Origin of the sequence: Hyphomonas sp. NPDC076881 (assembly GCF_050269995.1) — a bacterium.
GTDB lineage: Bacteria > Pseudomonadota > Alphaproteobacteria > Caulobacterales > Hyphomonadaceae > Hyphomonas.
The window spans coordinates 55,265-96,807 of record NZ_JBNNJJ010000015.1; the positions used below are offsets into that span (position 1 = coordinate 55,265).

Annotated in this window: 29 protein-coding genes (1 of these 29 cut by a window edge); 9 read left to right on the forward strand and 20 right to left on the reverse strand. The window is 63.6% G+C overall.

Features of this window, described 5'->3' with window-relative positions; translation table 11 throughout:
- On the forward strand, nt 1-225 hold the end of the coding sequence (locus ACQKI2_RS15545) for a DUF6265 family protein (RefSeq protein ID WP_427380532.1). 270 nt of this gene lie to the left of the window's left edge; 225 of the gene's 495 nt are visible here — the last part of the coding sequence; the start codon falls outside the window, past its left edge; the stop codon is at nt 223-225.
- A 10-nt stretch (nt 226-235) separates the two neighbouring features.
- On the opposite strand, the gene ACQKI2_RS15550 is transcribed toward ACQKI2_RS15545, so the two are convergent.
- Both ACQKI2_RS15550 and putA read right to left on the reverse strand, forming a co-directional pair.
- Entirely contained in the window at nt 236-1,120 is an 885-nt protein-coding gene (locus tag ACQKI2_RS15550; RefSeq protein WP_427380533.1) for an RsiV family protein, read from the reverse strand.
- Nucleotides 1,121-1,130: 10 nt separating this feature from the next.
- Nucleotides 1,131-4,265, reverse strand: coding sequence for a bifunctional proline dehydrogenase/L-glutamate gamma-semialdehyde dehydrogenase PutA (putA, locus tag ACQKI2_RS15555; protein WP_427380535.1), 3,135 nt, complete (start codon nt 4,263-4,265; stop codon nt 1,131-1,133).
- 192 nt (nt 4,266-4,457) lie between these two features.
- Between putA and ACQKI2_RS15560 the strand changes: the two genes are divergently transcribed.
- The gene (locus tag ACQKI2_RS15560; protein WP_427380536.1) at nt 4,458-5,564 is read left to right on the forward strand and encodes a glycosyltransferase family 4 protein; all 1,107 of its coding nucleotides are present in this window, start codon (nt 4,458-4,460) and stop codon (nt 5,562-5,564) included.
- Between the two features lie 19 nt (nt 5,565-5,583).
- On the opposite strand, the gene ACQKI2_RS15565 is transcribed toward ACQKI2_RS15560, so the two are convergent.
- On the reverse strand, nt 5,584-6,681 hold the full coding sequence (locus ACQKI2_RS15565; protein ID WP_427380538.1) for a substrate-binding domain-containing protein: 1,098 nt from the start codon (nt 6,679-6,681) through the stop codon (nt 5,584-5,586).
- A gap of 271 nt (nt 6,682-6,952) precedes the next feature.
- Here ACQKI2_RS15565 and ACQKI2_RS15570 point away from each other — a divergent pair, with 271 nt between their 5' ends.
- Nucleotides 6,953-8,149 (forward strand): type III PLP-dependent enzyme, encoded by a 1,197-nt coding sequence (locus ACQKI2_RS15570; RefSeq protein ID WP_427380540.1) that lies wholly within the window; start codon nt 6,953-6,955, stop codon nt 8,147-8,149.
- Here ACQKI2_RS15570 and murI read toward each other — a convergent pair.
- Entirely contained in the window at nt 8,092-8,964 is an 873-nt protein-coding gene (gene murI / locus ACQKI2_RS15575; protein WP_427380541.1) for a glutamate racemase, read from the reverse strand. The genes ACQKI2_RS15570 and murI overlap by 58 nt on opposite strands.
- 109 nt (nt 8,965-9,073) lie before the next feature.
- Here murI and ACQKI2_RS15580 point away from each other — a divergent pair, with 109 nt between their 5' ends.
- Nucleotides 9,074-9,397: a hypothetical protein gene (locus ACQKI2_RS15580; RefSeq protein ID WP_427380543.1), complete on the forward strand. Its 324-nt coding sequence runs from the start codon at nt 9,074-9,076 to the stop codon at nt 9,395-9,397.
- 5 nt (nt 9,398-9,402) lie between these two features.
- On the opposite strand, the gene ACQKI2_RS15585 is transcribed toward ACQKI2_RS15580, so the two are convergent.
- Nucleotides 9,403-9,834 carry an ester cyclase gene (locus ACQKI2_RS15585; RefSeq protein WP_427380545.1) on the reverse strand — a complete coding sequence of 144 codons (432 nt, stop codon included), beginning with the start codon at nt 9,832-9,834 and terminating at the stop codon, nt 9,403-9,405.
- Nucleotides 9,835-9,973: 139 nt separating this feature from the next.
- Here ACQKI2_RS15585 and ACQKI2_RS15590 point away from each other — a divergent pair, with 139 nt between their 5' ends.
- Both ACQKI2_RS15590 and ACQKI2_RS15595 read left to right on the forward strand, forming a co-directional pair.
- Nucleotides 9,974-12,358 carry a transketolase gene (locus tag ACQKI2_RS15590; protein WP_427380546.1) on the forward strand — a complete coding sequence of 795 codons (2,385 nt, stop codon included), beginning with the start codon at nt 9,974-9,976 and terminating at the stop codon, nt 12,356-12,358.
- A 136-nt stretch (nt 12,359-12,494) separates the two neighbouring features.
- A complete protein-coding gene (locus tag ACQKI2_RS15595; protein WP_427380548.1) occupies nt 12,495-14,300 on the forward strand; it encodes a diguanylate cyclase domain-containing protein in 1,806 nt (601 codons plus the stop codon).
- Nucleotides 14,301-14,313: 13 nt separating this feature from the next.
- Here the strand turns inward: ACQKI2_RS15595 and aguB are convergent, their stop codons facing one another.
- The 3 genes from aguB to ACQKI2_RS15610 all read right to left on the reverse strand — a co-directional run bounded on the left by aguB (nt 14,314) and on the right by ACQKI2_RS15610 (nt 19,419).
- Complete coding sequence (gene aguB / locus ACQKI2_RS15600) at nt 14,314-15,156, reverse strand: N-carbamoylputrescine amidase (RefSeq protein ID WP_427380550.1); 843 nt, start codon at nt 15,154-15,156, stop codon at nt 14,314-14,316.
- Between the two features lie 16 nt (nt 15,157-15,172).
- Nucleotides 15,173-16,156, reverse strand: a complete 984-nt coding sequence (locus ACQKI2_RS15605) for an agmatine deiminase family protein (protein WP_427380552.1) — start codon at nt 16,154-16,156, stop codon at nt 15,173-15,175.
- Between the two features lie 92 nt (nt 16,157-16,248).
- Nucleotides 16,249-19,419, reverse strand: coding sequence for a TonB-dependent receptor (locus ACQKI2_RS15610; protein WP_427380554.1), 3,171 nt, complete (start codon nt 19,417-19,419; stop codon nt 16,249-16,251).
- A 261-nt stretch (nt 19,420-19,680) separates the two neighbouring features.
- Between ACQKI2_RS15610 and ACQKI2_RS15615 the strand changes: the two genes are divergently transcribed.
- Nucleotides 19,681-21,258 (forward strand): ArnT family glycosyltransferase, encoded by a 1,578-nt coding sequence (locus ACQKI2_RS15615; RefSeq protein ID WP_427380556.1) that lies wholly within the window; start codon nt 19,681-19,683, stop codon nt 21,256-21,258.
- 6 nt (nt 21,259-21,264) lie between these two features.
- Here ACQKI2_RS15615 and msrA read toward each other — a convergent pair whose 3' ends face one another.
- From msrA to ACQKI2_RS15635, 4 genes are all read right to left on the reverse strand, one after another.
- A complete protein-coding gene (msrA, locus tag ACQKI2_RS15620) occupies nt 21,265-21,912 on the reverse strand; it encodes a peptide-methionine (S)-S-oxide reductase MsrA (protein WP_427380558.1) in 648 nt (215 codons plus the stop codon).
- A gap of 150 nt (nt 21,913-22,062) precedes the next feature.
- On the reverse strand, nt 22,063-24,129 hold the full coding sequence (gene pbpC, locus ACQKI2_RS15625; RefSeq protein ID WP_427380560.1) for a penicillin-binding protein 1C: 2,067 nt from the start codon (nt 24,127-24,129) through the stop codon (nt 22,063-22,065).
- A 16-nt stretch (nt 24,130-24,145) separates the two neighbouring features.
- On the reverse strand, nt 24,146-29,143 hold the full coding sequence (locus ACQKI2_RS15630; RefSeq protein ID WP_427380561.1) for an alpha-2-macroglobulin family protein: 4,998 nt from the start codon (nt 29,141-29,143) through the stop codon (nt 24,146-24,148).
- 88 nt (nt 29,144-29,231) lie between these two features.
- On the reverse strand, nt 29,232-30,095 hold the full coding sequence (locus ACQKI2_RS15635; protein WP_427380562.1) for an SDR family oxidoreductase: 864 nt from the start codon (nt 30,093-30,095) through the stop codon (nt 29,232-29,234).
- A 63-nt stretch (nt 30,096-30,158) separates the two neighbouring features.
- On the opposite strand from ACQKI2_RS15635, the gene ACQKI2_RS15640 reads away from it, so the two are divergent.
- Entirely contained in the window at nt 30,159-30,815 is a 657-nt protein-coding gene (locus ACQKI2_RS15640; protein ID WP_427380563.1) for a tetratricopeptide repeat protein, read from the forward strand.
- 123 nt (nt 30,816-30,938) lie between these two features.
- Here ACQKI2_RS15640 and ACQKI2_RS15645 read toward each other — a convergent pair whose 3' ends face one another.
- Nucleotides 30,939-32,309 carry a leucyl aminopeptidase family protein gene (locus ACQKI2_RS15645; protein WP_427380564.1) on the reverse strand — a complete coding sequence of 457 codons (1,371 nt, stop codon included), beginning with the start codon at nt 32,307-32,309 and terminating at the stop codon, nt 30,939-30,941.
- 120 nt (nt 32,310-32,429) lie between these two features.
- On the opposite strand from ACQKI2_RS15645, the gene ACQKI2_RS15650 reads away from it, so the two are divergent.
- A complete protein-coding gene (locus ACQKI2_RS15650; RefSeq protein ID WP_427380565.1) occupies nt 32,430-33,296 on the forward strand; it encodes a tetratricopeptide repeat protein in 867 nt (288 codons plus the stop codon).
- A 12-nt stretch (nt 33,297-33,308) separates the two neighbouring features.
- Here the strand turns inward: ACQKI2_RS15650 and amaB are convergent, their stop codons facing one another.
- The 7 genes from amaB to ACQKI2_RS15685 are packed head-to-tail and all read right to left on the reverse strand — an operon-like array spanning nt 33,309 to nt 41,492.
- Complete coding sequence (amaB, locus tag ACQKI2_RS15655) at nt 33,309-34,811, reverse strand: L-piperidine-6-carboxylate dehydrogenase (protein ID WP_427380566.1); 1,503 nt, start codon at nt 34,809-34,811, stop codon at nt 33,309-33,311.
- Between the two features lie 39 nt (nt 34,812-34,850).
- Nucleotides 34,851-35,870: a type II secretion system F family protein gene (locus tag ACQKI2_RS15660; protein WP_427380567.1), complete on the reverse strand. Its 1,020-nt coding sequence runs from the start codon at nt 35,868-35,870 to the stop codon at nt 34,851-34,853.
- A gap of 13 nt (nt 35,871-35,883) precedes the next feature.
- Nucleotides 35,884-36,915: a type II secretion system F family protein gene (locus tag ACQKI2_RS15665; protein WP_427380568.1), complete on the reverse strand. Its 1,032-nt coding sequence runs from the start codon at nt 36,913-36,915 to the stop codon at nt 35,884-35,886.
- Nucleotides 36,915-38,396: a CpaF family protein gene (locus ACQKI2_RS15670; protein ID WP_427380569.1), complete on the reverse strand. Its 1,482-nt coding sequence runs from the start codon at nt 38,394-38,396 to the stop codon at nt 36,915-36,917. Before ACQKI2_RS15670 ends, ACQKI2_RS15665 begins: the two co-directional genes overlap by 1 nt.
- Before the next feature lie 25 nt (nt 38,397-38,421).
- Nucleotides 38,422-39,825 (reverse strand): AAA family ATPase, encoded by a 1,404-nt coding sequence (locus ACQKI2_RS15675; RefSeq protein WP_427380570.1) that lies wholly within the window; start codon nt 39,823-39,825, stop codon nt 38,422-38,424.
- A gap of 34 nt (nt 39,826-39,859) precedes the next feature.
- A complete protein-coding gene (locus ACQKI2_RS15680) occupies nt 39,860-40,570 on the reverse strand; it encodes a CpaD family pilus assembly protein (protein WP_427380571.1) in 711 nt (236 codons plus the stop codon).
- A gap of 13 nt (nt 40,571-40,583) precedes the next feature.
- Nucleotides 40,584-41,492, reverse strand: a complete 909-nt coding sequence (locus ACQKI2_RS15685) for a type II and III secretion system protein family protein (protein ID WP_427380572.1) — start codon at nt 41,490-41,492, stop codon at nt 40,584-40,586.
- Nucleotides 41,493-41,543: the final 51 nt, after the last annotated feature.

The window sequence follows — 41,543 nt, forward strand, 5'->3', positions numbered from 1 at the left end:
CGGATCGAGCTGGGCACGCCGGCGACGTTCAATGCCTATCCGGGCGGCTTCGGGCCTTCGGCTTTCACTGAGGCAAGCCGCGGCAAGAACACGATCACCTTTGCCAACCCCTCCCACGATTTTCCGCAGCTGATCACCTATACCCGCGATGGCCGCCGGATGACGGCCACCATCTCGCGCATGAACGGCGACCGGGCGCAGACCTTCCAGTTCCGCCGCTGCTAGGCCGCGCCTGTTACTGAGGGTTTTCGGCCGGCAGGTCGGGCTCGCCGCCGAAACGGGCCTCCCAGGCGGGTGTCAGCTTGCCGGAAAGCTCAGCAGCCGGAATGGTGATCTCATAGGACCCTTCCGCATACGGGCCGGCATCATAGGGCGAGAAGAGCACGGTGATGCCGCCGAACTTGCCGGCCTCAGTGGAGGGGGCGAGGGTGAAGTTCTGGCCGAACTTACTGGCCGCCTCAGCGTCGCTGCCGAGGATTTCCTCCACTTCGGCAGGCACATTCGCCCGCGCAGCATCATCATAGGCGCGCTCTGACTTGGCTTCGATCAGGTGTTTCTTCAGGCTGGCGCCATAGCCGGACATATCGGTGACGACCGCCTCCAGCGAGATGGGGTATTCATCGCCGCGCTCATGCACCAGGCCGGTGAGGATGTAGTTGGGGTGGGCCCCGGCGGTATCGACCATGGTGAACTGCTCGATGCCGATCGCGTCGCCTGCCTGGGCGGACTGGGTGAAGCGGATTTCCATCGAATAGGGACGGAACCAGTTTTCCTCCCCGGTGGCGGCAGAGCGCTCGCGGGCGTCGGCGCCGTCGCGGATAGCGTCTGCCTTGAAGGCTTCAAGCCGGGACTTGGCCGATGTCATCAGATCTTCCGCCAGGGCGGACTGAAACGCTGCAATGCGGGAATCGACGACGGCGCGGACGGAGTAGTCTTCTGCCGTTTCCTCGAAGACCGGGCTGCCGAGATCTACCGGCAGCGGTGCGCTTTCAGGAGAGACGGTTTCCTCTGCCCCGGCCTCTTCTCCCGAAGCGGCATCCCCGGCGGGCGTCTCATTTGCCGGAGCGCAGGCGGCCAGCACCAGCGCAGCGATCGATGCGGTGAGGAAAAGAGGTTTCATCCGATATTCCTTACAGGCTGAGCAGTTCGGGGTCTCCGCCCTGAGCGGTGATGTTGACACTTACCACCCGCTCTGTGGCGAAACGATGGAGATAATGGGGGCCGCCCGCTTTCGGGCCGGTGCCGGAGAGCCCCTCCCCGCCGAAGGGCTGGACCCCGACAACGGCGCCGATCATCGAGCGGTTCACATAGGTGTTGCCGACCGGGCAGGCTGCTTTGACGGCCGTGTGGAAGCTTTCGAGGCGCGAATGGATGCCGAGGGTGAGGCCATAACCCTTGGCTTTCAGGCCAGCGGCGACGGCAGCGACATTATCCGGATCATAGCGCAGGATATGCAGGACGGGGCCGAAGGTTTCCTCGCTGATCTGGTCGAGCGAGGAAAGTTCCACGAGCGCCGGGCCGAAGCCAAAGCCTTCTTCACCGATCTTTCCGGCGTCCAGCTGGTGGAGGACTTTCGCTTCGCGTTGCATGCGCTCCAGATGGGCCTCCAGCGCCTTGCGGGCATCGGCATCGATGACCGGGCCGGTATCGGTTTGCGGCAGGGCAGGATCGCCAAGAGCCAACTCGTTCATGGCGCCGATCAGGCCATCGATGAGGTGATCCGCCGTTGCGTTGGGAATGAAGGCGATGCGCAGCGCCGAGCAGCGCTGCCCCGCCGAGCCGAAGGCGGAGATGATCATGTCGTCGATCACCTGTTCGCGCAGGGCGGTGGTATCGACAAAGAGGCCGTTGAGGCCGCCGGTTTCGGCGATCAGCGGAATGATCGGGCCATCGCGGCCTGCCAGGGTGCGGTTGATGAGGCGCGCGGTGGAGGTGCCGCCGGTGAAGCAGACGCCAGAGACGCGCAGGTCTGCCGTGAGGGCCGCGCCGACCGTTTCTCCCCTGCCCGGCAGAAGATGCAGCGCATCGACCGGCAGGCCCGCCTTGTGGAAGAGGCGCACGGCCTCGAACGCCGTCAGCGCCGTCTGCTCGGCAGGCTTGGCAACAACCGTATTGCCAGCGGCGAGGGCGGCGGCGAGCTGGCCGGTGAAGATGGCCAGCGGGAAGTTCCACGGGCTGATGCAGCAGAAGACACCGCGCCCGTGCAGGGAGAGATGGTTCGTCTCACCCGTCGGCCCCGGAAGGCGCACGGGCCCGGCAAAGTCATGCTCTGCCTGCTGAGCATAGTAACGGCAGAAATCGACCGCTTCGCGCACTTCGGCGATGCCATCGGGCAGCGTCTTGCCCGCTTCGCGCGCCATCAGGGCGATGAGCTGGGCGGCGTTTGCCTCCATTACATCTGCCATGGCGTGGAGATATTCGGCGCGCTTGGGGCCGCCGAGATGGTCCCATTCAGGCTGGAAGGCGGTGGCCGCGTCCAGCGCACGATGGATGGCGTCAGCGTCTGCCTCTTTCACCGCGCCCAGCGCCCGGCCGGTTTCTGCGGGCATACGGACGAGGTCTCCGCCGCCGGTTTCAGGCTTTCCGGACACAATGGGGCCTGCCGCATAGGCCGGGCCATCATCCAGCGCCTTCAGCGCGGCGGCAAACTGGCCGCGCACGCCTATCTGGCTGAGATCATGACCGGCAGAGTTGCGGCGGCCAGCGCCATAGAGGCGCGGCGGCGTCGGGATGCGCGGATGGCGGCGGGGACCGATCTCCACCTTGGCGATGGGGTCCGCCACGACCTGTTCTGCGGGCACTTCGGGATCGAGGAAGGAATGAACGAAGCTTGTATTCGCGCCGTTCTCCAAGAGGCGGCGGACGAGATAGGGCAAGAGGTCTTCATGCGCGCCGACCGGCGCATAGACGCGGACGCGGTTTCCGGCGTCAGCGGCTTCATAGAGCGGCTCGCCCATGCCGTGCAGACGCTGGAATTCGAAATTCGTGACGCCGGCCGCCTGGGCGAGCAGATCGACGGCGGCCAGGCTGTGGGCGTTGTGGGTGGCAAAGGCCGGATAGATCGCGGGAGAGGCTTCCAGCATGGCCTTGGCACAGGCCAGGTAGTGAACATCCGTACCCTGCTTTGTGGTGAAGACCGGGAAGTTCGAATAGCCCTCGACCTGGGCGTTCTTGATCTCGCTGTCCCAATAGGCGCCCTTGACGAGGCGGACCATGAAACGGCGATTGGTTTCCCTTGCCAGGGCGGCGAGACGGTCGATCACGGCGCGGGCGCGCTTCTGGTAGGCCTGCACGGCGAGGCCGAGGCCGGTCCAGTCTTTCAGGGAGGGCTCGCGCGCCAGACGCTCGAAGATCTTCAGGCTGATAACCAGGCGGTGGGCTTCTTCAGCATCCAGGCAGAGGCCGATATTTGCCTTGGCAGCGGCCTGACAGAGGGAGAGCACACGCGGATACATCTCCGCCATCACGCGCGCTTCCTTGACGGCCAGATAACGCGGGTGAAGGGCGGAAAGCTTGACCGAGACGCCGTTCGCCTTCTCAGGCGGCAGCGCGAGGTCTTTATCCGCAGCCACGGCGGCGATGGCATCGTGATAGGCCTTGTAATATCGGTTGGCATCCTCGGTGGTGCGGGCGCCTTCGCCCAGCATGTCGAAGCTGAAATGGGCGGCATCACCCGATTTCACCATACGCCGGCCGCGCTTGAGCGCTTCGGAGACTGTCCGCCCCAGGACGAACTGCTCGCCCATGATGCGCATGGCCTGCATCATGGCGGCGCGGATGACGGGCTCGCCGCTCTGGCGCACCAGGCCGGAGACGAAATTGCCTGCGCCCTTCTGGGCATTTTCCGGCGCGCCGATGACACGGCCTGTCAGCATCAGGCCCCAGGTGGAAGCATTGACCAGCCAGCTGTCAGACTGGCCCTTATGAGCGCCCCAATCGCCGGAGCGGATCTTTTCGGCGATGAGATCGTCTTTCGTTTCGGCGTCCGGCACGCGCAGCAGCGCTTCGGCCAGGCACATCAGGGCAAGGCCTTCGGAATTGGTGAGGCCAAACTCTTCCAGGAAGCTTTCCATCATGCCTTTGCGGCGGCCCTTGGCGCGGGCGATCATGACCAGCTCCCTGCCCCGGCGGACCGCGCCTTCCCGGATCGGCTGAGGCAGCACCCCTTCCTTCAGCAGGCCTTCGAGGAGGGCTTCCTCATCGGCAAATTTCAGCGCATCGAGCGCATCCCAGTCGAGCGCGGTCTGAGGCAGGGTATCAGGCATAGTGTGGGTCCGTCTGGCGAGGCCGGGGCAATATTCTGCCGCTTATACCTCAGCCTTCAGACAAGAATACCCCCAACGAGGGAGTGTCCCAAAACACCCCTGCGCCGCAGTGTCCCCCTTTACGCCCCGCGCCAAGCCCGTCAGATTGCGCCCGCGAAAGGCCCGCGGGGGGCCCATAACCATGGAGCCGGCATGCGCATCATGCTCGTCACCGATGCCTGGGACCCTCAGGTCAATGGCGTCGTACGCACGATGAAGCGCGTTATCGCCGAGACAGAGGCCATGGGCCATGTCTGGGAGATCGTGCATCCGGGGGATGGGTTCATGACCATGCCCCTGCCGACCTATCCGGAGATCAAGCTGGCGCTGTTTGCCCGCCGCAGAATTCGCGAGCGGTTTGACGAGTTTGAGCCCGACGCCGTGCACATCGCCACCGAGGGCACACTGGGTATGGCCGGGCGCGCCGTCTGCCTGACGGAGAAACACCCCTTCTCCACCGCGTATCACACGCGCTTTCCCGAATATGTTTCGGCGCGCCTGCCGGTGCCGGTGGCGTGGGGTTATTCCTTCGTGCGCTGGTTCCACAAATATTCGGGCAAGGTGATGGTGGCGACGCCGTCTCTGCTGGACGAGCTGCGCCAGCAGCGCTTCATCAACCTCGTCTCCTGGAGCCGGGGGGTGGATACCGAACTGTTCAACCCGGCCAAGCGCATCGAGGAAGGCGAGCCGGGCGACCCGTTTGCGGGCCTGAAGCGGCCGATCTTCCTGAATGTCGGCCGCGTCGCGGTGGAGAAGAATATCGAATCCTTTGCCGAGCTGGACCTGCCCGGCACCAAGGTGATCGTCGGCGATGGGCCGCAGCTGGAAGAGCTGAAGAAGAAATACAAGGATGTCGTGTTCCTGGGCGCCAAGTTCGGCGATGATCTGGCCGCCCATTATGCCAGCGCCGACGTGTTCGTGTTCCCGAGCCTGACCGATACGTTCGGGCTGGTCGTGCTGGAAGCGATGGCGGCGGGCACGCCGGTGGCTGCCTATGATGCCACGGGGCCGCGCGATGTGATCCCCGGTTCGGGCGCGGGCACCATCACGCCGGTGGGCGGCAATCTCCGCCAGGGGGCCATCGACTGCCTCAGCCTAAGCCGCGAGACCTGCCGGGCCTATGCGGAGACCTATAGCTGGCGGGCCTGCGCTGAGGCGTTCATCGAGAACCTGCAGCCCCTGCCCGCGCCAGAGCGCAAACGTTTCTGGCAGAAGATCCGTATCCGGCGGCGCAGGCAGCCGGCAGGGCCGGGTTTCTAGAGGCGTCGCTCAGGCCGGATCAGTAGCCGCGGCTTTTGGCGACGAGGCGGGCGGCGATCTGCTGCTGCTCAAGCAGTTCATCTTCATGCAGCGGGACAAGGCCCTGTTCGAGAAGATAGCCGTCCGGCCCGGCGGCGCCGTCATCGACCGAGAACTCCACGAACTCTGCCAGGCCATCCACCAGCGGCAAATTCTGTTCCTTCACATAAAAGAACATCAGACGGGCAAGGCCGTATTCCCCGGAATTGATATTCTCGAATGTGGGCCCGACGCCGCTGAAGGCCGTGCCTTTGATGCGATCGGCATTCTGTTCGAGAAAGGAAAAGCCCAGGACGCCCAGCGCTTCGGGAGACTTCATCAGGGACTGAACAATCGCCGAATCATGCTCGCCGAAATCGATCCACCGGCCATCTGTGCGAATGGTGTGGGAGCGCAGCTTGAAGGCGTCGGGGTCAGACGCTTTCAGGTCCGCCAGATCCGGGATGCCCAGAGCGCCCTTCTCCATGCCCAGCTCGTTGAAAGCGTCGCGCGTGCCTGATGTGGGCGGCTGGCCAAACACCAGGATCGGAGCGTCGGGCAGCTCCGGCGAGACTTCGTTCCAGCGCGTGTGGGGATTCGGGATGAAGCCGCCCTTGCCATCAGGAATATCCTTGGCGAGGGCCAGAAACATCTGGGTTTTTGTCATGCTGAAATCCGGGCCGCCTTTGGCGTTCGCCAGCACGATACCGTCATAGCCAAAGGCCAGCTCGGTGATGTCTGTGACGCCCGCCTTCCGGCAAAGCTCACGCTCGGAATCGGTCATCGGGCGGGATGCGTTGGCAATGGACGGGGTGATCGGGCCTACGCCTTCACAGAAGGCCTTGAAGCCGCCGCCGGTGCCGGTGGATTCCACAATCGGGGTCGAAAACCGCGTGACGACCCCAAACCGCTCAGCAACCGGCCGGGAGAAGGGCGCCACCGTGGAAGACCCGACAATCTTGATCTTCTGATTGCGCGCAATCGCCGGCACAGGCTTGGTGCCCGGCTCACCGGTATCGAGCTGCGAGAGGTCGCTTTGGCTGCAGGCGGCCAGGGCAAGCAGGCCGGCGCCCAGCAGGCTGATACGGCGAAAGAACATCGGAAGACCTCCGGGAACAGCGCCAATGCCGCAGAGATCGCGGTTTTCGGAGCGCCATTTTACCATGTTTGCAAGCGCTATCTGGCGCAGCACCGTTACCCTTTTGTGACAAGCTTATGTAATGGGCAAAATTTCTTCTTGCATGCCCGGGCATTGTACACTATTTCGACCCCTGAAATTCGATGTGGCGGACATCTGGGCTAACCCGATAAGGGGGGCCCCCTGTACTAACGCCCAAAGCTGGTTTGAAGCCCTTTGGAGGTTAGGTGTCATGCACACTTACGCGACCCCGTATCATATTGCGCGCGAGCAGAAGCCCGAGCTGCCGACCTATTGCTTCCGTCCGGAGCGTGTGACGGCGGCTGCGAGCTGGTTCGTGGAGAAATTCCCGGCCCAGCCCTTCTATGCCGTGAAGGTGAACCCTGCCCCGCACGTCCTCGACGCGCTGTGGGAAGGCGGCATCCGCAGCTTTGACGCGGCTTCCGAAAAGGAAATCGAACTCATCCGCGGCCGCTTCCCGGACGCCCGCATCGCTTTCCTGCACCCGGTGAAACCGCGCCAGGCGATCCGCCGCGCCTACTTCAATCATGGTGTGCGCATCTTCGTCACCGACTCGATGGCCGAGCTGCAGAAGATTCTCGACGCGACCGACTTTGCGAAGGATCTGACGATCCTTGTACGCATTGCCGTGTCGAATGAAGGATCGGCCCTGCCGCTTTCGGGCAAGTTCGGCGCCAGCGCCGGAGAAGCGGCTGAAATTCTCAGCGTTGCCCGCCGCTATGCCGATGAGCTGGGCGTGTCATTCCATGTGGGCAGCCAGGCGATGAAGCCTTCTGCCTGGGCACAGGCGATGGCAGATGCCAGCCGCGTCATCATTGACGCCGGCGTGACCGTGGACATCGTGGATGTCGGCGGCGGCTTCCCGGCGATCTATGCCGACAAGAACCCGCCGGCGATGGACGACTATGTTGCCATGGTGATGCGCTCGTTCGAGAACATGTTCGTTCTGGAGAACGCTGATCTGTGGTGCGAGCCGGGCCGCGCGCTGGTGGCGGAAGCCGAAAGCCTGCTGGTGGGCATTGATCTGGTGAAGGGTGACGCGCTCTACATCAATGAAGGCTCCTATGGCGCGCTGTATGACGCCGTGCACGAGAACTGGGTGTTCCCGATGCGCGCGATCTCGGGCGACGGGCGCAAGCTGGGCCGGATGGTGGAATACACCGTCTACGGACCGACCTGCGATTCGGCCGACATGCTTCCCTACAAGGTCTGGCTGCCGGCCGGGCTGACCGAGGGCGACTATGTGGAGATCGGCAATATCGGCGCCTATGGCCGCTCGATGGCGACGCGCTTCAACGGCTTTGGCGAATCCGATCTGGCGATTGTCCAGGATAGCCCCTGGCCGTCGCTCTATGGCTCGGCCGAAGGCGCCGAGGTCATCTCGATCGGCTCGATGGCCACGAACTGAACCTCGGGAAAACCGTAGCGTCTCAGGACGCGGACGGTGCCCTCTTCCCTTTCAGGCGGACTTGTGAGGCAGGCTGTGCCTCCCTGTCCGCCTGATTCATTTCTGGCAGGCAGTACACGGATTGTCTGGCGGGCGATGGCCGCGCCGCTGTCAATATAGCTGACGGCCCGGGGCGCGGTGGCAATGAGCTGCCCGCGCACCAGCGGGAAATGTGTGCAGGCCAGCACGACCGTGTCGATCTCATCGCCGCCGGGCGCTTCAAACAGCGGAGCCTGCGCAGCGGCGAAAGCCTCCGGCGGCACGTCCTCTCCGCGCGCATGGGCCTCGGCGAGTTTGACCAGTTCCAGACTGCCATGGAGAATGACGCGCTTGTCGCCCGCAAACTCCTCGATCAGGCGGGCGGTGTAAGCGCGCCTGATGGTGCCAGGGGTGGCGAGGAGGCCGATGGTTCCGGTCTCGGTCAGCCGGGCTGCCGGCTTGATGGCTGGCACTGTGCCCACAACGGGAATATCCAGCGCGGCGCGCACGTCGGCCAGTGCCAGCGTGCTCGCCGTGTTGCAGGCAATGACGAACACATCCGGGCAGGCCGCCTCTACCAGCGCCTTGGCCACCACCGGCAGGCGGGCGCGCAGGGCGTCGTCAGACTTGTCCCCATATGGGAAAAAGCCGGTATCGGCGGCATAATGCACCGAAAGCCGGGGCCCCAGCGCCCGGATTTCCCCGGCAACGGTCAGCCCCCCGACCCCGGAATCGAAGACGAGAACACGCCCCCTGGCGGGCGAAGGCTCAAACGGAAAGGGCGCATCGGCAGTCATATCCGGCAGTTAAGACCATTCCTCAGCGGCGAAAACGGGGCGGAACCGGGCTTTTGGCATGAGATTTGTTGTGCAGCGCACAATAGCGGCGTAGAAAAGAGCGAAGCTGATGGATATGAAACCGATGTTTGACTTGTGGCTGGCGCCCTGGCGCGCGTCTCTCGCCCTGACCTCCGCATCGCTCGACACGATGCTGGCCGTGCAGAAAAGCATGATGAGCTTCTCCGCGATCACCCTTGCGGACGGTTTTGACAGCGCAGACGAAAACTTCATGCGCCAGGCATTCCAGCTGACCGCCGACGCCAATGTGCGCCGCTGGGCAGATGCGGCCGGCGTGCTGCAGGCCATGCCCGACTGGTATCATCAGGCGGCCAACGGCCCCGGCGCGGTTCTGACCGACATGTTCGACAAGGCGCGCCGCTCGCTCGACTAGGCGTCTCAGGCAAGCTCCAGCGCCCTCAGGACGGCCCCCTGATCGAAATAAGGCCGCTCGCAGATGATCTTGTCACCGCCGGGCGGAAATTCGAAACTTGCCGCCATGCGCACCTTGAAGGGCCGGCCCGTCGGCGCCACCACCCTGTCTTTCAGGCGCAGCGGCCCAAGATGGGTTCCCGTGAGCCAGAATTCGACCAGCACCGTATCACCGGCATGGGCGATGGCGATGATCTCGTTGCCCTGATCTGGAAAAGGCGTGCGCGAGGCATCGAAATAGCCGCGCACGGCCGCCTCGCCGTCAAACACATTGCCGGAGCCATACATTTCGTAGCGGGGATGCTCGAAGGTGGCGATGACGCCGTCCCAGTCATGGGTCACCTCCAGCGCCATATGGTCCTTTACCAGCTGGATGCGGCGCTCTGCCAGGTCCGTCATGATCACTCCCTCCCTGTTTTCCTGAGGCTACCCCAAGACGCCCGCCGGGGCCATGGTGATCAGACCCAGCCATGGACTTGCGCGCATTCCTGATCTAGGCGGAAGGAAATGCCCTTCCCCAGCGAGATGGCCGAAATCCATGCCCCTTTCCATCGATCAACTGAAAACCATCGAACAGCGCCTGCTCTGGCTTGCCGCCTGGACAGTCCACAATGCCAACCATCTTCGCGAGAAGGCCGACGATGATGTGAAGGTGGGGGGGCATCAGGCAAGCTGCGCGTCGATGGTGTCGATCATGACGGCGCTGTATTTCAATGTGCTGCGCCCGGAGGACCGGGTGGCCGTGAAGCCGCATGCCGCGCCGGTGTTCCATGCGATGCACTATCTGATGGGCAGCCAGACGCGCGAAAAGCTGGAAAACTTCCGGGGCTATGGCGGGGCGCAGTCCTACCCCTCCCGCACCAAGGACATTGACGACGTGGATTTCTCCACCGGTTCGGTTGGCCTCGGCGTGGCGGAAACTGCGTTTGCCGCGATCATTCAGGATTACCTGATCGCCCGTCCGTGGACGGATTTCGGATCCGGCAAGCGCCCGGCCGGCCGCATGGTGGCGCTGGTGGGCGACGCGGAACTGGACGAGGGCAATGTCTATGAATGCCTGCAGGAAGGCTGGAAGCACGGCCTGCGCAATACCTGGTGGATCATCGACTATAACCGCCAGAGCCTCGACGGCGTTGTGCATGAGGGGCTGTGGGCGAAGATCGAGGCGATCTTCAAGGCGTTCGGCTGGCGCGTGGAAGTGCTGCGCTTTGGCGCGCTGCAGCGGGCGGCCTTTGCTGAAGCAGGCGGTGAGCGGCTGAAGACATGGATCGAAGCGTGCCCGAACTCTCTCTATTCGGCGCTGACCTTCATGGGCGGCGCAGCCTGGCGCAAGCGTTTGATGGATGACCTTGGCGATCAGGGAGACGTGGCCGCTCTCATCGAGCGGCGCTCTGACGCAGAGCTCAGTGAGCTGATGAACAATCTGGGCGGCCAGTGCCTTGAAACGCTGCTCGAAGCCTTCTCCCGCGCGGATGATGACCGCCCGACCGTGTTCCTGGCCTATACGATCAAGGGCTGGGGCACGCCGCTGGCCGGGCACAAGGATAACCATGCCGGCCTGATGACCAAGGCGCAGATGGCCGATTTCCAGAAGGCCATGGGCGTGGCCGACGGCGAGGAATGGGAGCCCTTTGCAACGGTTGCCGAGCCCGGCGAGTTGCAGGCCGCGCTCGCGCAGGTACCTTTCTTTGCCAAAGGTCCGCGCCGGTATTCGGCGCCGCGTGTTCCCTCCGCTGGCCCGGTGTTTCTGGATGACGAAATGCTCTCGACCCAGGCGGGCCTTGGCAAGATCCTCGACGCGCTCGCCCGCGGCGACAGCGAACTTTCCCAACGCATCCTGACCACCTCCCCGGATGTGACGGTTTCGACCAATCTGGGCGGCTGGGTGAACCGGCGCGGCCTGTTTGCCCGCGAGGCGAAGGGGGATACCTTCCGTGAGGAGAGGATTCCCTCCGCGCAAAAATGGGCCTTCTCTCCGGAAGGTCAGCATATCGAGCTGGGCATTGCAGAGATGAACCTCTTCCTGCTGCTGGGCGCGGCGGGGCTTTCCCATTCCCTTTTTGGCGAGCGGCTCATTCCGGTCGGCACGGTTTACGATCCCTTCGTGGCGCGTGGCCTCGATGCCATGAACTATGCCTGCTATCAGGACGCACGCTTCATCATCGCGGGCACGCCTTCGGGCGTCACGCTGGCTCCGGAGGGCGGCGCGCACCAGTCCATCGGCGCGCAGCTGATCGGCATGAGCCAGGACGGCATCGTTTCGTTCGAGCCAGCATTCCTCGATGAACTCTCGATCATCATGGACTGGAGCTTTGACTATCTGCAGCGCGACGGCGAAGGCGACCCGGACGAGCGCACCTGGCTGCGCGACGAGACGGGCGGCTCGGTCTATCTGCGGCTTTCTACCCGGCCCGTGGAGCAGGTGCGCGCCTGGTCCCGCGAGGATGCCGCTTTCCGGCAGGGCGTGATCGATGGCGGCTACTGGCTGCGGAAGCCCGGCCCGAATGCCGAAGTCATCATTGCCTATCAGGGGGTCATCGCGCCGGAAGCCATCAAGGCAGCCGCCCGCATCGGCGAAGGCCGGCGGGATATCGGCGTGCTGGCCGTCACGTCTGCCGACCGGCTGAACTCGGGCTGGACCGCCGCCCGCCGCGCCCGCGCGCGCGGCCAGAAGACCGCCCTCAGCCAGATCGAACGGCTGATGGAGAGCGTGCCGCGCCATGCGCAGTTGATCACCGTGACCGACGGGCACCCCGCAACACTGGCCTGGATCGGCGGCGTGAAGGGCCATGCCGTCACGCCGCTGGGGGTCGAGCATTTCGGCCAGACGGGCACGATCGCCGATCTCTACCGGCACTTCATGATTGATGCTGACGCGATCGTCTCGGCGGCCAGCCACCTGTCTCCCGGCAAGAGCCTATAAGCCCTCGGGGCCCATCCTGTTGCAGACACGGCAGATATGCCGAAATTTCCTTTCGCTCGGGAGAAGAATTCACGGATTAAAACAACGTGATTTTTACCGGTTGATCATAAACCAGGAGTTGGAGCTGGTGCGGTTTATGATGATCTGCCTAAGGAGAAAATCAGGCCTTTGGGGGGCCGCCGTTTGCGCGGCGCTGGGCTGGCTGTTCCTGCCGCTCATGGCCTTTGCGGGCGAACCACTTCGCGCGATGGACATTGCCGGCCTGCCAACCAACGCGGCGTTTGCCCCCGCTTTCCAGTTTGCTGAGAACATAGACCCTGCCCGCGCACCTGAGGACGTGATCGCATCTGCTGGCACACTGGATTTCAAGCCAGCAGGCAGCAGGACGCCCCAATTCTCCGCCTGGCAGAGCGATGTATGGCTTCGCTTTGCGCTGAAGAATTCCAGCGCGGATGCGCAGTCCGCAAAGTTTGCCCTACGATTTCCCTATCTGCAGCGCACCGATCTTTTTGAAATACGCCCGGATGGCAGCCTGCACCAGAGCACCGCAGGATCTGCAGTTGCGGTGACGGGCACCGGCGTCGCAGCGGCCTATCCGGCTTATCATCTGCTTTTACCGCCCGGCGAAAGCCGGGAATACTTTATCCGGGTACGCAGCTCTTCCCTGATCGTTCTTCCGGTGATTATTGCTTCAGAAGCCAATTTTGCGCGCCACATCGCCTTGGAAACGCTGATCTGGAGCCTGATTATCGGCGCAGCCCTTTCCTTTGCAGTTTATGCGGGGTCCATGTCGTTTGCGGCAGCCAACGGATCATTTCGTATCTATATCTGCTTTGCCCTCTCGGTGGCGATCTATATCCTGCTTTCTTCAGGGCTCGTCTCCGCAATTTTCGGCATGCACCTGCATTTCAACTTCGGCCAGATCGTGTTCTTCACGCAAGCAATGATGATGGCCTTCGGCACCATGTTTATCATGGTGTTTCTCGGCATGGAGAAGCAGGCACCGCGCCTTTACCGTATATTCTATGCCATTGCCTTCATCAGTTCACTGACCGCCATAAGCGCGGGTCTCCCCTCCTGGATCGGACGGACCAGCTTTTACATCGCCACCGGAGCAGGCCCTGTCATCCTGGTGGCCGGGTTGGCAATCATGGCATCGAGCGGGGTTTCGGGAGCCCGCAGCGCGTTGATCGCCTGGCTGCCTTGCCTGCTGGCAACGATATGGATTCACCTGCGCATGGCCGGCGTTACGCCCTATCTGCCGATCAACCAGTTCCTGCTGCCGCTCGCCTTTGCGTTCATGCTGGCCTATCTGAGCGCTGTTCTGGGCGGACAGGCCCGGCAGGCCGAATTCTGGTCAAACTCAGATGCGATGACCGGACTTGGCAACCGGCGTCTGCTGGACCGGATCTGCGAACTGGAAAACCGCCAGACAAGCGAACGCTACAGCGCCGCCGTTGCGATCGACCTCGACAATTTCCGGCTGATCAATGAAACTTTTGGCCATGGCGCCGGGGACGCTGTTCTGGTGTCGATGGCCGAAAAGCTTCGGGCGCATTTTGGCGGCCGGGGCGACATTTTCCGGACAGGCGGGGACGAATTCCTGATCCTCGGATACCACTGGCAGAGCCGGATGGACATCATCACCCAGGCCAACGCCTTCCTGCAATCGGCCCAGGCCGCCCTGCAGCATGAGGAAAATTACATCAGCGTGAGCGCGAGCATCGGCATCGCCTTCCACGATCACCGGAGCGGCTTTGCCGGCATGCTGCGCCAGGCCGACGCAGAGCTATACCATGTCAAATCGTCCGGACGCGGCGTAATCCGCATCGCAGACCAGCGCAGCCGCGACCGCCGCCGCAGCGAACCTGTAATCTTTGCCGACAATGATCACACCGAAGACCGCGTCGCCCGGATGTTCGGCACGGCCAACCGGCACTGAACCGGCGCGGCGCCTAGACCAGAATTTCGTAGAGATCTGTTCTCCGGTCACGGAAGAATCCCCAGGCAGCCCTTGCCCGGTCGATATGGTCCAGATCGAAGGTAGCGAGAATCACGCCCTCTTGCTGGCGGTCCATATCCGTGACGATCTCGCCCGTCTCGTCAGTGATAAAGCTAGTCCCGTAGAAAACCTGCCCCTGCTCATCGCCGACACGGTTTGCCGCGACCACGGGAATGACATTCGCAACAGCGTGCCCCTGCATACCCCGGCGCCAGCGCGCGGCGGTATCAAGGGAAGCGTCCTGCGGCTCAGCGCCAATCGCCGTGGGATAGAGCAGCACATCAGCGCCCATCAGCGCCATTGAGCGGGCCGCCTCCGGGAACCACTGGTCCCAGCAGATGCCGACGCCGAGGCGGCCTTTCATCGTATTCCAGACGCGGAAGCCGGTATCACCCGGACGGAAGTAGAATTTTTCCTGATAGCCCGGCCCATCGGGAATATGGCTTTTGCGATAGACCCCAAGCGGCGTTCCATCTGCATCGATCACCACGATGGAGTTGAAATAGAGCGGGCCTTCCTTCTCATAGATCGAGACCGGAATGACCACACCAAGCTCTGCGGCAAGCTCCGAGAGCTGATGAACAGCCGGATGCTCCTGCCATTCGATCGCGCGGGCGAAATGCTCTTCTTCCTGCGTCTTGCAGAAATAATAGCCACAGAAAAGCTCCGGAGGCAGAATGACATCTGCGCCTTTGGCGGCGGCTTCGCGGACGAAACCAGCAACCCGGTCGATATTCTGCTGAATATCATCGGTGGGCGTGAACTGGATGGCGGCGAGCGTGATCGCACGGGTCATGGGCAGAGCCTCCTTCTCAGGCGGGGATTTCGCGGGTCATGCAGTGGAAGCTTCCACCGCCCGCCAGAATGGCACGCGCCGGCAGGCCGATAACTTCGCGGCCCGGAAACAGCGCCTTGAGTTCAGACAGGGCCACCGCCGAGAAGCGATCCTCATAGACGGGCACCAGAACAGCGCGATTGGTAATCGTGAAGTTCATATGGCTGGCCGGAACCGGCACGCCATCGCCGAAATGCACGAGGCCGGGCGAAGGGATGCTCGACACCATCAACCCGCTCGACACGAGCGTCCGCTCAATTTCCTGCAGGGTTTCGGCATTGGGGTCATTCCGGTCAGCCGGATGCTGGCAGAGCACATGGCCGGGCGCGATGAAGCGCGCGATGTTGTCGACATGGCCATCGGTATGGTCATTCATCAGGCCATCACCCAGCCAGATGAACTCATCCACGCCGAGGGCCGCCGTCAGGCTCGCCTCGATCTCCGCCTGAGAGAGGCTGGGGTTGCGATTGGGGTTGAGCAAGCATTGGCGGGTTGTCAGCAGGCGGCCTTCGCCGTCTGCATCGATGCCGCCGCCCTCCAGGATCAGGCCATGGCGGCGCGTGGGCAGGCCTTCCACGCCGGCAACGGCGCCGGCCGTCTCGGTGTCGCCGTCCATCAGATATTTGCCGCCCCAGCCGTTGAAGCGGAACACCTGCGCCTGGCGGGAAGCACCCGCGCCGGTCACGATCGGGCCGGTATCCCGCAGCCAGATATCGCCGGTCGGGATCTCCACGATCTCCCCTGCCCCGCCGGTGGCGAGCCGCACAGAGGCAGCCGCCTCCCGCGATCCGCAGGCAATCTTGACTGGCACATAGTCCGCCGCCTTGCGGATGAAGGCAGAGATTTCCGAGCGGGCTGCTGTCAGATCACCGCCCCATTCCTCGGCAAGGCGGGGCCAGCCGGCCCAAAGGGCCGCTTGCGGAGCCCATTCGGGCGGAAGATGCAGGGGTATATCAGTCATGTCATCCGGGCCTTGCCACAGCTTGGGTCAAACGAAAAGGGCGGCCCCGAAAGACCGCCCCCTCATATAGTGAGCCTTTAGCGGATTTCCGCTTAGAAGGTGTATTTCAGGCCGAGGCGGATCTGCCAGAGCGAAGCCGAGTTGATCGTCGAAGCGTCATCAACCGTTGGGCTGAACGAGGTGACAATCAGGCGGCCCTGTGCGTCGATCCCGCTGATCCCGTACAGCTGGGCGTTGCCCGGGAAGCCGTGCTCTTTCAGCAGGCCCCAGTCGTCGTTCAGAAGGTTGCCGACGTTGCGGATGACCACGAAGGCTTCGGTGCGGTCATCAGCGCGCAGGCCCGGGAACTCCTGGGCGAGACGGATATCGAAGCGCGAGCGCCACGGATCGGTCTGCGAGTTACGGTCAGCGATCGTACCGCGCATATCGCTCAGGTCGCTGTTGCTGTTGATGTAGTTCACGAGGTTCTGCACGGCCGTAGCATTGGAGGACGGCGACAGCACCGGGTCGTCTACCCCTGTCGGGATGTAGGCCAGGTTGCGGGCAGAGTTGTTACCCACAGTGAACGCATTGGTGCTGCCAATCGTGTAGCTGTAGGGCGCGCCCTCGTTGGCCGTTGCGAACAGCGATGCCTTCGTGGCGAAGTTCTTGATGAACTCTTTACGGAGGTTCAGGTTGAACGTGAACCGGTGCGGGATCACGTAGTCGCTGTTGCCGAGGTCCATGTTCACCGGATCGAAGGTCTGGACGTTCGACCAGTTCGAGAAAGCCACCGACGAGGTCATCGGGTTGACGTCCTTCGCCTGGGTGAAGGCGTAGCCAGCAGACCAGTCGATGCCGTTGCCATAGTCTTTCGACAGGCCAACCGACACAGTCCGTGCCCAGCCTTTCTCTTCGGCATTGGTGAGCAGGAAGTCGTTCGTGTTGCCCGTATAGACCGGACGGCCATCAGCCGCGATCCGGGTCTGGGTGAACGAGATGGGCAGGACGTAGGCGGCTTCGTTCGTTTTCGACACGAGGAAGTCGAGCATCAGGCGCCAGTTGTCACCATACCAGGCATCAGCCGAACCGAAGTCGATCACGGTGCCGAGGGCAGCTTTCCACTCGGACGGAATTTCGAAGTCCGGGTCGAGCGCGTTGACCGGGCCAGCGCCGGCCGATGCATCCGCTGCAGCCAGGGCCGCAATGGCTTCGTCAGGCACCGTGAAGAAGGGGTCGCCGCTGCCGAAGGTGAAGTTGCTGAGGTTCGTGCTGCGAACGCGGTAATCGAACAGCGTCACGCCGTTGTTCGAATAGTTGTTCGAGATCCAGACGTTGGGGTTGCCGCCCGAATAGAGACCGATACCGCCATGGAAGCGGATATCGTTCGAGAAGTCATACTTGAACCCAAGACGCGGCTGCAGAAGGTCGCGGCCATCCATCGTGGCATTGTTTGCGAAGCCGTAGGCCGACTGGAAGCGCGGGTTGAGCGCCGGCGCATCGCCCGACGTGTAGTAGTCGTAGCGCAGACCGCCGGTCAGTTCGAGCGCCGGCGTGACTTGCCATTTGTCCTGCAGGTAGAAGGTATTGATCTCGTAACCGAACTGGGCGGCGCCGTCGTTCGGATCGTTCGTGCCGGCGGCGTTCTGATAACGGAAGTCATCAATGTTGCCGGCCGCGAAATCGGAAATACCCGTTGCGCCGCCGTTTGAGGTTTGACCGAAGACCCACAAGCCGCGCGTTCTCTGGATGAAGGCGTTGAACACATCGAGTTCTTCGCGTTCTGCACCGAAGGTCAGGCGGTGGTCGCCGAGCTGCCAGTTGGCTTTCGCCTTGTAGACGTCGGACGTGTAGATCAGGTCGTTGAAGTGACGGCTGTCGTCAGCGCCGAGATAGATGGTGGAGGTGCCGCCAGCCGTGTTCGGGACGATGACCTGGACTTCACCCCAGCCGGAATCGCCGACAACAGGTTCCTGAACCATGTCGAACTCGACGCGGTTGAAGCGCAGTTCGGTGTTGAAATTGTCCGTCCAGTCAGAGTTCAGCGAAACCGCATAGCTCTCAAGCAGGCCACCGCGCTGGTAGAAGTGGTTGCCATCAGACACCTGGGTCGTGCTGGAGTCGGACGGGTTGAAGTTGAAGGCTTCGTTCTTGGTGTAGGAAATCGCGGCGCGGTGACGCTCGTTGATGTTCCAGTCGAGCTTGGCGAAGATCTTCTCGTCTTCCACCGGGATCGAGCTCGGGATGCCGCCGGCATCGTAGCCATACTGGTTCACGGCGATGTCGATGACCTGCTGGTACACAGCCGGGTCGATGCGGGCGAACTCAGGCGAGTTGTCGAACAGGTTGACCGCTTCGTTCTTCTCGTAGGAGCCGAAGAAGAACAGCTTGTCCTTGATGATCGGGCCGCCGATGTTGAAACCGTAGCGTTTGTCTTCGTAGTCCTGCGTGGCAATCTTGTTGCCTTCCACAGAGTCGCCGCGCAGGTCCTGGTTGGTGAAGTCGAAGAACAGGCCGCCATGGAACGAGTTGGTGCCCGACTTGGTGACGGCGTTGATGTTACAGGCAGTGAACAGGCCGTATTCAACATCGAACGGCGCCAGCTCGACCGACACTTGCTGGATCGAGTCATAGCCGAAGGGCATGCTCTCGGTCGGGTACCCGTTCGAGTTGAGACCGAAGCTGTCCGAGAGGCGCGAGCCGTCAACGGTCAGCGAGTTGTAGCGCGGGTTGGCACCGGCGCAGGAGATGGCATCCACGAAGCCATCGTCGATATAGATGCGCGGGTCGAGGCGCAGGGCATCTTTCAGATCGCGCGAGATGGCCGGAATGTTCTGAAGGGTGTCGAGGTTGTAGCTGCTGGACGGGCCGGTTGCCACATTGGCAATGGCCGCAGAACCGGTGACCACAACGGTGTCGAGACGGGCGGTGTCGTCGGCAGCAGCCGTCACGATGTTAACAACGGAGGTTTCACCCAGGCCGGTGTACACGTTCTCGACGCGGCTGGTGACGATGCCATTGCCCGAAACGGTGAAGCTGAACGGACCGCCGATACGCAGGTTCTGCGCAGTATAGAGGCCGTTCGAAGCGGTGGTCGCCGTCGTAACCGTACCTGTGGGTTCATGAACGACAGTAACGGTGGCGCCAGCAACAGGCTGTCCTGCCGAATCCGTTACGACACCGCGAGCGTCAGACGTGGTTACCTGAGCATAGACGGCAGCCACCGGCGCAAGCGCCGCGAGCGCTGCAATCGATGCGCTGCGCGCAAAGAAATTCTTGATCATTTGGAGTTCCCCGAATTTCAACCATCACCACAGCCCCCTCGCGAGACCGGGTTTGGCGAGGCCTTAACCCCGCTGAGTGACAGATTAGTGACAAGCGTTTGAAGGTTCAGCATCCCATTTCGGCTCGCGTACGGTTTTTCCGTTGCGATGCAAAAATGACACGCTGTTAATACGCTGGAGCCCTCCGGGAGCGGCCTCTACCCCTGTATCTGTGCCGATAATGCGGCCATAAGACAGGCACCAACCTCCCTGGAAGCGGCAATGACCAATTTGACAGCACCCAAGCCTCCTCAGATCTTTGAATGGCTCACCCTGGCGGCCCTTGGCCTGCTGCTGATTCTGCGAATCATTGCGGTCATCGTCTCCCCGCTCGAACTCTATGCCGACGAGGCCCAATACTGGCGCTGGGGCCAGAAGCTGGAATGGGGCTATTATTCCAAGCCGCCAATGATCGCCTGGGTGATCCATCTGACCACGGCACTGTTCGGAATACACGAATGGTCGGTGCGGCTGGCTGCGCCCCTGCTCCACACGGCGGCGGCGGGCCTCATCTTCCTGACAGGGCGCACGATGCTGGACGCGCGCGCAGGCTTCTTTGCCGCCCTGCTCTATGCGCTGATGCCGTCTGTGGTGCTCTCCTCCAATGTGCTGTCGACAGATGGCGTGCTGATGCCTTTCTGGTGCGCCGGACTTTATCTTCTCTGGCGCCTGCGCAGCGGTGAGGGAAGCTGGGTGTCTGCCGCGCTGCTCGGCGGCGTGATCGGCGCGGGGATGCTGTCCAAATATGCGATGCTGTATTTCCTGATCGGCCTGGCGCTTGCCTGCCTCGCCGACGCGCCGACCCGGCGGGCAATCCTTACGCCGCGCGGCCTGCTGGCCGGCCTTATCGCCGCGCTGATCGTGGCGCCGCATTTTGCCTGGAATGCTGCCAATGATTTTGCCACCGTCAGCCACACGGTCGACAATGCCAATCTTGGCGGCGACCTGTTCAATCCGGAAAACGCTCTGACCTGGTTTGCAGACCAGCTTGGCATGTTCGGACCGGTCAGCTTCCTGGCGCTGCTGGCCGGCCTGTTCCTCCACCGGTCGCGCCGGGGCGAGGAGGCCAGCCCTGAGCGCTGGCTGCTCTGCTTTATCCTGCCGGTACTGATCTTCATCCTCGGCCAGGCGATTCTCTCGCGCGCGCATGCCAACTGGACCGCCACGGCCTATCCCGGCGCGGCGCTGCTGGTGGCCATCTGGTTCAGCCGGGGCATGGCCCTGACATTGTGGGCGAGCCTGGGGCTGAACCTGCTGGTCGCAGGGCTGTTCATGGCGATGACGCTGCTGCCGCCTGCCTCCACGACCGATCTGGGGCTGGACAATGCCATGAAGCGGACCCGCGGCTGGGAAGCTTCTGCCCAGCAGGTGTTTGCAGAGGCCGAGCGCCTCGGCGCCACTGCCGTGCTGATGGATGAACGCGAGGCCTGGCATGGGCTGGACTTCTATGCCCGCGACCGGACGCTGCCCCTGATTTCCTGGCGCCGCTATCCCGGCCCCAAGAGCTTTTCGGAGAGGCAGCCCCTGGAGGGCGCGATTGCCGAACGTGTGCTGATCGCTTCGGTTCATCCGGATATGCGGCCACGTCTGCGCAGTGATTTTGCTAGCTTCGAGCCGGTTGGCCAGGTGCGGATAGACCTTGGCAAGCGCGGGAATGGCTGCCCGATCAGCCGGGTTTTCCAGCTCTATATCGGAGAGGGGTACAACCCGCCCGCGCGCACGCGGGAATGGGAGAACCAGTTCATCGGCGAGATAGAATTCCCGGAACCACCCTGCCCGACAGCCGCCTATGGCGGCTGAAAGGGTTCAGAGCGCCGGAGCCTTCGTGCCCCACACTTCCATGAGACGCTGATCGCGCCCGCAGGCTTCACGCATGCTGGCATATTTCGAAGCGTTCTTCACATGGTAGTCCTGATAGTGGTCGTCGGCAGGCCAGAAGACCGTCAGTGGGCGGATTTCGGTGACCACATCCTGGCCCAGCGCGCGCTGCGCACCGGAAACGGTGGCAACGGCCGCATTCCGCTCGCTGCCCCCGGAAACGAAGATCGCGCTGCGGAATGGTTCGCCCTTGTCACAGAACTGGCCAGTATCGTCGGTGGGGTCGATGGTGCGCATGAAGTTGGCCGCCAGGGTTTCATAGGAAATCCGTGACGGGTCGTAGGTGACCTTGACCGCTTCGTAATGTCCGGTTTCGCCAGATTCAACCTGCTTACGGGTCGGGCGATCAGCGCTGCCGCCGGTATAGCCCACAACCGTCTCGATCACGCCGCTCATCTGGTCGAAATCAGCTTCGACACAAGCAAGGCATCCGCCGGCAAAAACAGCCGTTGCCACACGAATCGGGGCGTCTTCGGCCCGGCGATCGTCGATGCCCCCGCCTGACATGAACGCGATGCTCGAAGCGGCGAGCCCCGAAGCAACGGCAATAAGGACGGCGGGACGATTGGTAAGCACGCTGGACTGTTAACTCTTACTTTGCCGGCACCCGAAGGGGCACTTGTACACGGCAAATCCGAATTAGTTGCTACAGGCGGCACAAAAAAGGCATCAAATGCGTAATGATGTATTTTATCTCGCGGATGTGACCTGATGCACACAAGGCAGTCAGGCAGGATCTTCAGTCAGCACACGGACCCGCACCCGGCTGGACCGTCCGGCCCCATCGACCGCCGTTACAAGATAAAAGCCCGGCTGATCCGGCCGCCAGACCGGCGCGCCGGCGTCATCGAGGGCCGCCGGCTGCCCATCAATGAACCAGCTGAGCGCGCCCGCGCCCCGGCCGGCGAGAACAAAAGGCCGCGGCGCGCGCCCGTCCACCGTGCCTGCCCAGAGTTCAGCGCCTTGGGGCGGAAAGAGAATTTCTGGCGGCCGGTCAGTTGAGAAGGCACGCAAGGCCCCTTTTGACGGGGTCAGCGGCGCAGCGCTGAGGCGCAGCTCGCTGTCGCCATCGTCGCGCAGATGATGCGCCGCCCGGTCAGCCATTTCGAAGAGGATGGGCAAAGCGATGTCGCGTCCTGTGACGCCGGTGCGCGGGGCGCCGTCTGCCCGGCCCACCCAGACGATGATCACATGCTGGCCGGAAACCGCCGCCGCCCAGGCATCGCGGTAGCCATAGGAGGTGCCGGTCTTGAAGGCGATCTGGGGCGCGTCCTGTGTCAGGCGGCCCGGCATACGGCCTTCCGGCGAAGGCGAGCCCTGCAGGATACGGAGAATTTCAGCCGCGCTGGCCTCCCCCATCAGGCGGCGGCCAGGATCGCCCAGGCTCGCGCGTTCTTCCTCTGCCCGCCAGACGAGCGGCTTGGCCACCCCGCCATCGCCAAGCGCCGCATAGAGCACCGCCAACTCACGCGCGGTGAGCCCGGCGCCGCCCAGGGCAATCGCCAGACCGGCCGCCTGCCCCCTGGCGCCGGAGACACGCGGCCGCGCGCCGGCAATCGCCAGCTGCGCCGAGAAACGTTCAGCGCCCACCCGGTCCAGCATCAGAACCGCCGGCACATTCAGCGAATGCTGCAGGGCGTCGGAAACCCGCACATCGCCATGGAACATCCGGTCGAAATTCTCAGGCTGGTATCCGGCGAAGCGGCTGGGCAGATCCTGAATGCGCGTATCCGCAGAGGCCGTGCCATCATCGAAGGCGAGCGCATAGATGAAGGGTTTGAGCGTCGAGCCGGGCGAGCGCGGACGGTTGGTGAGGTCGAGCCAACCTCCTGCCCGATCCCGCGAGGCCGATCCGACGAGGGCGCGCACCGCGCGCGTCGGCACGTGCACGACAATGGCGGATATCTGCACATCCGTCCCTTCAAGCTGCGCCCGCGTAAGCGCGATGCGTTCCAGCTCCGCCTGCAAGGCGGCGTCCAGGGTCGAGCGGACATCCTCGCGCGGGCCGCTGGCCAGCACAGCGTCCGCGCCATGCCAGGCACGGCCCGGGAAATCCAGGCGGCGGGCGGGGATGGCGCTCGCAGCGGCTTCCAGCGCGTCATTCTCGGAGAAGACACCATAGCGGGCAAGCTTCTCTGCCACCCAGTCGCGCGCACGGGCGGCAAATTCAGGCCGCCGGTCAGGCCGGCGCACTTCCGGAGATTGGGGAAGCGCGATCAGCAGTGCAATTTCGTCAGTAGACAGCCGGTCTGCCTCATGCCCGAAATAGCTCCAGCTGGCCGCACGCACGCCTTCCAGGTTCCCGCCATAGGGCGTGAGCGAGAGATAGAGCTCAAGGATCTCCCTTTTGGAGAGGCGGCGCTCAAGCTGGTTGGCCCGCCAGATCTCGATCAGCTTGGAGCCGGCATTGCGCGGGCGCGGCTCCAGCATCCGCGCGGTCTGCATGGTCAGGGTCGAGCCACCCGAGACGATCTGCCCGGCTGCGGCACTGTCAAACGCGGCGCGCAGCAGGCCCAGCCAGTCCGTGCCGTGATGATCCCAGAAGCGCTTGTCTTCAACGCGGATCAGCGCATCGACGAAATCCGGGTCGATCTGATCAAGGTCCACACCGAAGCGCCAGCGGCCATCCGGCGTCGGGAACGCCCTCAGCGGCTTGCCGGCCCGGTCGGTCACCAGCACGGAAACGCCCCCCGCCCTTTCAAGGGGCGGAGGGAAGATCACGTCAATCAGCAGGACGGCCGCAATCAGCGCGGCCAGCCCGGCAAGGAGGCGTTTCGGCACATGCTGGCCCAAACGGCCCTCCCTCCGGTCAGCGGCCGCCGGCTGCGCCTTGCGCGGCAAGCACGGTCACACGGCCGGGCGCCGAACGGGCGAAGACGTCGGGGCGGTACATATCCTCGGCCACAACACCGGGGATGGCAAAGCTGCCCGGGCTGACGGCGCGGACGACATAGGCAAGCGTCACCGGGTTCTCGGTCACATCGATCGCCGCCACGAAGCGGTCATCCTGGGACTGAGAGCTTTGCGGCCGGGCGATTTCGCCCAGGAAACCGAAGGCCCCGGCGCGCACACGGTCTTCTCCCGTCCGCCAGTCATACTCCACCAGCCGTCCATCGGCAGGGCGCAGGATCGCCTCGATCTCGAAGCCGGCCGGCAGCAGGTCTGCCACGATGACCGGGTTCACGCGGCGCTCCTCTGGCGTGATGGTCAGAGCCACAACGACACGCTCGCCCTGACGGATCTGGTCAAGCTGCATCTGCTCACCGCCCAGGCCATAGAAGCGCTTGTCGGCGCTGAGCTTGGACGAGGCGGCAGGCGGCGGCGCCGACGGGGCCCCGGTCACCAGCACGGTGCGGAAGAGAGGCGCATCACCGCCAAGGCGGAGGCTGACGCCGCTGCGGGCCTGGGCTTCAGTCAGGCTGTACTGGCGCTGATTGTCATTGCCCGTGCCGAGCCCTTCGGCCTTCACCTGAACATTGGCTTCGCCCTTGCCGAGGCTGTTCACGGCAAGGAGAAGATAGGCCTTCTCCTGCGTTGTCAGGCTGGGCGCATCAGGCACGTCCTTGCCGAGACGTTCGCCGAGACGGCCCACAACATCCGGGATCTGAGCTTCGCCGGCGAGGGCCACGATGGCGGCCAGATCGCGCAGAGGGGTCTGGTAATAATCGCCCGTATTGCGATAGCCGAGCTTCTGCTCCGCAGACTTGAACGCCGAGGCGGCGCGTGCCCGGTCGCCAAGATAGGCCAGGCCTGCCCCGATATGGGCGCGGGCCAGCGGGCTCTCGATATTGCTCAGTTCCCGGTCATGCAGGTAACGCAGGCGTGAGATGTCGGCCTCGCCGGCCTTGGCCAGCACATACAGCGCATAGGCCGAGGAGCGGTACATCATCTGCTGTACGCTGTCGTTGGAATAGCGGCTTTCATACACATCGGTGTCATAGCCATACACGCGCCAGGTATCCCCGGTGGCAACCGTGCGCAGCGCGCCATAGGCCCGCGTCAGGGCTTCTTCCGGCACGGCATAGCCTGCCTCCTTGGCGCGGAAGATGAAGTCCGTCGCATAGGCGCCGAGCCAGGGGCTGGCATAGCCGTCCCCTTCCCGCCAGAGACCGAACGCGCCGTCCGCCCCCTGACGGTTCAGCACGGTGTTCACCGCCGTCTGGATCTTGTCGCGCGGATTATCCCGCGCCTCCCTGGCGCCCATCGAGACGAGTTGTTCCGAATAGAGCAGCGGCACGGCGCGGCTGGTGATCTGCTCGGTGCATCCATAGGGATAGCGGTCGAGCGAGGCATAAAGCGTCGGCGCATCAATCGGCAGCGGCGAGAAGCCCACCGATATTTCCGCAGACCCTGGCACAAAGCCGGCCAGTGCCGCCTGGCTGATCGAGAAAGTCTCACCCGGCCGCATCAGCTGCGTGGTGGCCCGCGTTACCGGCAGATAGGGCGAGCGCGTCTGGATTTCATAGGTCCGGTCGGTCTTGTAATTATCCGGGCCGCTGACATTCAGGCTGAGGCTTGAAATGCCTTCACCCGAGGCCGAGACGCGCACCGGAATATCCGCGCGCTGACCTTTCTGCAGGGTGCGCATCAGGGCCGCCTCAGCCACGCTGATCTGGCCAGTGCCCGCAACCCGCGCATTGAACTGGCCGCTGGCAAGCTCAACGTTATCGATGCTCGCGGTGATGATCGCCTCATCCCCCGGCGCCAGGAAGCGCGGCATGACAAGATCGGCCGGCGCGCGGTCACGCACGGTCATCTTCTTGTCGGCAGACCCTACCCCGGCTTTCGACCAGGCCACCGCCATGATCCGCAGCTGGCCGTTGAACTCGGGGATATCAAGACGAATGCGCGCCTTGCCCGACCGGCCCACCTCGACGAGGCCGGAATAGAGTACGACCGACTTCACCGGAACGACTGAGAGCCCTTCTCCGCCAAGCTGGTCACCGCCGGAGCGGACCTCCGCCGGCATGCCGAGATTGGGATCAAGCAGGCGGCCGTAATCGTCATAGAGCTCCACGCCGAGCGCCTTGCGGCCAAAATAATGGGCCACCGGATCGGGCGATTTGAACTTGGTGAGCTGCAGGATGCCTTCGTCCACGGCGGCCACGGTGAGGAAGACCGGTTCGCGCGGCCCGCCCTTGATGTCGATCTCCACCATCTGCTCCGCGCGCGGGCGGGCGAGATCGGGCGAATTGATCGTCAGGGCAAAGGTGCGGGCGGCCATATCCACCGGCACATGAGCAATGCCCACCGCGCGGCGCGGCTTTGCCCGCAGAACCGGATCGCGGCCCGAATAGACCGTCACCATGACATAGGCGCCTTCGCCCCATTCTTCCGTAACCGGAAGGGTGATACGGGTGCCCGACGCGCTGACGGCCAGGTTCTGAACTGACAGCACACGGTCTGTAGCGACGACGACCTGCGCCTGGCCGTCATATGGCGGCAGGATCGTCAGCTCGGCATTCTGGCCCACTTTTGGGGTTTTCTCAGCGGCGACGACCTTCACGCGGTCTGGCGCTTCGGTGCCATCCGCGCTCGCCCAGCCGCCCCAGCCGACATAGAAGCTGGTGGAAGCGCCAACCGACGCATTGGGGCCCAGGCCTTCGACGACGAGTTCATGGCTGCCCCAGTCGAGCGCGGGCACCTTGATCTCGGCAGTTCCCCCGGCAGGCGTGTTGACGACGCCCTCATTGACCTTGGTGACCGTGCGCGAGCGGCGCCAGTTCCAGCTGTCGCCTTCCCGGTACCAGTCATAATGGAAGTCCACCTGCAGCACTTTCCAGCTGAGCCGCTGGGCCGAGGCTTCGCCATCGGCGTTGACGGCGACGACTTCGAACGTCGCTTCGCCGCCTTCCTGCACGGAGCTGTCAAAGCCCGGCTTGAGGCCGACATAGAGGTTTTCCGGCCGGTAGGGCACGCGGACGCTTTCGGATACGGCGCGGCCACCGGGCTCCAGCACGCTGACAACCGTGTTGAGGCGCAGCGGAATACCGGAATTGGAACCAGCCGTGCCGGGTGAGAGCCGCACCAGCGCCTTGCCCGCGCCATCGGTGGTCACATCGTCAAATTCCAGGATCTGCTGCTCGAAGGTCTGGTCATGGCGGCCATAGGTAAAGCCTTCAAACGCCTTGAAGGGTTTGGGGTCGGGCTCCATCCGCGCTTCGGTTTTCACCGTCAGGCCAGCGCCGGGCGCGCCATAGAGGAAGCGGGCGGCAATATCGACAGGGCGCGTGGCGCCCGCCTTCATTGGCTTTTCCTGATCGGCAGTCACATCCACCGCAATGCGCTGAGGCACGAAGTCCTCGACCGCAAAACGCATTTCGCCGGCAGGGGCAGACAGCCCGTCAATCTCGATGCTGGCGCGCCATTCGCCGCGCGAGGCCCCGCGCGGAACTGCGAAGCTCTGGGTCACTGCGCCGGATTTGGGATCGGTGAACCGGGTCTTGGAGGCGACGAGCCCGTTCGGACGATAGATCACCAGATGGCCATTGCGGCCTGTAACCTGGCGGCCGGCCCGGTCGCGCAGCATGGCGGTCAGCTCGACCGTTTCGCCGGGGCGGTAGATGCCGCGGTCGGAATAGACATAGGCGTCCACCGGGCCGGGCGTGCGGCGCCCGCCGACGGTATATTCGGAGAGATCCACCGGAGAACGGTTGAGATCAAGCGCGGCGAGCTCGCCCTTGGCATTGGTGGCAACGACCAGCCGGGGCGCCATTGTGCCCTTGCCGCTCATCAGCGGCTTGTCGAAGGAGACGCGGCCCGCGGCATCGGGCTTCTTCTCGGCCAGAACCGTGTTGTTGGACGCGATCAGCTGGACGGTGGCATCGCTGACCGTCTTGCCATCCTTCAGGGAGCGGAGGGTTACGTCGAGCCCCTGCTCTCCATAATAGGCCGTCAGCGCCAGATCGGTCAGCAGGATCCAGCGGCCGGAAGCGGCGGGCGGGCCTTCGGAATCGGTGATCTTGGCAGCATCTTCAACGCGGACGAAATACGCGCCGGGCTTCATCGGGCCGACAACATCCTGCAGCGGAAACACCGTGATGACAGGCGCGTTCTGGACATTGGCCACGTCCATCTTGCCGGAGAAGATCTCCTCGCCGACATCTTCAGGCGAATCTTCCCCCCAAAGCCAGGACCATTGACCCTGCCGGGTCGTCTGCCCTTCGCCGACATTCTTGAACACGATGGCGCGGTCGTTGACGCGGGTGACGGTGACTTTCACCTCATCGACATTGACAGTTTCCACCGGCAAGCCATCGGCATTCTCCCGCGGCAGGATGACGCCCGTGCCCTTGAAACCGACGAAAGCGGGGCGGTCTGCAAAGTCGATGGGGACGGTTTCGCCGCGTTTCAGGGTACGGCCATCTGCGGCGGGGAGACCGGCGAGGATGGTGGCGGTGCGGCTGGTGCCGAAGGCGAGCCCGCCGACGCAAAGCTCGCGGCCTTCCACGGTGAGGGCGGCGCGGAAGGAGGGGCGGAATTCGACATAGGGAGAATAGTCGGTCTGCGGATCAAGGGCGGCCGAAAACACAAAACAGGCAAGAGGTTGCTCGGTCGAAGTGTCGATCCGGTAGCGGAAATAGGAGAAGTCCTGCGTCTCGGCTTCACGGGCCTTGCGGCGGGCTTCTTCGCGTTTGCGGGCGGCAACCTGGTCAGACGGAGAGCGTTCGACCAGCACGGTGGCATCAGCATCCTCATCCGCCGTCTTGCCGGTCTGCGAGCCGCCACATGCGGCGAGACCTGCCAAAAACAGAGAAAAAACAAACGTCTTGAGACCCTTCAGAGTCCCGCGAGCCTGCAATGCCATGATATACGTCCTCCGAAGTCCGCCCACCTCACCTTACACCCGATAAGGTCGGCGCCAACAGGGCGCGAATGCGGCTAAGGCGCGAAAATCAGGGAAATATTTTGTCGGACTCTGCGGCCAGAATCGCGGCGAGGCCCTCCCGGTACGTCGGATAGGCCGGGCGCCACCCCAGGGCGGCCTTCGCCCGCGCATTGGAGACCCGCTTGCACTCGGCATAGAAGCTTGCCGCCATGGGGGACAAGTCAGCGTCCTCAAACGCAATTTCCGGCGGCGGCGCAATGCCAAGTAATTCCGCCGCATAGGTGATCACATCCTGCGGCGGGGCGGGCAGCTCGTCACAGAGATGAAAAACCCCCGTGACGTCAGGGCGAAGCATCAGCGCCTCCAGACCCGAAGCGATGTCATCGACATGCACGCGGGAAAACACCTGCCCTTCCTTGACAATGCGCCGGGCGGTGCCGTCGCGCAGCCGGTCGAAGGCAGACCGGCCGGGTCCGTAGATACCCGGCAGGCGGACAAGGCGGGCCTTACCCCCCGTCAGCGCCTGCCATTGTCCCTCAGCTTTCACCCGCGCCGCGCCCCTAGGCGAGGCCGGCGAAACCGGGCTCCACTCGGTCACCCAGCCGCCTTTCATGTCCCCATAGACGCCCGTTGTGGACAGGTAGGTGACACTTTCGGACAAATCCGGACAGCTTGCGGCAGCCTGCGCCGCCGGGCAGCCCTCCTTGCCCGGCGGCAGCGTGACCAGCCAGTGCGCGCCCGGCGGCAGGTCCAGCGGACCCTCCCCCGGCCAGACCTGCGCCGCGATGCCCCGCGCCCGGAGCGCGGCGGCCTTGGCCTCGCTGCGGACGGTTCCGGCAACCTGCCAGCCTGCTGCCATCAGGCGGTTGGCCAACTGCTGGGCAGAGTAGCCAAATCCGAAAACAAACAGCAGAGATGGCTGAGATGTCATTTGCCAAGGGTGCTCCGATTGCGCCTAAGAACAATGAGATAGAGGCTTTGGAGTGTCCTGCCCATGTCGCTGATTGCCATGGCCGCCGGTGCGGCGCTTTTCCTGCAGCAGAATGCCAGCGCCGAGTTTGCCGCTGCTGAAGCCAGACGGCTGGAAGCCTGCGTTGCCAAGATCGAGCAGGCACCGGACGAGGCTTATGAGGATGGCCTGGCCTGGACCTTCGAGGGTAACCGCCCCGGCGCACGCCAGTGCACCGCCCTCGCCCTGATCGCCCTTGGCAGCGTGGAAGAAGGCGCCGTGCGGCTGGAGAACCTCTCGATGTCGAGCGATGGCGGCACGATGGAACAGCGCGCGATCTATCTTTCGCAGGCGGGCAATGCCTGGCTGCAGATCGGCGCGGCAGAGGCGGCGGCCGTTTCCTTCTCCGAAGCGCTGAAACTGGCACCAGGCGAGAATGACCTGCTGCTCGACCGGGCAACGGCCTATATGCTGATCGACAAATGGGATGAGGCGCTGGTGGATCTCAACACCGCCATTGCTAACGAACCCGGCGACGCGATTGCCTACCAGATGCGCGCCGAAGTTCACCTCAACAAGGACGCCCTCGACCTCGCCCTGAAGGACGTGGAAACCTCCATGGCCGCCGACCCGAAGAATATCGACACCCTGCTGGTGCGCGGCCGCGTGCGCGAAGCGATGCGGATCAAGGCGGGGAATTGAGCCCGCGCGCCTGAAGGCGGACGGGGGCGGACAAGGCGGGTAGCTGTCCGCGGATTGTTTGGACCGGACGGTCCTGTCCCCCCGCCTCACCACCTGCGTCACACCCGATGCGGCAGGCCGGCATCAAACCGCCGGATAGCGTTTTTCCAGCATGGCGAAGACAGCGCGCAGGCCGCAGGCGGCGCCGCCATCGGGGCGGCCATACTTTGCCTTGCGCCAGGCCCAGATATCAAAATGCGCCCAGCTTTTGGCCGAAACGAACTGTTTGAGGAAAACCGCCGCCGTGATCGAGCCGGCCATCCCTGCCCCGCCGGAGTTTACAAGATCTGCCACCGGGCTTTGCAGATAGGCGAGATAAGGATCCCAGAGCGGCATGCGCCAGACCGGATCCCCGGTCTCTTCCGAGGCCCCCAGAATGTCTGCGGCGAGCTGCTCGTCATCTGTATAAAGAGGGGCAAGGTCTGGCCCCAGCGCCACGCGGGCAGCGCCGGTGAGGGTGGCAAAGTCGATGAGCAGGTCTGGCTGGTCCTCGCTGGCGCGGGCGAGCGCGTCGCCCAGCACAAGGCGGCCTTCAGCGTCTGTATTGTCGATCTCGACGGTGAGGCCCTTGCGGCTCTGCAGGATGTCTCCAGGCCGGAAGGCGTCGCCCGCGATGGCGTTCTCCGCCGCCGAGACGAAGAGGCGCAGATGGACAGGCAGGCGCGCTTCCATCACCAGCTGGGCGAGCGCGATGGCATGGGCGGCCCCGCCCATATCCTTCTTCATGATGCGCATGCCGTCGCCGGTCTTGATATTGAGGCCACCGGTATCAAACGTGATGCCTTTGCCGCAGAGCGAGACTTTCGGGGCGCCGGGCGTACCCCATTCCAGCATCAGGAAGCGCGGGGCCTTTGCCGCCGCGCGGCCGACGGCATGGACCATCGGGTAGTTTTCCTCGATCAGGGCCTCGCCCACCACGGCAGCGACGCGGGCGCCATGCCGCTCGCCCAGAGCCGCCATGCGAAGGTGTATCTGTTCAGGGCCCATATCGGCGGCCGGCGTGTTCACAAGGTCACGCAGGGCGGCGATGGCGTCGGCCTCCTGCGACAGGCGGGCGGCATTCTCGCTGGCCGGGATGAAAAGGCGCGGCGGGGCGGCCTTCTCGGTCTTGTAGCCATCGAAACGGTACGCCCCGTCCGCCCAGCCGGCTGCGAGGCTGGCGAAGGGATAGCCCCCCGCAAAGGCGATTTCATAGTCACCTGCCGGCAGCTTTGCCGAGAGGGCCGCAGCGGCAAGCTGGTCCCGCCCGGCGCCGAGGCCATGGAGGACATGCGCCGTGCGCCCGTCCGGACCGGGCACAAGCACGGTCTGCCCTGCCCCGCCGGTAAAGCCCTGCGCCCCGGCAATCGCCCGCGCATTGGGGAACGGATCGTTCTCCAGAGCGCCGAACTGGCTGGCCGTATAGAGCCAGACCTGGACGGGAGCGGTTGCTTCGGTGGTGAAGGATTTATGCATTTCGGCGCCTTTCCGGGCTTCTCGGTGGTTAATGGCTGGGGCTGCGGCGTTAACCGAAACTTGACCCAGGCGGGGGCAATGTCTGCCTGACCTTCAGGGATACATACACGGAGCCTGCTGATGTCCAGTGCCAAAACGCCCCTTCTTGGCTTTGCGCTCGCGCTGGCGGCGCTGAGCAGCGCCTGCGCGTCCACCGGGCAGAGCCAGGAAGAGAAGGCGTTGGCGCAGGCCATGGAGGCTGCGCTGGCCCCGGCCTCACCGGAGGAACGCGAGGCGGCCAACCGGGCAGATCCCCTCACCCGCGCGAATTTCTGGGGCAAGGAATACCAGAAAGACCCGCAGAGCGTGGAGAACGCCCTGCAATTTGCCGATGCCCTGCGCGCCATCGGCAGCCAGGAGCGGGCAAAGGATGTGGTGAACAAGACGCTGATCCTCCATCCGGGCAATGCTGACCTGATGATGGTGAACGGGCGCATCCTGATGTCGGAGGGTAATTACGAAGCCGCCCGGGCAAGCTTTGAGCAGGTGACGCGCGCCGCGCCCGACCGTGCCGATGGCTGGGCGGCGCTAGGCACGGCGTTTGACCAGATGGAAATGCACCGGCAGGCGCAGATGAACTATCAGCGCGCCCTGACCCTTGAGCCTGACCGGGTGACGACGCTGACCAATTACGGGCTTTCGCTGCTGCTGTCGGGTGATCTGGCAGGCGCAGAGGCACAGCTGCGCACGGCCGCCGCCCAGCCGGGCGCGGGGGCTCGTGTGACGGAAAACCTGGCCCTCGTGATCGGCCTGCAGGGGCGGTTTGACGAGATGAAGGAAGTCAGCGCCCAGAACGCCCCGGACAAGGTGGCCGAGCAGAATGCCGCCCTGCTGCGCGGGCTGGTACAGCCGGCACGCACCTATGACGCGCTGATCGGCGGCGGCAACACCTCCACCTCCGCCACGCCGGGCACCAAGCGCCAGCTGCGCGGCACGCTGAACCAGTAATCCGCCTACAGACTAGTTCGGGAGGTCGAAACGGATGCCCTGCGCCAGCGGCAGGGCGCGGGAATAGTTGATGGTATTGGTGGCGCGCCGCATATAGCCCTTCCAGGCATCCGAGCCGGATTCGCGCCCGCCGCCGGTTTCCTTCTCGCCGCCGAAGGCCCCGCCGATCTCGGCGCCGGATGTGCCGATATTCACATTGGCAATACCGCAGTCAGAGCCTGCCGCCGAGAGGAAGGTTTCGGCTTCGCGCAGATCTGTTGTGAAAATGGCCGAGGAGAGGCCCGCGCCGGTCGCATTGTTGAGGGCGATGGCTTCAGCAAGATCCGTATAGGGCAGAACATAGAGGATCGGCACGAAGGTTTCACGCAGCATGGGCCCAGCCTGACAGGGCATTTCTACGAGGGCCGGCCGGACATAGACGCCGGGACCAGGAAGACGCTCACCGCCCATGACAATGGCGCCGAGGGCCCGGGCTTCTTCGAGCGCCGTCTGCATCGCGGCTGCTGCGGCCTGATCGATCAGTGGGCCGAGCAACACCCCTTCCCCGCGCGGATCGCCCACCCTTGCCGAGGCAAAGGCAGTCTGCAGGCGTGTCATCAGCACCTCCTTTGCAGCATGATGCACGAAGAGGCGGCGCATGGTGGTGCAGCGCTGGCCGGCAGTGCCGAGGGCGGAGAAGGCAATCGCACGGACTGCAAGGTCCATATCCGCAGACGGACAAACGATGCCGGCATTGTTACCACCCAGTTCCAGGATAGCCTTGCCGAAACGGGCGGCGACGACGGGCGCCACGGCGCGGCCCATACGGGTGGACCCGGTGGCCGAAAGGACGGCCACGCGCTCGTCCGCAGCCAGACGGGCGCCCGTCTCCGCTCCCCCGATCAGGCAGGCGAGGAGGCCATCTGGCACACAGCCGAACTTCTTCGCGGCGCGGGCGGCCACGGCGCTGACGGCGAGCGCGGTGAGCGGAGTTTTCTCGGACGGCTTCCAGATCACGGGGGTGCCGCAGATAAGGGCGAGCGCAGCATTCCAGGCCCAGACGGCGACGGGAAAGTTGAAGGCGGTGATGACGGCGGTGATGCCAGCGGGATGCCAGGTTTCCATCATCCGGTGGCCAGGGCGTTCGGACGCGATGGTGAGCCCATGCAGCTGCCGGGAGAGGCCGGTGGCGAAATCGCAGATGTCGATCATCTCCTGCACTTCACCGGCCGCTTCGGCAGGGATCTTGCCCGCCTCCAGCGTGACGAGGGCAGCCAGGTCATCCTTGGCGGCGCGCAGTTCTTCCCCTAACAGGCGAACAAGCTCCCCTCGCCGGGGGGCGGGCACGTCGCGCCACGCGACAAAGGCATTGGCCGCTGCGCTGACAGCCGATTCATGGTCCCGGCATGTGGCCACAGGAAGATATCCGAGCACGGAGCCATCAAGGGGCGAGTGGCAGGGAATGGCGCCGCGGGCGGCGGGCATGGGTACGCCCAGGCGGGCGAGGCTGGCGGCAGCAAGATCAACTGGGGTCATATCAGCGGTCTAGCCGCCCGCTGCGGCGGGGGAAAGCCCTCAGGCCATATCGCTGGAGGGGGCAACCTGGGTAACCTGCGGGGCCGCCTCGTTGTCCTTCTGCATCGCATTGTACTTGATATAGGCCGGGCCAAGCACGACCAGAAACAGCACGGGCAGGAAGAAGAGGATCATCGGCACGGTCAGCTTTGCAGGAAGCGCGGCAGCTTTCTTTTCGGCTTCCGACATCCGCATTTCGCGGTTTTCCTTGGCCATCAGGCGCAGCGCGTCGCCCAGCGGCGTGCCGTAGCGCTCCGCCTGGCCAAGTGCCATACAGACGGCCTTGACGCCCTCATGCCCGGTCCGCAGGGCAAGGTTTTCATAGGCTTGGCGGCGGTCTGGCAGGTAGGAAAGCTCAGCCACCGTGATGCCGAACTCCTCGGCAAGTTCGGGCGAGGCCGAGCCGATTTCCTGGCTGACCTTGTTGAAGCCCATCTCGATCGACATACCGGCCTCAACGCAGATCAGCAGCATGTCGAGCGCGTCCGGAAAGGCGCGCATGATCGACTTCTGACGTTTCTGGGCAAGGTTTGAGATATAGAGGTTCGGCGCATAGAAGCCGGCGGCGGCGCCGAAGATGACCGAGCCATATTTCATGAACAGGCTGAGGCCAAAATCATTGACGAAGAAGATGTAGAAGAAAGTCAGCCCTGCCCCGGCGAAGGGCATGGCCATCCGCGCGAAATAGAAGGCCGAGATCGGCCCCGGACCCCGCAGGCCGGCCTGGTTCATCAGCTTGACAACGTTGGGATCTTCCAGCGCCTGGGCGAGGTTGAGCTTGGAGGAAATCGACCCGACAACGCTGTCGTCCTTCCGGCGCAGTCCCTTTTTCTCCAGCGCCGCGCGGCTCTGCTTGCGGAGTTTCTCGCGCTGGCTGGCCACGGCCTTGAGGCGGGTTTCCAGCTTGTTGCCCTGCAGATAGGGCAGGAAAATCGTCACGAAGGTGCCGAACACGGCCGCCGCCACCAGCCATGCGGCCAGCGTCTGGGGCTTAGTGAAGGAGAGAAGAAGCTCATACATCCTGCGCCGCGCCTCACATGTCGAAGTTGATCATGTTGCGCATGACCGTGATGCCCGTGCCCATCATCCCGGCGGCCATCACGAGGATGACGTGCCCTGTCTCTGTACGGAAGAGTTCCATGATGTAATCGGGCGTGGTGAGGAAAACCATGATGCCAACGGCAAAAGGAAGGCAGCCGATGATCATCGCAGACGCCTTGGCCTCCGAGGAGAGGGCCTTCACCTTCTCGCGCATCATCTTCCGGGAGCGGATGACAGTGGAGAGGTTGTGCAAAGCCTCGGAGAGGTTACCCCCTGCTTTCGACTGGATCATCAGCACGATGGCGAAAAAGTTGATCTCCTGCAGCGGCATGCGCTTGTAAAGCGCGGCCAGCGAGCGGTCGAGGCCCGCGCCCATCGCCAGGTTGTCGGCGAAGGTCATGAATTCCTTGCGCAGTGGCTCAGGGCTTTCCTTTGCAATGACGCGAATACACTCGTTCAGCGGCAGGCCGGACCGTACGCCGCGCACGATGATGTCCAGCGCATCGGCAAACTGGTTCACCATCTTGGTGTGGCGCCCCTTGATGAGGAAATTCAGGATAAATTGCGGGACGCCCAGCGTGCCGCCAAAGAAGGCCGCCGCCACCAGAACGGGCCGGCTTTTCAGGGAAATGCCGTTGATGACCAGACCATCGGCGCCGGAAATATAGACCACCGCGGCACACACCAGTCCGCACACAGCCGAAAGCATCCAGAACATCGGCACGGGTATCTCAAGGCCCGCCTGGGTGAGCTTGGACCCTATATTCCGCATGGGATCATTCCGGCGGCGCTCTTTGTCCTGCTTGCGCAACCCTTCGAGCATTTCCTGGGTCTTGGCGCGGCGGCGGGCGTTTTCATCGGCAACCTTGCCGCCCTTCCCCTGCCCGCCTCCCCGGCCGGCGCTGATCGCCCTGGCACGCTTGCGAGCCGCATCGTCATTGTTGCCGGTGAGCACCAGGCCGAGGCCGACAATCGCCAGGAAGGCGAGCGCCGCGACCATATAGGGAACCATTGAACCAGCCATCAGCCGCCATTGACCTCATCAAGAGCAGCGGCGAGTTCGCGCTCAAGGTTATAGTAGGAGGCCCGCTCCCAGAAGCGCGGCCGGCCGATACCCATGCCCCGGTGACGGCCGATGATCTTGCCATTCTCGTCTTCGCCGTCGATTTCGTATTTGAGAATATCCTGGAGAACGATGGTGTCACCCTCAAGGCCGAGCACCTCGGTGATGCACATGATGCGGCGGGAGCCATCGCGCAGACGCGACGCCTGGACGACCACATCAATCGAGCCGACAATCATTTCACGGATGGTTTTTGCCGGCAGGGAGAAACCGCCCATGGTGATCATGGATTCCACACGGCTGAGCGCTTCGCGCGGGCTGTTTGCGTGCAGCGTGCCCATCGAACCGTCATGGCCGGTGTTCATGGCCTGCAAAAGATCGAACGCTTCAGGGCCGCGCACCTCGCCCACGATGATCCGTTCCGGGCGCATACGCAGACAGTTCTTGACGAGTTCGCGCATGGTGATCTCGCCCGACCCCTCGATGTTCGGCGGGCGGGTTTCCAGGCGCACCACATGGGGCTGCTGGAGCTGAAGTTCGGCGGAGTCTTCGCAGGTGATGACGCGCTCGCCCGGCTCGATGAAGCCGGTAAGACAGTTGAGCAGCGTCGTCTTGCCTGAGCCCGTGCCGCCGGAGATCAGCACATTGCAGCGGCTGTGGCCGATGATGCGCAGGATTTCGGCGCCGGCCTCGCTGATCGATCCGAACCGGACGAGATCGGAGAGCTTCAGCTTGTCCTTCTTGAACTTACGAATGGTGAGCGTGGGCCCATCAATGGCCAGCGGCGGAGCAATCACGTTGACGCGCGAACCGTCAAGCAGGCGCGCGTCGCAGATCGGCGAGCTTTCATCCACGCGCCGGCCAACCTGGCTGACGATCCGCTGGCAGATGTTCATCAGCTGGGCGTTGTCGCGAAAACGGATATTGGTCCGCTCAATCTTGCCGTTGACCTCGATATAGGTCGTGTCGGCGCCGTTGACCATGATATCGGCAATGTCATCCCGTGCCAGCAGCGGCTCAAGCGGGCCATAGCCAAGCACGTCGTTACAGATATCGTCGAGCAGGTATTCCTGCTCGGAGATCGACATCACGACATTCTTGATGCTGATGATCTCGACCACGATGTCGCGGATTTCTTCGCGCGCGCTTTCGGTGTCCAGCTGAGCGAGCTGGGAGAGGTCGATCGTGTCGATCAGAGCGTTGAAGATGGTGGTCTTGGTGGCGTAATACTGATCGGAATGCTGGTTGACCTTGCGGACGGGCTCTGGCTTGACCTCCGGGGTCTTGAGCTTTGCGGCCGCAGCGGGCGCAGGCTCGGCCGCGCGCGGCTTGACCGGCGCAGCCGTCGCGGCTGGCGCGGGGGCAGCCGGCTTCGGCGCCGCCGCAGGCGCCGGCGAAGGCAGCGTTGCGGAAGATGTAACCGAGCGTTTGCCAAAAGCCATGATCTATCCCGTTTTCTTAAACGTCCTACTTACCCAGCAGTTTCTTGAGGAATGATTTCTCCACCCGCTGGATTGCCCGCCCGCTCAGGGCCGCGGCCAACTGATCGATGGCCATGGCGGGGCGCGAGGCCGGGCCGGTTTCGGAAATCATCTGGCCGTTATTGGCCGCCGTGCCGAACACTTCAGGGTCGAAGGGCACAATGATCTCGGGCTCCACGCCGATGGCGGCGGCGAAATCCTTCACTGGAATCTCCGGCCGCTTGGGCACGCCGCACATGTTCAGCACCAGCCGCGGCGGGTTGTCGTTAACCCGGTGGCCCTTGAGCTGGTCAATCAGGTTCTTGCCATTGCGCAGCGAGGCAAGGTCTGGCTGGCAGACCACGATCACCTCGTCAGACTGGATCAGCGTGGTGCGCAGCCACTGGTTCCACACATGCGGCAGATCCAGCACCATGAAAGGCACGTTCCGCCGCACGCCCTGAATGACGGTCGTGTACGCATCATCCGGAATGTCGATGATCTGGTTGATATGGGCCGGCGCGGTGAACAGGGAGAGGCGCTCTGTGGCGCGCGCCAGCAGGCGTTCGATCACCGCGTCATCGGCCCGCTCTGGCGCCAGCAGGGCGTCGGCAATCGTCTGGGGCGTTTCCTGGTTGAAGTCGAGCGCGGTGGTTCCGAAGGAGAGGTCGAGATCGACCAGCGTGGTGTTGACCTTGATATTCTCCGCCAGCGACCAGGCGAGGTTATGGGCAATGGTGGAGGCCCCCACCCCGCCCTTTGCGCCGACTACGGATATCTGGCGGCCAACAAAGGGCGCGTCCGGATCCGTGAACAGGCTGGAGATGGCCCGGATGATCTGCAGCGGCTGGAACGGCGGAACAAGGTATTCCGATACGCCCCGCGCCATCAGCTGGCGGTAGAGCATGATGTCGTTGACCGATCCGATGACCACAACCTTCACTTGCTCGTCGCAATGCTCGGCAAGCGCGTCGACCTCGGCGATCACTCTCTCGGCGACAGAGCCAGACTCGATGAGAATGAGGTTGGGGGTCGGGTTTCCTTGCAGATAATGGATCGCAGACGGAATACCGCCCGGCAGGCACTCGACCGTGGCCCGGCCCATGCGCCGGTCCTGCGCGCAGAGTTCCATCAGCAGGCGGGTCTCCTCGCGCTCATAGAACAGCTTGATCGAAATGGCCGGCAACAGCGCGTCGCCGCCTTCGTCCCCGGACGAGAAGACGGGCATATTGTAATTGGCCGGGCGGGCCGTGAAATCCACCACCGGCTGCACGGGCGCAGCTGCCGCAGGCGCTTCCCCAAAGATTGCCGCCGTCGCCTTGCCTATCGGTGTCGATGGCCCCTCTTCGCCGAAGACATCTTCGAACTCAGGGTCGATGTCGTCTTCGAACATCGGATTGTCTTTACCCATCTTCTTCGTACTCCCCGAGGCTTGCGCCTAGACGTTACTGGACTGCCGACGAAACAGCACCGGACTCCTGGCTCGACCGTTCGGACGCCGTGGCCTCCCCGGCACGGAACTTCTCCAGAATAACCTCGCGGCGGGACAGATCGGACGGATCCAGCGCGCGCTTTCCGAGAAGATCGCCCGGATCAACAATCATAGCGGCCAGATTGGTGCGGACCGAACAGCCCAGTGTGGACATCTGGTTGTTGGAATCGATATTGCTGAAATCCACCGTCGATTTGGGCGGGCAATAGGGCGCAATCGCCTCATAGCTCTGATAGGCCAGGATCATCGGCTCACTGACGGGTGAGCCCGCACCATGGGCGCGGCCTGTCATTTCCTCATACTCGATCCCGAGATCCCATGCGATGGCGCGGGCCTCTGCCACTGCCGCAACCGCGAGCTGTGGATTGGCCGAGGCCTGGGGCATCGACAGCACCAGCGGGCCATGGCCACGCTTTACATAGCCTGCCAGGAATTCGCGGATGCGCGCCCGGTCACTGCTGGAAAGCTCGCTGGATTGCGCATCGATGGCAACTTCCAGAAACTCCGTGCGCTTCTCCACCTGGATCGGATTGAGATCGAGCGGCGAGGTCTCGAGATAGGCCGCCGGCACGGCAGTCGGCGCGACACTGGCGCAGGCCGATATGGCCGCAGCGCCCGCGCCGAGGGCGATGAGAGCTGGTAGCGAACGGATATGACGGGTCATGGTCTGTCTTGCCCTACTCTTCCATAAAGCCCACAGGGGCACGATAGTCGTCAGCCTTGATGGGCGCGCCATCCCGGCCATAGGTTTCATTCAGCTTGCCGAAGAAAATGGTCTTGGCGTCCGAGGCGTTGGCGTAGCCGTCGGCTGGCGATTTCATCTTCGCCTTGCTGGCCGGGCCAACGAGATAGGGCGTCACCATCACCACCAGTTCGGTTTCCTCCGAAAGGAAATCCCGCGACTGGAACAGGGCGCCCAGAATTGGAAGCTTCTTGAGGCCGGGCAACTGGTCAATGGTCTGGCGGTCCTTCACCGAAATGAGGCCCGCCATCATCATCGAGCCGCCCGAAGGAAGTTCGACTACGGACTCTGCGCGCCGCACCGAAAGGGCCGGCAGGGTGGCGCCCTGAATGATGGTGGTGTTGCCATCGGCGTCGGTATAGGTCTGCGCCGCGCCCTGGAAGGCGCCCTGCGAGGTGAGCTCGGATACTTCGGTTGACACTTTCAGCGAGATGCGCCCTTCGGAGAGCACCACCGGCGTAAAGGCAAGGCCCACCCCGTAAGGTTTGAACTCCACCGTGATCTGGCCGTTCTGGTTCTGGCCGACCGGCACGGGAAACTCGCCGCCTGCGAGGAATTTCGCGCTCTCCCCCGACATCGCCACAATGTTGGGCTCTGCCAGTGTACGGACAATGCCGATACGCTCCATCGCATCGATCGCTGCCCCGACAGAAGACTGAAGGCGGCCGTTATTGTAGTTGGTATAGCCCGTTTCCATGGACAGCCCGCCCAGAGCCTGACCCTGAACGTTGAAGCCACTGGACGTACTTCCCGAGAAGGAGTTGGTAAAGGGGCTGTCGGGCTGAAGCATCTCGACGGCTGTGAACCGCGCCGATAACCCCGGAGGCTGTTTGGTTGGAGTCATGCAGCGATAGCGTTTTCCTTCAGGGCTGCAAAGTAGTTGGCCTCGGCTTCT

Coding starts and splice junctions, on each gene's coding strand:
- ACQKI2_RS15675 (WP_427380570.1), bottom strand. CDS start 39,825: ATGGGTAAAGACAATCCGATGTTCGAAGACGACATCGACCCTGAGTTC.
- ACQKI2_RS15565 (WP_427380538.1), bottom strand. CDS start 6,681: ATGTTCTTTCGCCGTATCAGCCTGCTGGGCGCCGGCCTGCTTGCCCTG.
- ACQKI2_RS15665 (WP_427380568.1), bottom strand. CDS start 36,915: ATGGCTGGTTCAATGGTTCCCTATATGGTCGCGGCGCTCGCCTTCCTG.
- ACQKI2_RS15615 (WP_427380556.1), top strand. CDS start 19,681: ATGACCAATTTGACAGCACCCAAGCCTCCTCAGATCTTTGAATGGCTC.
- ACQKI2_RS15680 (WP_427380571.1), bottom strand. CDS start 40,570: ATGACCCGTCATATCCGTTCGCTACCAGCTCTCATCGCCCTCGGCGCG.
- amaB (WP_427380566.1), bottom strand. CDS start 34,811: ATGACCCCAGTTGATCTTGCTGCCGCCAGCCTCGCCCGCCTGGGCGTA.
- ACQKI2_RS15650 (WP_427380565.1), top strand. CDS start 32,430: ATGTCCAGTGCCAAAACGCCCCTTCTTGGCTTTGCGCTCGCGCTGGCG.
- ACQKI2_RS15560 (WP_427380536.1), top strand. CDS start 4,458: ATGCGCATCATGCTCGTCACCGATGCCTGGGACCCTCAGGTCAATGGC.
- ACQKI2_RS15635 (WP_427380562.1), bottom strand. CDS start 30,095: ATGACATCTCAGCCATCTCTGCTGTTTGTTTTCGGATTTGGCTACTCT.
- ACQKI2_RS15660 (WP_427380567.1), bottom strand. CDS start 35,870: ATGTATGAGCTTCTTCTCTCCTTCACTAAGCCCCAGACGCTGGCCGCA.
- ACQKI2_RS15610 (WP_427380554.1), bottom strand. CDS start 19,419: ATGATCAAGAATTTCTTTGCGCGCAGCGCATCGATTGCAGCGCTCGCG.
- putA (WP_427380535.1), bottom strand. CDS start 4,265: ATGCCTGATACCCTGCCTCAGACCGCGCTCGACTGGGATGCGCTCGAT.
- murI (WP_427380541.1), bottom strand. CDS start 8,964: ATGACTGCCGATGCGCCCTTTCCGTTTGAGCCTTCGCCCGCCAGGGGG.
- ACQKI2_RS15585 (WP_427380545.1), bottom strand. CDS start 9,834: ATGACGGACCTGGCAGAGCGCCGCATCCAGCTGGTAAAGGACCATATG.
- ACQKI2_RS15595 (WP_427380548.1), top strand. CDS start 12,495: ATGATGATCTGCCTAAGGAGAAAATCAGGCCTTTGGGGGGCCGCCGTT.
- ACQKI2_RS15685 (WP_427380572.1), bottom strand. CDS start 41,492: ATGACTCCAACCAAACAGCCTCCGGGGTTATCGGCGCGGTTCACAGCC.
- ACQKI2_RS15570 (WP_427380540.1), top strand. CDS start 6,953: ATGCACACTTACGCGACCCCGTATCATATTGCGCGCGAGCAGAAGCCC.
- ACQKI2_RS15670 (WP_427380569.1), bottom strand. CDS start 38,396: ATGGCTTTTGGCAAACGCTCGGTTACATCTTCCGCAACGCTGCCTTCG.
- ACQKI2_RS15590 (WP_427380546.1), top strand. CDS start 9,974: ATGCCCCTTTCCATCGATCAACTGAAAACCATCGAACAGCGCCTGCTC.
- aguB (WP_427380550.1), bottom strand. CDS start 15,156: ATGACCCGTGCGATCACGCTCGCCGCCATCCAGTTCACGCCCACCGAT.
- ACQKI2_RS15645 (WP_427380564.1), bottom strand. CDS start 32,309: ATGCATAAATCCTTCACCACCGAAGCAACCGCTCCCGTCCAGGTCTGG.
- ACQKI2_RS15605 (WP_427380552.1), bottom strand. CDS start 16,156: ATGACTGATATACCCCTGCATCTTCCGCCCGAATGGGCTCCGCAAGCG.
- ACQKI2_RS15550 (WP_427380533.1), bottom strand. CDS start 1,120: ATGAAACCTCTTTTCCTCACCGCATCGATCGCTGCGCTGGTGCTGGCC.
- ACQKI2_RS15630 (WP_427380561.1), bottom strand. CDS start 29,143: ATGGCATTGCAGGCTCGCGGGACTCTGAAGGGTCTCAAGACGTTTGTT.
- ACQKI2_RS15580 (WP_427380543.1), top strand. CDS start 9,074: ATGGATATGAAACCGATGTTTGACTTGTGGCTGGCGCCCTGGCGCGCG.
- ACQKI2_RS15640 (WP_427380563.1), top strand. CDS start 30,159: ATGTCGCTGATTGCCATGGCCGCCGGTGCGGCGCTTTTCCTGCAGCAG.